Origin of the sequence: Haloferax marisrubri (assembly GCF_001469875.2) — an archaeon.
GTDB classification, from domain to species: Archaea; Halobacteriota; Halobacteria; order Halobacteriales; family Haloferacaceae; genus Haloferax; species Haloferax marisrubri.
Genome location: NZ_LOPW02000005.1, coordinates 108,408 through 161,066, shown reverse-complemented (window position 1 = coordinate 161,066; position 52,659 = coordinate 108,408). Strand labels below are relative to the sequence as shown.

At 66.7% G+C, this 52,659-nt stretch carries 60 protein-coding genes and 3 tRNA genes (2 of these 63 running past the window's edge); 18 read left to right on the top strand and 45 right to left on the bottom strand.

Features of this window, described 5'->3' with window-relative positions; translation table 11 throughout:
* From AUR65_RS05275 to AUR65_RS05235, 9 genes are all read right to left on the bottom strand, one after another.
* Positions 1–486, bottom strand: the 5' portion of a protein-coding gene (locus AUR65_RS05275) for an ester cyclase (protein WP_058569027.1). The gene continues 42 nt to the left of window position 1, outside the view; only the first 486 of its 528 coding nucleotides appear in the window; its start codon is at positions 484–486; its stop codon lies beyond the left edge, outside the window.
* A 143-nt stretch (positions 487–629) separates the two neighbouring features.
* Positions 630–1,703, bottom strand: a complete 1,074-nt coding sequence (locus AUR65_RS05270; protein ID WP_058569026.1) for a methionine synthase — start codon at positions 1,701–1,703, stop codon at positions 630–632.
* A complete protein-coding gene (locus AUR65_RS05265; RefSeq protein ID WP_058569025.1) occupies positions 1,700–2,707 on the bottom strand; it encodes a 5-methyltetrahydropteroyltriglutamate--homocysteine methyltransferase in 1,008 nt (335 codons plus the stop codon). The genes AUR65_RS05270 and AUR65_RS05265 overlap by 4 nt, the downstream gene beginning before the upstream one ends.
* A 59-nt stretch (positions 2,708–2,766) precedes the next feature.
* Positions 2,767–3,363, bottom strand: a complete 597-nt coding sequence (locus tag AUR65_RS05260) for a HemK2/MTQ2 family protein methyltransferase (RefSeq protein ID WP_004969386.1) — start codon at positions 3,361–3,363, stop codon at positions 2,767–2,769.
* Positions 3,360–4,553, bottom strand: a complete 1,194-nt coding sequence (locus AUR65_RS05255; protein WP_058569024.1) for a mechanosensitive ion channel family protein — start codon at positions 4,551–4,553, stop codon at positions 3,360–3,362. Before AUR65_RS05255 ends, AUR65_RS05260 begins: the two co-directional genes overlap by 4 nt.
* Before the next feature lie 3 nt (positions 4,554–4,556).
* Positions 4,557–5,420, bottom strand: a complete 864-nt coding sequence (locus AUR65_RS05250) for a 16S ribosomal RNA methyltransferase A (RefSeq protein WP_058569023.1) — start codon at positions 5,418–5,420, stop codon at positions 4,557–4,559.
* A gap of 42 nt (positions 5,421–5,462) precedes the next feature.
* A complete protein-coding gene (locus AUR65_RS05245) occupies positions 5,463–6,056 on the bottom strand; it encodes a DUF655 domain-containing protein (protein WP_058569022.1) in 594 nt (197 codons plus the stop codon).
* Positions 6,057–6,109: 53 nt separating this feature from the next.
* Positions 6,110–6,466, bottom strand: a complete 357-nt coding sequence (locus tag AUR65_RS05240; protein WP_004042989.1) for an RNA polymerase Rpb4 family protein — start codon at positions 6,464–6,466, stop codon at positions 6,110–6,112.
* Between the two features lie 3 nt (positions 6,467–6,469).
* Positions 6,470–6,760 (bottom strand): 50S ribosomal protein L21e, encoded by a 291-nt coding sequence (locus AUR65_RS05235; RefSeq protein WP_004061361.1) that lies wholly within the window; start codon positions 6,758–6,760, stop codon positions 6,470–6,472.
* A 123-nt stretch (positions 6,761–6,883) separates the two neighbouring features.
* Here AUR65_RS05235 and AUR65_RS05230 point away from each other — a divergent pair, with 123 nt between their 5' ends.
* Both AUR65_RS05230 and AUR65_RS05225 read left to right on the top strand, forming a co-directional pair.
* The gene (locus AUR65_RS05230) at positions 6,884–8,044 is read left to right on the top strand and encodes a cystathionine gamma-synthase (protein ID WP_058569021.1); all 1,161 of its coding nucleotides are present in this window, start codon (positions 6,884–6,886) and stop codon (positions 8,042–8,044) included.
* Positions 8,045–8,150: 106 nt separating this feature from the next.
* Positions 8,151–8,408, top strand: a complete 258-nt coding sequence (locus AUR65_RS05225) for a hypothetical protein (protein WP_058569020.1) — start codon at positions 8,151–8,153, stop codon at positions 8,406–8,408.
* Positions 8,409–8,465: 57 nt separating this feature from the next.
* On the opposite strand, the gene AUR65_RS05220 is transcribed toward AUR65_RS05225, so the two are convergent.
* The 8 genes from AUR65_RS05220 to AUR65_RS05185 all read right to left on the bottom strand — a co-directional run bounded on the left by AUR65_RS05220 (position 8,466) and on the right by AUR65_RS05185 (position 14,456).
* Positions 8,466–8,732 (bottom strand): elongation factor 1-beta, encoded by a 267-nt coding sequence (locus tag AUR65_RS05220; protein ID WP_004969379.1) that lies wholly within the window; start codon positions 8,730–8,732, stop codon positions 8,466–8,468.
* Between the two features lie 2 nt (positions 8,733–8,734).
* Positions 8,735–8,914, bottom strand: a complete 180-nt coding sequence (locus tag AUR65_RS05215; protein WP_004042997.1) for an HVO_2753 family zinc finger protein — start codon at positions 8,912–8,914, stop codon at positions 8,735–8,737.
* A gap of 83 nt (positions 8,915–8,997) precedes the next feature.
* The gene (locus AUR65_RS05210; protein ID WP_058569019.1) at positions 8,998–10,281 is read right to left on the bottom strand and encodes a tripartite tricarboxylate transporter permease; all 1,284 of its coding nucleotides are present in this window, start codon (positions 10,279–10,281) and stop codon (positions 8,998–9,000) included.
* A gap of 197 nt (positions 10,282–10,478) precedes the next feature.
* A complete protein-coding gene (rpl12p, locus tag AUR65_RS05205) occupies positions 10,479–10,817 on the bottom strand; it encodes a 50S ribosomal protein P1 (RefSeq protein ID WP_004974573.1) in 339 nt (112 codons plus the stop codon).
* Positions 10,818–10,838: 21 nt separating this feature from the next.
* Positions 10,839–11,885 (bottom strand): 50S ribosomal protein L10, encoded by a 1,047-nt coding sequence (locus tag AUR65_RS05200; protein ID WP_058569018.1) that lies wholly within the window; start codon positions 11,883–11,885, stop codon positions 10,839–10,841.
* Entirely contained in the window at positions 11,882–12,520 is a 639-nt protein-coding gene (locus AUR65_RS05195; RefSeq protein WP_004969375.1) for a 50S ribosomal protein L1, read from the bottom strand. The genes AUR65_RS05200 and AUR65_RS05195 overlap by 4 nt, the downstream gene beginning before the upstream one ends.
* A gap of 295 nt (positions 12,521–12,815) precedes the next feature.
* Positions 12,816–13,295, bottom strand: a complete 480-nt coding sequence (locus tag AUR65_RS05190) for a 50S ribosomal protein L11 (RefSeq protein ID WP_008094977.1) — start codon at positions 13,293–13,295, stop codon at positions 12,816–12,818.
* 96 nt (positions 13,296–13,391) lie between these two features.
* Positions 13,392–14,456 (bottom strand): zinc-binding metallopeptidase family protein, encoded by a 1,065-nt coding sequence (locus AUR65_RS05185; RefSeq protein ID WP_058569017.1) that lies wholly within the window; start codon positions 14,454–14,456, stop codon positions 13,392–13,394.
* A gap of 150 nt (positions 14,457–14,606) precedes the next feature.
* Between AUR65_RS05185 and AUR65_RS05180 the strand changes: the two genes are divergently transcribed.
* The 3 genes from AUR65_RS05180 (at position 14,607) to AUR65_RS05170 (ending at position 16,897) form a co-directional block, all read left to right on the top strand.
* A complete protein-coding gene (locus AUR65_RS05180; protein WP_058569016.1) occupies positions 14,607–14,951 on the top strand; it encodes a hypothetical protein in 345 nt (114 codons plus the stop codon).
* Positions 14,952–15,059: 108 nt separating this feature from the next.
* Positions 15,060–16,154: a mevalonate kinase gene (gene mvk, locus AUR65_RS05175; RefSeq protein WP_058569015.1), complete on the top strand. Its 1,095-nt coding sequence runs from the start codon at positions 15,060–15,062 to the stop codon at positions 16,152–16,154.
* On the top strand, positions 16,151–16,897 hold the full coding sequence (locus tag AUR65_RS05170; protein WP_058569014.1) for an isopentenyl phosphate kinase: 747 nt from the start codon (positions 16,151–16,153) through the stop codon (positions 16,895–16,897). The genes mvk and AUR65_RS05170 overlap by 4 nt, the downstream gene beginning before the upstream one ends.
* A 12-nt stretch (positions 16,898–16,909) precedes the next feature.
* Here AUR65_RS05170 and AUR65_RS05165 read toward each other — a convergent pair whose 3' ends face one another.
* Complete coding sequence (locus AUR65_RS05165) at positions 16,910–17,656, bottom strand: MBL fold metallo-hydrolase (protein WP_058569013.1); 747 nt, start codon at positions 17,654–17,656, stop codon at positions 16,910–16,912.
* A gap of 103 nt (positions 17,657–17,759) precedes the next feature.
* Here AUR65_RS05165 and AUR65_RS05160 point away from each other — a divergent pair, with 103 nt between their 5' ends.
* Positions 17,760–20,516 carry an ATP-dependent helicase gene (locus tag AUR65_RS05160; RefSeq protein WP_058569012.1) on the top strand — a complete coding sequence of 919 codons (2,757 nt, stop codon included), beginning with the start codon at positions 17,760–17,762 and terminating at the stop codon, positions 20,514–20,516.
* 52 nt (positions 20,517–20,568) lie between these two features.
* Here AUR65_RS05160 and AUR65_RS05155 read toward each other — a convergent pair whose 3' ends face one another.
* Positions 20,569–23,223 (bottom strand): AAA domain-containing protein, encoded by a 2,655-nt coding sequence (locus AUR65_RS05155; RefSeq protein WP_058569011.1) that lies wholly within the window; start codon positions 23,221–23,223, stop codon positions 20,569–20,571.
* A 121-nt stretch (positions 23,224–23,344) separates the two neighbouring features.
* On the opposite strand from AUR65_RS05155, the gene AUR65_RS05150 reads away from it, so the two are divergent.
* A complete protein-coding gene (locus AUR65_RS05150) occupies positions 23,345–23,926 on the top strand; it encodes a hypothetical protein (RefSeq protein ID WP_058569010.1) in 582 nt (193 codons plus the stop codon).
* A gap of 102 nt (positions 23,927–24,028) precedes the next feature.
* Positions 24,029–24,256, top strand: a complete 228-nt coding sequence (locus AUR65_RS05145) for a hypothetical protein (RefSeq protein WP_058569009.1) — start codon at positions 24,029–24,031, stop codon at positions 24,254–24,256.
* A gap of 264 nt (positions 24,257–24,520) precedes the next feature.
* On the opposite strand, the gene AUR65_RS05140 is transcribed toward AUR65_RS05145, so the two are convergent.
* The gene (locus AUR65_RS05140; protein ID WP_058569008.1) at positions 24,521–25,483 is read right to left on the bottom strand and encodes a zinc-dependent metalloprotease; all 963 of its coding nucleotides are present in this window, start codon (positions 25,481–25,483) and stop codon (positions 24,521–24,523) included.
* A 110-nt stretch (positions 25,484–25,593) separates the two neighbouring features.
* Here AUR65_RS05140 and AUR65_RS05135 point away from each other — a divergent pair, with 110 nt between their 5' ends.
* Positions 25,594–26,412, top strand: coding sequence for a VOC family protein (locus tag AUR65_RS05135; RefSeq protein ID WP_058569007.1), 819 nt, complete (start codon positions 25,594–25,596; stop codon positions 26,410–26,412).
* Positions 26,413–26,479: 67 nt separating this feature from the next.
* Here the strand turns inward: AUR65_RS05135 and AUR65_RS05130 are convergent, their stop codons facing one another.
* The 14 genes from AUR65_RS05130 to AUR65_RS05065 form a co-directional block, all read right to left on the bottom strand.
* Complete coding sequence (locus AUR65_RS05130; RefSeq protein ID WP_058569006.1) at positions 26,480–27,640, bottom strand: MBL fold metallo-hydrolase; 1,161 nt, start codon at positions 27,638–27,640, stop codon at positions 26,480–26,482.
* Between the two features lie 175 nt (positions 27,641–27,815).
* Positions 27,816–28,598 (bottom strand): 30S ribosomal protein S2, encoded by a 783-nt coding sequence (gene rpsB / locus AUR65_RS05125; RefSeq protein ID WP_004974538.1) that lies wholly within the window; start codon positions 28,596–28,598, stop codon positions 27,816–27,818.
* Positions 28,595–29,794 (bottom strand): phosphopyruvate hydratase, encoded by a 1,200-nt coding sequence (gene eno, locus AUR65_RS05120; protein ID WP_004974537.1) that lies wholly within the window; start codon positions 29,792–29,794, stop codon positions 28,595–28,597. Before eno ends, rpsB begins: the two co-directional genes overlap by 4 nt.
* Positions 29,795–29,798: 4 nt before the next feature.
* Positions 29,799–29,975, bottom strand: a complete 177-nt coding sequence (locus tag AUR65_RS05115; protein ID WP_008094957.1) for a DNA-directed RNA polymerase subunit K — start codon at positions 29,973–29,975, stop codon at positions 29,799–29,801.
* Entirely contained in the window at positions 29,972–30,166 is a 195-nt protein-coding gene (locus AUR65_RS05110; RefSeq protein ID WP_004043022.1) for a DNA-directed RNA polymerase subunit N, read from the bottom strand. The genes AUR65_RS05115 and AUR65_RS05110 overlap by 4 nt, the downstream gene beginning before the upstream one ends.
* Before the next feature lie 12 nt (positions 30,167–30,178).
* Positions 30,179–30,577, bottom strand: coding sequence for a 30S ribosomal protein S9 (locus AUR65_RS05105; protein ID WP_004969360.1), 399 nt, complete (start codon positions 30,575–30,577; stop codon positions 30,179–30,181).
* Positions 30,571–31,008 carry a 50S ribosomal protein L13 gene (locus AUR65_RS05100; protein WP_004061328.1) on the bottom strand — a complete coding sequence of 146 codons (438 nt, stop codon included), beginning with the start codon at positions 31,006–31,008 and terminating at the stop codon, positions 30,571–30,573. Before AUR65_RS05100 ends, AUR65_RS05105 begins: the two co-directional genes overlap by 7 nt.
* On the bottom strand, positions 31,005–31,355 hold the full coding sequence (locus AUR65_RS05095; RefSeq protein ID WP_004043025.1) for a 50S ribosomal protein L18e: 351 nt from the start codon (positions 31,353–31,355) through the stop codon (positions 31,005–31,007). The genes AUR65_RS05100 and AUR65_RS05095 overlap by 4 nt, the downstream gene beginning before the upstream one ends.
* Before the next feature lie 26 nt (positions 31,356–31,381).
* Positions 31,382–31,466: transfer RNA gene (locus tag AUR65_RS05090), tRNA-Leu, on the bottom strand.
* A 144-nt stretch (positions 31,467–31,610) separates the two neighbouring features.
* On the bottom strand, positions 31,611–32,390 hold the full coding sequence (locus AUR65_RS05085) for a DNA-directed RNA polymerase subunit D (protein ID WP_058569005.1): 780 nt from the start codon (positions 32,388–32,390) through the stop codon (positions 31,611–31,613).
* Positions 32,391–32,396: 6 nt separating this feature from the next.
* A complete protein-coding gene (locus AUR65_RS05080) occupies positions 32,397–32,789 on the bottom strand; it encodes a 30S ribosomal protein S11 (protein ID WP_004043027.1) in 393 nt (130 codons plus the stop codon).
* Complete coding sequence (locus AUR65_RS05075) at positions 32,786–33,313, bottom strand: 30S ribosomal protein S4 (protein ID WP_004043028.1); 528 nt, start codon at positions 33,311–33,313, stop codon at positions 32,786–32,788. The genes AUR65_RS05080 and AUR65_RS05075 overlap by 4 nt, the downstream gene beginning before the upstream one ends.
* Complete coding sequence (locus AUR65_RS05070; RefSeq protein ID WP_004969358.1) at positions 33,310–33,813, bottom strand: 30S ribosomal protein S13; 504 nt, start codon at positions 33,811–33,813, stop codon at positions 33,310–33,312. Before AUR65_RS05070 ends, AUR65_RS05075 begins: the two co-directional genes overlap by 4 nt.
* Before the next feature lie 23 nt (positions 33,814–33,836).
* A tRNA-Ser gene (locus AUR65_RS05065) sits at positions 33,837–33,921 on the bottom strand.
* Positions 33,922–34,125: 204 nt separating this feature from the next.
* On the opposite strand from AUR65_RS05065, the gene AUR65_RS05060 reads away from it, so the two are divergent.
* The gene (locus AUR65_RS05060; RefSeq protein WP_058569004.1) at positions 34,126–34,476 is read left to right on the top strand and encodes a thioredoxin family protein; all 351 of its coding nucleotides are present in this window, start codon (positions 34,126–34,128) and stop codon (positions 34,474–34,476) included.
* Between the two features lie 33 nt (positions 34,477–34,509).
* On the opposite strand, the gene AUR65_RS05055 is transcribed toward AUR65_RS05060, so the two are convergent.
* From AUR65_RS05055 to moaA, 6 genes are all read right to left on the bottom strand, one after another.
* Positions 34,510–35,235 carry a TetR/AcrR family transcriptional regulator gene (locus tag AUR65_RS05055; RefSeq protein WP_058569003.1) on the bottom strand — a complete coding sequence of 242 codons (726 nt, stop codon included), beginning with the start codon at positions 35,233–35,235 and terminating at the stop codon, positions 34,510–34,512.
* Between the two features lie 20 nt (positions 35,236–35,255).
* Positions 35,256–35,720: a zinc ribbon domain-containing protein gene (locus AUR65_RS05050; protein ID WP_058569002.1), complete on the bottom strand. Its 465-nt coding sequence runs from the start codon at positions 35,718–35,720 to the stop codon at positions 35,256–35,258.
* A gap of 291 nt (positions 35,721–36,011) precedes the next feature.
* Positions 36,012–38,489 (bottom strand): efflux RND transporter permease subunit, encoded by a 2,478-nt coding sequence (locus AUR65_RS05045; RefSeq protein ID WP_058569001.1) that lies wholly within the window; start codon positions 38,487–38,489, stop codon positions 36,012–36,014.
* Positions 38,490–38,510: 21 nt separating this feature from the next.
* The gene (locus AUR65_RS05040; RefSeq protein WP_058569000.1) at positions 38,511–40,136 is read right to left on the bottom strand and encodes a COG1361 S-layer family protein; all 1,626 of its coding nucleotides are present in this window, start codon (positions 40,134–40,136) and stop codon (positions 38,511–38,513) included.
* Between the two features lie 180 nt (positions 40,137–40,316).
* Complete coding sequence (locus AUR65_RS05035; RefSeq protein WP_058568999.1) at positions 40,317–41,288, bottom strand: universal stress protein; 972 nt, start codon at positions 41,286–41,288, stop codon at positions 40,317–40,319.
* Positions 41,289–41,342: 54 nt separating this feature from the next.
* Entirely contained in the window at positions 41,343–42,305 is a 963-nt protein-coding gene (gene moaA / locus AUR65_RS05030) for a GTP 3',8-cyclase MoaA (RefSeq protein ID WP_058568998.1), read from the bottom strand.
* Positions 42,306–42,562: 257 nt separating this feature from the next.
* Here moaA and AUR65_RS05025 point away from each other — a divergent pair, with 257 nt between their 5' ends.
* The 5 genes from AUR65_RS05025 (at position 42,563) to AUR65_RS05005 (ending at position 45,798) form a co-directional block, all read left to right on the top strand.
* Positions 42,563–43,603 carry an Mrp/NBP35 family ATP-binding protein gene (locus tag AUR65_RS05025; RefSeq protein WP_058568997.1) on the top strand — a complete coding sequence of 347 codons (1,041 nt, stop codon included), beginning with the start codon at positions 42,563–42,565 and terminating at the stop codon, positions 43,601–43,603.
* Positions 43,600–43,899, top strand: coding sequence for a hypothetical protein (locus AUR65_RS05020; protein WP_058568996.1), 300 nt, complete (start codon positions 43,600–43,602; stop codon positions 43,897–43,899). The genes AUR65_RS05025 and AUR65_RS05020 overlap by 4 nt, the downstream gene beginning before the upstream one ends.
* Before the next feature lie 295 nt (positions 43,900–44,194).
* Positions 44,195–44,830 (top strand): uracil-DNA glycosylase, encoded by a 636-nt coding sequence (locus AUR65_RS05015; RefSeq protein ID WP_058568995.1) that lies wholly within the window; start codon positions 44,195–44,197, stop codon positions 44,828–44,830.
* Between the two features lie 82 nt (positions 44,831–44,912).
* The gene (locus AUR65_RS05010) at positions 44,913–45,668 is read left to right on the top strand and encodes a hypothetical protein (RefSeq protein WP_058568994.1); all 756 of its coding nucleotides are present in this window, start codon (positions 44,913–44,915) and stop codon (positions 45,666–45,668) included.
* A gap of 46 nt (positions 45,669–45,714) precedes the next feature.
* A tRNA-Ser gene (locus tag AUR65_RS05005) sits at positions 45,715–45,798 on the top strand.
* Positions 45,799–45,998: 200 nt separating this feature from the next.
* Here the strand turns inward: AUR65_RS05005 and AUR65_RS05000 are convergent.
* Positions 45,999–46,730: a GNAT family N-acetyltransferase gene (locus tag AUR65_RS05000; RefSeq protein WP_058568993.1), complete on the bottom strand. Its 732-nt coding sequence runs from the start codon at positions 46,728–46,730 to the stop codon at positions 45,999–46,001.
* 151 nt (positions 46,731–46,881) lie between these two features.
* Here AUR65_RS05000 and AUR65_RS04995 point away from each other — a divergent pair, with 151 nt between their 5' ends.
* Entirely contained in the window at positions 46,882–47,202 is a 321-nt protein-coding gene (locus tag AUR65_RS04995; protein WP_058568992.1) for a DUF5785 family protein, read from the top strand.
* Between the two features lie 36 nt (positions 47,203–47,238).
* On the opposite strand, the gene udk is transcribed toward AUR65_RS04995, so the two are convergent.
* Positions 47,239–47,934 (bottom strand): uridine kinase, encoded by a 696-nt coding sequence (udk, locus tag AUR65_RS04990; protein ID WP_058568991.1) that lies wholly within the window; start codon positions 47,932–47,934, stop codon positions 47,239–47,241.
* 186 nt (positions 47,935–48,120) lie between these two features.
* Here udk and AUR65_RS04985 point away from each other — a divergent pair, with 186 nt between their 5' ends.
* Both AUR65_RS04985 and AUR65_RS04980 read left to right on the top strand, forming a co-directional pair.
* Positions 48,121–49,434 carry an ABC transporter substrate-binding protein gene (locus AUR65_RS04985; RefSeq protein WP_058568990.1) on the top strand — a complete coding sequence of 438 codons (1,314 nt, stop codon included), beginning with the start codon at positions 48,121–48,123 and terminating at the stop codon, positions 49,432–49,434.
* Positions 49,435–49,555: 121 nt separating this feature from the next.
* Entirely contained in the window at positions 49,556–49,747 is a 192-nt protein-coding gene (locus AUR65_RS04980) for a hypothetical protein (RefSeq protein WP_058568989.1), read from the top strand.
* A 34-nt stretch (positions 49,748–49,781) separates the two neighbouring features.
* Here AUR65_RS04980 and AUR65_RS04975 read toward each other — a convergent pair whose 3' ends face one another.
* The 3 genes in view from AUR65_RS04975 to AUR65_RS04965 are tightly spaced (each overlapping or abutting the next) and all read right to left on the bottom strand, a layout consistent with a single transcriptional unit that may run on beyond the window.
* On the bottom strand, positions 49,782–50,543 hold the full coding sequence (locus tag AUR65_RS04975) for an ABC transporter ATP-binding protein (RefSeq protein WP_058568988.1): 762 nt from the start codon (positions 50,541–50,543) through the stop codon (positions 49,782–49,784).
* Positions 50,540–51,403, bottom strand: coding sequence for an ABC transporter ATP-binding protein (locus AUR65_RS04970; protein ID WP_058568987.1), 864 nt, complete (start codon positions 51,401–51,403; stop codon positions 50,540–50,542). The genes AUR65_RS04975 and AUR65_RS04970 overlap by 4 nt, the downstream gene beginning before the upstream one ends.
* Positions 51,396–52,659 carry the 3' portion of a branched-chain amino acid ABC transporter permease gene (locus AUR65_RS04965; RefSeq protein WP_058568986.1) on the bottom strand. 104 nt of this gene lie beyond the right edge of the window, so the window shows 1,264 of its 1,368 coding nt (coding positions 105–1,368); its start codon lies beyond the right edge, outside the window — the gene reads right to left on this strand; it ends in the stop codon at positions 51,396–51,398. The genes AUR65_RS04970 and AUR65_RS04965 overlap by 8 nt, the downstream gene beginning before the upstream one ends.

Sequence of the window (52,659 nt, the reverse complement as noted above, 5' to 3'; positions counted from 1 at the left end):
GAGGCGCGACCGAATGCGCTGGGCCGCCACCTTGGCGATGACCCGCGGTCCCGGCGGGAGCAAGCCGAGCTGGCGCGCGATTCCCATCAGGTTCACGAGGTTCCACTGCTCGACGATGCGACCGTCTTCGAGGCGGAAGACGAAGAACGCCGGTTGCTCGAACGACTTCCCGGTCGGGACGAGGTTCCCCCACGGCTCCTGCGGCGTCCCCCGCGCCGTGAGTCGCATCATCACCCGGTCGCCCTCGCCGACCGCGTCTTCGACCGCGAGGTGCCAGTCGGGGACCGCCCCGCGGAAGCCGAGTATCTGGTCGACCAGCGCGTCCCTCCCTACTCTGTCGGCGTTGACGCCCAACTGGTGAGTGATGACGTCCTCGTGGACCAACTCCTCGGCCGCCGTCGCGTCGCCCTCGTTGACGAACTCCTCGACGTATCGGCGGCACAGTTCGACGTTCGTCCGCGTCGGTGCGACTGATTCGGTGCCCATACTGAGCGATACGCCATGTGGTGCGTTAACATTTATTTCACGTGGCGGGAACCGTGACACTCACGGCGGCGAGAGCGCGGTCGAGAGACTCGGGGCTCGATGCGGCTACAAAAAAACGAACGGGGAGCTACGGGTCGGGTCGCTCAGTCGGCCTGCGGAACGGGCGCGTCGAGGTCGATTTCGCCGGCGTCGAGTTCGGCTTCGACCTCACGGGCGGCCTGAACCATGTTCTCCATCTTCTGGTAGGCGACCTCGCGGGGGAGGAGCTTCACGCCGCAGTCGGGCGAGACGGTGAGCTTCTCCGGCGGGACGACCTTCAGGCCCTGCTTGATGTTCTCTTTAATCTCCTCGACGGTCTCGACTTCGGCGGTGTGAACGTCCACGACGCCGAGCGCGAGGTCCGGTTCGAACTCGGGGTCGGTGAACACGTCTATCTGCTCGTAGCCGCCGTTGCAGAGTTCCACGTCGAACTCGTCGATGGGGTAGTCGTTGAGTTCGGGGTAGATACGCGAGTAGTCGCCGTAACAGACGTGAAGGCCGATGCGGACCTCGTCGGAGATGCCCGCGACGATGCGTTCGAGACACTCGCCGACGATGGCGTGGTCGTCCGGCGTCGTCGCCAGCGCGGGCTCGTCGATCTGGATGTAGGTCGCGCCCGCCTCGACGAGCTTTTCGATTTCCTCGTTGACGAGGTCGGCCAGCGCGTACGCGAGGTCCGCCTCGGAGTCGTAGTGCTCGTTGAACGACCAGCTCGCGAGCGTGTAGGGGCCCGTGATGGGCACCTTGACGGGCTTGGAGGCCACGTCGCTCGTGAACTCGAACTCGTCGACCAGCCACGGTTCGTCGTACTCGACCTCGCCGACGACAGAGGGCTTGTCGAAGTAGTTGTGACCCCACACCTTCACCGGGCCGTTGAACTCGTAGCCGGGGATGCGGTGGGCGAAGTACTCGACCATCTCCTCGCGGCGCATCTCGCCGTCGACGACGGTGTCGAGGCCGGAGCGCTCGTGCTCGTGGGTGATGACGCGACAGGCGTCGTCGTGGGCCTCGTGGAGGTGCTCCTGCGTGAACTTGGAGTCGGGGTCCTCCGCGAGGTCGTTGGCGCGGTTGAGCCACTTGGGCTTCGGGTAGGAGCCGACGACGGTGGTGAGCAGGAAGTGCTCGTTGTCGTGGCCGTCGGGGCGGAACTGCTCGCGGTTCTCGGCGTCGCGGCTCATGCTTCCACCTCCAGTTCGTCCTCGGTGGCGGCCGCGAGGGCGGCGAGCTTCTCCGTCGCGCGGTTCTCCGGCAGGTAGAACAGTTCGGTGTTGGAGGTCACGTAGGCGGTGTCGAACGTCTGGCTCTGGATGTTGTCGAGGGTCCACTCGACGCGCTCGCGGACCGTCGCGGGGTCTTCGACCAGCGTGTTCTGGCCGTCGACGAGACCCAGGGCGATGTCGTCTTTCGTGCCGTACTCGTTGACGTTGTAGAGCGTCTGGTCGCGGTCGCCGGCGACGAAGTCGAAGCCGATGGCGTCCACGTCGGCGTCCATGAGGTGCGCGTAGACCTTCTCGTCGAGCGCGCCCCAGTAGGTGTGGACGACCACGTCGGCGTCGGTCGCGTCGGAGACGGCGGAGATTGCCTCGGGGACGCGCTCGTCGACGTCCTCGCCCGGCGGCGAGAACACGAGCGAGGGTTCGAGGAGGAACAGCGTCTCGTGTTCCGGGAAGGCGTCGACTTCGCCCGCGAGGAACTCGCTCACGGCGTCGAGGAAGTCGGCCTCGTCACCGTAGTGCTCGTCCGTGGCGAGGTCCGAAAGCGAGTACGGACCGGGGAGGACCGCCTGCAGCGACTCGTCGCCGAGGAGGTCGGCGGTGGCGTCGAGTTCGGCCGCGACGTCGCCGGAGAAGGTGAGTTCGCCGCGGACCTGCGGGTCGCGGTAGAAGTTGTTGTTGTCGTAGTAGCGGACGATGCCGCCGGTCTCGACGTTCTCGTGGACCGTCAACGGGTGCGCGAGCATGTCGTCCCAGCGGAGTTGCCCCTCGACGACGCGGTCGAGGCCGGCATCGGTCTGTTCGGAGACGACTTCCTCGCGGGCGCGGTCGTACGCGCCCACGATGTCCGCGCCCTCGTTACCGGAGATGAGGTCGTGTTTCTGGTGGCCCTTGAGGTCGGAAAGCTCCTGTTTCGCCCAATCCGGGAGGGGATACAGTCCCGGTGTCGTCGAGACGAGTTCAGTCATCACTCCTGGCTAAGAAATGACGGTGTATAATATTTCCTGTATCAACATATGCGCATTGGTTATTCCAACGCGAGCACCGTGAGCGTCTCGTAGGGGTACGACTCCTGGACGACGACCTCGTGGCCGAAGCCGTTCGCCTCGGCGCGGGCGAGCACCTCGTCGTAGCCGGTGAAGCTACTCACGAGGAGGAAGACGGTGCCGCCCGGTTTGAGGACGCGCCCGACCGTGTCGAGGAAGGGGTCGATGATTTCGCGGCCGTCCTCGCCGCCGGTGAGCGCGACTTCCATCCAGTCGTCGCGCGCGGCTTCGAGGTCTTCCGGGAGGTACGGCGGGTTGAACGCAACCGCGTCGAAGGCGTCGTCGCGGAACGGTTCGACGAGGCTCCCGCGGACGACCTCGAACCCGCGGTGGCCGTCGGCCCGGAGCGCGGCGGCGCGCTCGGCGGCCTGCCGGCAGGCGTGGGGGTTGAGGTCGCTCGCGACCACGTCGGCGTCGGTCTTCGTCGCGAGCCGCTCTGCGACCCAGCCCGAGCCGGTGCCGACTTCGAGGACACGCCCCGAGACGCGCCCGACCGCGGCCTGCGCGAGCAGTCCGGAGTCCTCCGCGGGCTGGTAGACCGAGGTGTTCATCCCGCGGCGCTCGGCGAGGTCGGTCATTCGTCGGCCCCCTCGACACCGCCGTCGGCTTCGGGGCTCGCCTCGGTTCGCTGGTCGGTGAGCGGAATCGGTCCCGAAGGGTCGCGCTCGGACAGCGCGCGCTGCGGGAACGGGATGGTGATGTCCTCGTCGGCGAACGCCTCGCGGACGGCCGAGATGGTCGCGGTCCGCGCGCGCCACCACCGGCGGGCGCTCGGGCGGTCTATCCACGGGCGCACCCCGAGGACGACCGCGGAGTCGTCGAACCGCTTGGCGACGACCTGCGGCTTCGGCACCGACAGCACCTCGTCGAGGTCTTCGACGGCCGACTGCGCCACGTCGGCGGCGCGGTCGATGTCGGTCTCGTAGTCGACGCCGACCTCGATGTCGAGGCGGAGCCGACCCTTTCGGCTCCGGTTGACGAGGCTCTCCGAACTCACCACGTCGTTCGGAATCATCACGAACTCGCCGTCGAACGTCTGGATGCGCGTGTTCACGACCGTGATTTCGGTGACGATGCCCTCGTAGTCGCCGACCTCGACCCAGTCGCCGATTTCGAACGGTCGGGAGAACATGATGACGAAGCCAGCGATGAGCGCGCCGAGGGTCTGTCTCGCGGCCATACCGACCACGATTCCGAGGAAACCAGCGCCGACGAGGAAGCCGCCGAGGTCGGCCCGCCAGATGCCGAGGATGACCGCGAGCGTGGCGAGGTAAGTCGTCACCTGCGCGATGCGGTAGATGATTTCGCGCTGGTGGTCCGAAATCTCCGGGCGCGTGCTCGCAATCTCGCCGATGAACCGGCCGAGGACGCTCGTGAGGACGTACGCGCCGACGACGAACGCCGCCGACAGCGCGATGCGGACGAACGTCTGTCTGTTGAGGTCGTACTGCGCCGAAATCGTGCCGATGTCGCCCGACAGCGACCAGACCGCGAAGACGAACGCCCCGCCGCCGGCGACGACGACGAGTCGGAGGACCGTCACCGAGAGGTGCCACACCGGCATCGAAACGAACTCTACTTCCTTGTCGTGGAGTCGCGCGCCGAGTCGCCAGACGGCGACGACGGCGACGGTCACGAGGACGCTCGCGGCGACCCGGAGTTCGAACGTCGGGAACAGCGACGCGATGTCGAGAACCGTGCCGCTCTGGAGGGGGGTTGCCGTCGCGGCGAGGCGGAGGAGCACCGCGGCGAGTACGGGGACAGTCATGGGTTATAAGCCGACCGACGCGGCGAGTTGCGCGAGTTCGGCGAACTCAGCGGGAGCCATGTTGCCGGCGCGCTTTCGGAGCACGTCCTCGTCCGCGGCCTCGACGACCGCCTCGGGGTCCGACAGTCCGGAGATGTGCGCCGTGTTGCGGATGCCGTTTCTGATTGTCTTTCGTCGCTGGGTGAAAAGCGCCTTCACGAAGTCGAGGAAGAACGCCTCGTCGTCGACCTCGTAATCCGGCGTTCGCGGCGTGATACGGACGATGACGCTCTGGACCGCGGGCTTGGGGTCGAACGCCTCGCGGGGGACGTGCTCGCAGAGTTCGACCTCGCCGTAGTGCTGGGTGCTCACCGAGAGACGACCGTACTCCGAGGTGCCCGCCTCGGCGGCCATCCGCTCGCCGAACTCCTTTTGGAACATCAACACGAGCGGCTTCCCGCGGGGGAGCAGGCGGAACGAAATCTCCGAGGAGATGCCGTACGGGAGGTTCGAGACGCACGCGGTGAACTCGGGGAGGTCGACGTCGAGCGCGTCGCCCTCGACGACGGTGAGCCGCCCGGCTTCGACCTCCTCGGCGAACTCGCGGCGCAGGTGTGCTGCGAACGTTCGGTCCTGTTCGACGACGGTCACGCGGTCGGCGACGCCGAGCAGTCGGTCCGTGAGGACGCCCGGCCCGCCGCCGATTTCGAGGACGTGCGAGCGGTCCGCCTCCTCGGGGAGGTACGTCGGGATTCGGTCGACGACGCGGTCGTCGACGAGGAAGTGCTGGTCGTGGTCCGGGTTCCCGCGAGCGCCCGCCCGCCGGATGAGGGCGTCCGGGTCGCGCGCGGCGGCCTCGCGGACCTGTTCGCTGCCGTCGCTCGTCATTGGGAGAGGTATCGTGCGGGAGCGGGTAAAAGTCCCGTTCCGCTACCGCCCGTCGTGTCCGACGAACGTCTTGTACTTCACGTCGTTGTCGCGGAGTTCGTCGAGGATGCGCTCGACGATGACCTCCTTCGGGCGGTGGAGCCCCGAGACGCGCTCTTCGAGGTCCTCGAACGACTCGAACGGCCCCTGTCGCTTGCGCGATTCGAGAATCTTATCGCGGAGCTTCTTCCCGATGCCGGGCAGCAAGTTGAGTTGGTGGAGCCGCAACGTGATGGGCTGTGCGTCGTTGTAGAAGTCCACGAACCGCCGTTCGTCGGCCTCGACGATGTCCTCGACGACGTAGTCGACTTCGGCCGTCGCCGTGTTCGAGAGGTCGCCGTACGAGAGTTCTTCGACGGACTGAATCAGCTCGCGGTCGGCGGCCGGCGAGACGACGAGCCGGTCGCCGATGCTCACGTCGGCGTCTTCGACGAGGGTCAACTCGAGGAGACGGAAATCGGACTCTCCGAGCGCGTACGCGATGGGTGCCGCGTCGAAGCGCCGTCGGTCGTCTCCTTGACGCCCGTGGCGGAGTACGTCGAGTACGACGACGTACTCGGTCGTGGCGTCGGCGTCACCGCTCTCCGTACGTGTCATGTCAGTAGTTACGGCGAGCCGATATTTAAATAGTTGGCCGCGCTGTCACGCGGTCAGACGTACTTCGCGACGACGTTGAGGATTTCGTCGAGTTCGTCGCCCGAGAGCGCGTAGCGCTGCTGGGCGAACACCGCGCGGAGTTCGTCGCGCGACTGCGGGAGGAGGTCCGCGATTTTGATGGCGGTCGGACCGTCGACCTTCTCGAGCTCGGCGAGCTCCTCGACGAGTTCGCGAGATTCCTCGGGGTCGAGGTGGGCGAACCGGTTGACGTGTTCTATCGCACGGGCCAGTTCGTAGCGCATCTCGCGCTCTTCGTCGGCGGCGCGTTCCGCCTCAACCTCGGCGAGCAGTTCCTTGACCTCGGAGGTCGTCAGATACTCCTCGTCGAGCTTTTCTTTGAAGATGGTCATCGCTTACTGCTGGGCGCGCAGATGAGCAGGACGGACGATAACCGTCTTCTCTTTGCCGCCGTCGTTGATCTGGACCTTGAACGCGCGGCCCTGCTTCCCGGTGACTTCACCGGTGAGACCGTTGAAGCGCGGGTGGAAGCGACCCTCGCGGACGCTCGGGTCGATGTTGAGGTGGACCTTCTGGCCCTCCTCGAATTCCGCGATAGCGCGCTGCGGCGGCGAAGTGCCGCGCTCGCGCGGCTTGTTCGAGAGCTTTCCTCGCGTCCCCTTCATCGGACCGTTGGAGCTCGGCATAGTCGTGAGAACGAATACTTGCGTCGCCATTATAAATTGCACGTTACGAACCGCGCGTGTGTGTCTCCCGCGTGGTCGCGCGGGAGGGACGGACTTAACCCGAGTCGGCGCGGCGCTTCTCGTATGTCCGAAGACGAGCGACGCATCGAGACGCGCGCCATCCACGCGGGACAGGAGCCCGACGAGGAGACGGGGGCGCTCATGACGCCCATCTACGCGAACTCGACGTACGCCCAAGACGGGCCGGGCGACCACCGCGGCTACGAGTACTCCCGCACGGGGAACCCGACGCGAACCGACCTCGAATCGAACCTCGCGGCGCTCGAAAACGGCTCGTACGGCCGCGCCTTCGCCTCGGGGATGGGCTCGATAAACACCGTGCTCAACCTCCTCGAAGCGGGCGACCACGTCGTCGCCGGCAACGACGTCTACGGCGGCACCCACCGCATCTTCACGCAGGTGTACGAGAAGTACGATCTCGAATTCGACTTCGTCGACACCACCGACCACGACGCCGTCCGCGACGCCGTCCGCGAGGAGACCGAACTCGTGTGGGTCGAGACGCCGACGAACCCGCTCATGCGCGTCAACGACATCGGCGCGCTCGCCGACATCGCCCACGAGGTCGACGCGCTCTGCGCCGTCGACAACACCTTCGCCACGCCGTACCTCCAGCGCCCGCTCGACCACGGCGCGGACATCGTCTCGCACTCGCTGACGAAGTACCTCGGCGGCCACTCCGACGTCGTCGGCGGCGCGCTCGTCACCGACGACGCGGACCTCGACGAGGAACTCGGCTTCTACCAGAACTCCGTCGGCGCGACGCCCTCGCCGTTCGACTGCTTCCTCGTCCTCCGCGGGACGAAGACGCTCCCGGTCCGGATGGACCGCCACTGTGACAACGCCCGCGAACTCGCCGCGTGGCTCGACGACCACGAGGCTGTCTCCGAGGTGTTCTACCCCGGCCTCGACTCCCACCCGCAACACGACCTCGCGGCCGAGCAGATGGACGACTTCGGCGGGATGCTCTCGTTCGAACTCGACGGCTCGCTCGAACAGGCCTCGACCGTCGTCGAGGAGACCGAGGTGTTCACGCTCGCCGAGAGCCTCGGCGGCGTCGAGAGCCTCATCGAACAGCCCGCGGCGATGACCCACGCGGCCATTCCCCGCGAGGAACGGCTCGAAGCGGGTCTCACCGACGGCCTCATCCGCGTCTCCGTCGGCGTCGAACACATCGACGACATGAAGGCCGACCTTCAGCAGGCGTTCGACGCGGCGTTCTGAGGCGTCGAACCCCTCGGCTCGTCCCCGCGCGCCCTCACGAACCGCTCGTTGTCGCGAGTTGGGAACACGAGTAAGGGTTATTGAATAGCACGATGAATAATGAGGTATGTCCCAGGAGTCAGTCACCCTGAGCGCGGAGTCCGTACAGCGACAGAGCTACACCGAACCCACAGCCCGCGTGATGGTCGATTCCGACGACCACGAGGGGTCGAGCCACAGCGCCGAGCAGTTCGGTATCGGGTTGTCCATCGGCTTTCTCCTCGGCGGCGTCGCGGGCGTCATCGGCGACTCGCTGCCTATCGGCGTGATGCTCGGACTCACGTTCGGCGTCGTCCTCGGAATCTACTTCATGGAGCGCCGCTGACGGCGGGCGAGCGCGGTCGCTCCGGGGACGAACCTGCGAAAAAGGTCGGTCGTCAGCTCAGATACGGCCGACGTTCTCGACGGAGACGCTTTCGACGCCTTCGACTTCGATGAACGCTTCCTCGACGGCCTCGGTGCCACCGGCGTCGTCGGGGACGATGACGGTCGGCAGGAGGGCGACGAGACCGAACGCGACGTCGTCGCGTTCGAAGCCCTTGATTTTCGCACCCTCGGGCAGGGAGTCTTCGAGCGCGTCCTCGAGGTTGTCGAGGTCGAGCTCGGGGCTGTTCGGCATGACCTTGATTTTAGCAGCTACTTTTCCCATGATTATGGACCCATGAATCCGCAGTCGGGGCACTCGTAGAGGTTGCTCTGCTTGCGGCACTTGGAACAACGCGAAATCTCCTGGCCACAGTCGGGGCACTTGAACGTCGCCGCGCTCATGCCGGCGATGTTGATGCCACAGGACACACACTGGTGCGCGTGTCGCTGTTCGGACTCGCTCATACGCTCATAAACCGGCGCGCGACTTTTAACCGTTGTCTTTCCGGGTTCTGCTGGGGGAAATCCGTGGCCCGCGTGGACACGGCTCACCCGAGCGCCAGCGGCCCTATGAGGACGCACATCAGGTGGACGCGCCGACAGCCGAATCGGACGGGGAGGTGGCCAACGACCCCGGCGACGACGAGGACGGCGACGCCACCGACTCCCGCGAACGCCCACGAGAGAACGACGAGCAGGGCGCAGACGGCGGTGACGAGCCGGCGCTGGTCGAGTTTTCCGACGACCGCGAGCGCCCGGTCGCCGACGACCGGCACCAACACCGCTCCGCAGAGCCCCGAGACGACCGTTACCGGCACCGCGAGTCCGAGCCCTGTCGGGAGTTCCGCCTCGGTGAGCGCGACGAGCGCCCCCGTTCTGGGCGTCCCCAACCCGGCGAGCGCGAACAGCGCGAACACCGTCGTCGCCGTCGTGGCGGCGCTGGTCGCGGTGACGTAGGCCCGCGTCGATTCGTCGGGGTCGCGGCCGGGAAGAGCGGCCAGCGCGAGCGTGCCGGCGACCCCTGCGGAGACGCCCGGTAAGTAGCCGACGAACGCTCCACCGCCGGTCCCCGCGGCGACGCTCCGCGCGACCGAACGCGGCGACGTCGCGAGCGCGGCATCACCCTGCGGCGGGATGCCGGCCCCCCGCCGCGCCGCCAAGAGAACCGGGATGCCGAACAGCCCGGCCAAGAGCGGAGCCAACACGCCGCCGACCGGGAGCGGCCCCTCGAACGCCCGGTCGAGGACGGCGAGGCCGAGTCCGGTCGAGGCGGCGATGCTCACACAGGCCGCCAGTTTCGATCGCCGGCTCGGTTCGGTCCAGACGAGCGCGGCGGCGACGCCGACGAGAACCAGCCACAGGTGGTCGCGGACGGTGGGGTAGCCCTCGACCAACACCTCCGTGAGAGGCACCGCGACCGGCACCGCCAGACAGAGCGCCGCGCCGCTTCCGAGCGCCGATAGCCTGAGCGCTTCGCGTCCCCGCCCGCCGAGAACGAGTTTGTGCGCCGGCAACGCTCCCGGCGCGAGCGCGGCGTCAGGCACGCCGAGCGTCAGCGCCGGCACCACGTCTAGGAACGTGTGGACGGTCGACGCCGCGAGGACGGCGGCCGCGACGGCGACCGGCGGGCCGGGGAACTCCGAGGCGACCCCGGCGAGAAGCAGGGCGAACGCGTTGGCGTGGAGGCCGGGGACGAGCCCCGAGCACGTCCCGAGGCAGACGCCGGCGACCACGCCGAGGAGGGCGGCGACCGTCGGGTCGGCCGCGGCGGGCGACGCGAGCGTCGCCACTCGGTCGAGGAGCGTGATAGCCGACCCGCCGATGAGGAACATCGCGCCGAAGTGGCCGCGGCTTCCGGTATGAAGCTACGCTCAGCACCGACACCACCGCCGACACCGACACCGACTGCGCCGTGGCCTGTATCGAGTCGTCGGGCGTGCGAACGACGCCGCCGCTGGTGAGTTGCGTCGAAAGAAATCGGAGTTTCGAAGCGAGCGTCGCCGCGGATGCGGCGGGGTCTCGCGGAAGTTTAACCGAAGAGCGCGCCGAGGCCCTCGCCGTCGGCTTCTTCGTCGTCGTCGTCGTCGTCGCCGCCTTCGTCAGCGGCCTCTTCTTCGGCGTCTTCCTCGTCGTCGTCGTCAGCGGCCTCGACCTCGCCACCGGCGGAACCGCCCGCAGCGGGCGCGGGGGCAGCGGCGGCCGTCTCGATGGCCTCTTCGATGTCGACGTCCTCGAGCGCGGCGACGAGCGCCTTGACACGGGACTCCTCGACATCGACACCGGCGGCCTCGAGGACCGCGGTGATGTTCTCTTCGTTGACCTCTTCGTCCGACTCGTTCAGGATGAGCGCAGCGTAGACGTATTCCATTGTTGTGTACCTTGTGTGTTGTTAGAACAGGGAGCCGAGGGCGTCGCCAGCGTCTTCGTCGTCGCCGTCGTCGTCGGCGGCGTCGTCGTCTTCGGCGGCGTCTGCCTCGTCGGCGTCCGCTGCTTCTTCGTCAGTCGATTCTTCTTCCTCGGCGGCACCCGTGTCAGCCGCGGACACGCCGCGGAGTTCCTCGGGAAGCGCCTCTTCGTCGTCGATGTTCGCCGCGAGCGCCCGAAGCTGGGCGTCCGCCTTCGAGATGAGCTCGGGCATGAAGTCCGGGCTCTCGATGTTGGCGAACAGACCGACGGCCTTGGCCTCGCTCGTCGCCTTGGCGATGAGCGTCGGCGCGGTCTGGGCGGTCGGGTAGACCGCGTTGACCGACAGGTTCGTCGCGGCGGAGACGGCCGACTGGATGTCGGCGCGGTACTCGTCCACGTCGATGGCGAGTTCGTCGGGCTCGAACAGGACGCCTTCGGAGAAGACGCCGCGGAGGTCGAGACCGACCTCCTTGGGCTCGATGCCGAGTTCCGCCAGGACGTTCGCGAGTTCCTCGGAGACTTCCTCGCCCGCCGAAAGGACGTTGGAGTCTTCCGTCACCTTGATCGAGCCGTCCATGATGCGGGCGGACGCCCCGACCTGCTGGAGTTCGCCGACGAACGGACCCGGGTCGACACCGGTGTCACCCTCGGGGATGACGATGTCGTTCGGGGCGACTTCACCGGCGTTGATGGGCGCGGGCGTCTTCGACGCCTCGAGCTCCTTGTACAGGGCGAACGGGTTGTCGTTCGTGCCGATGAGGGCGACCTGCCCGGCGATGTACTCCTTGAGTTCCTCGAAGCCGTCGTCGACTTCGTCGAGCGCGCGGTTCGCGAGCGTGTTACGGCTCATGCGCACTGCGGCCGAACCGTGAAGCTCGCGGCGCATGGCCTGGAGCTGGCGGCTCGGGATGCCCGCGACGCCGACGACGCCGACGGATTCGTAGGATTCGATGAAGTCGACGAGTTCGTCGACCTCTTCACGCTTCCACTGTGGGATGACCTCGGTCTGCCGAACCTCGGATTCGCTCATGCGGGCACCTCCACGGACGGCCCCATCGTCGTCTTCACGTAGACGGAATCGATGTTGAGCGGGCCCTTTTCGAGCGTCGCTTCGAGACGACGGACGATAACGTCGATGTTCTCCGCGATCTCGTCGGGCGTCATGTCGTCTGCGCCGACGCGCGTGTGGAACGTACGACGGTCACGCGAGCGGAGCTGCACCGTGTTCTTCATCCGGTTCACCGTCTCGACGACGTCGTCGTCGGGCTGAAGCGGGGTCGGCATCTTACCACGGGGACCGAGCACGGTACCGAGGTAGCGACCGATGTCCTGCATCAGTCCAGCCTCGGCAACGAAGAAGTCGGTCTCGTCGGCAAGGTCTTTCGCCGCATCGGTGTCGTCGCCGAAGTCTTCGAGCTCATCGGGCCCGAGAACTTCGTCGGCGACATCCTCTGCGCGGAGCGCGGTTTCACCGGTCGCGAACACCACAATCTGGGTGTCCTGGCCGGTGCCAGACGGGAGCACGATGCTCTCGTCGACACGCTTCGACGGGTCGTTAAGATCTAAGTCTCGCAAGTTCACGGCGAGGTCAACCGTTTCGCGGAAGTTCCGCCCGGGTGCCTCGTCGAGTGCGCGAGAGACTGCGTCAACTATTGTGTCTGCCATTATTCACCTCCGTAGTACGCAGGATTGCTCCTACGGGTCAGTGAAACAGGCTACTGCCTGCCTCGTCCGGCAGGACGAGTAGGCTCAACTTAAGTCCGTCGAACTACGGGAGCCGAAACCCCCGAATTCGGGGGTTTCGCGTGCCACAGCCACACATGCGGGCTGGCGAGCACGCGAGCGATATGGGGGTCGCTCCGGAGTGGTTCGGTCGGTTCGGTGGAGAGAAGAAAGCGGGCCGAATCGGCTCGGCCCGACGGAAAGGGCGGTTCGAACCGCCGAAACGGTTCCGAGACGATTACTCGTCGTCGAAGTGGTCGTCGAAGTCGCCGCCGTCGATGCGCTGTTTGAACGTGCGGGCGTCTTCGCCCTCGATGGTGACGCCGAGGGACGCGCACGTCCCGGCGACTTCCTTCGAGGCGTTCTTGAGGTCGTACGAGAGCAGGTCAGAGGACTTCTGCTCTGCGACCTTCTTCAGCTGTTCGATGGACATGTCGGCGACGAAGTTCTCCTGGGGTTCGCCGCTGCCGGTGTCGAATCCGACTTCGTCCTTGATGAGCGCCGCCGTCGGCGGGACGCCGACTTCGATGCTGAACGAGCCGTCGTCGTCGTACTCGACGGTGACGGGGACTTCCATGCCGTCGAAGGCAGCCGTCTGGTCGTTGATGTCGTTGACGACGTCCTGCACGTCGACGGGGGTCGGGCCGAGTTCCGGGCCGAGCGGCGGACCGGGGTTCGCCTTCCCGCCGGGAACGAGTACTTCGATAGTTCCAGCCATACGTGGAAACACCGTGTGGCGACTTTTAACGGTTTTCTTTCGCCCGGAGTCGTGTGCGACAACTACGCACAGCGCGCCGGGCCGCCGTCCGCCCGATTACAGTTCGACGCCGAACGACTCCACGTCGCCCGCGAGCGCGGCCATCGACCCGAGAAGTTCGGCCACGTCGTCGAGGTCGCTCGTGGAGACGACCTCTACGGGCGTGTGCATGTAACGGTTCGGGATGCCGATGTTGAGCGAGGGGATGCCGGAGCGACTCGTGTAGAAGGCGTCCGCGTCGGTGCCCGTGCGGATGCCGGCGGCCTGTAACTGCACGCCGATGTCGGCGTCTTCGGCCGCGTCGCGGGCGAGTGAGACGACGTTCGGGTGGTTCGCGCTCCCGCGGGAGACGACCGGTCCCTCGCCGAGTTCGACCGGTCCCTTGCGCTTGCCGGGCACGTCGGGGTTGTCCGTCGCGTGGGTCACGTCGACGGCGACCATCGCGTCGGGGTCGAGGTCGTAGCCGACCATCTTCGCGCCCTGCACGCCGACCTCCTCCTGGACGGTACTGACGGCGTACACCGTCGCGTCCACGTCGGCCTCGACGGCGGCACGGAGGCCTTCAGCGGCCGACCACGTGCCGACGCGGTTGTCCATCCCGTTGGCCGCGACGCGGTCGCCCGCGAGGTCGCGGACCCGCGCTTCGACCGTCACGGGGTCGCCGACTTCGACGTGGTCCTTCGCGTCGCCCTTGCTCGTCGCGCCGATGTCGACGAACTGCTCTTCGAGGTCGTCGTACTCCTCGCTCCCCACGTCGCGGAGGTGGATGGCGGTCTGACCGATGACGCCCGCCACGTCGCCGTCGTCGCCGTGGACCGTCACGTGCTGGCCCTTCGAGACGGTGCGGTCCGCGCCGCCGATGGGGCCGATGCGGACGAAGCCGTCGTCGTCGATGTCGCGGACGATGTAGCCGATTTGGTCGGCGTGGCCGGTGAAGGCGATTTCGGGGCCCTCGCCGGTGCCCTCGTGGACCGCGACGGCGTTGCCGTAGTCGTCGACCGTCACGTCGTCGGCGAACTGCGAGACGTAGTCCACCCACACGCGCTGGCCGGCGACCTCGTAGCCGGACGGGCTGGGTGTGGTGAGCAGGTCTTCGAGGAAGGCGCGTCGGTCGTCGTCCATACGGGACGTTCGCGGGCGGCGGGACAAGAACACAGCGAATCCAGCGCACTCCACCGGGAGTCGCCACGGTGCGAGGTCGTCGCGTCCAGCGGTGACCGGCATCGACCCGTCGCCACAAGGCATATCCATCTTGTGAGCGTACTGATGGGTATGGCCGACTTCACCCTCTTCGAGGTCCACCTGCACGACGGCTTCGAGTTCAGCCCGACCAACAGCGCGCCGCTTCTCTCCAAGGGCGGCAGCGAGATGGAACTCGAGGCTGACGGCGAATCGTACGACGACTACGACGACTACGATGTCGAGTTCGACGACGACGACGAGGCCGACGAGGCCGAGTCGAGCGGCCGCTCCGGACTGGGGCTACTCGTCGGGCTGGTCCTTCTCGTCGGCATCGCGGCGGCGGTCCGCTACATCCGCGGCGGCGGCGACGACCTCGACGAACTGGCCGACCTCGACGACGCAGACGAGCGCGACGAAGTCGAAATCGACGCCTGAGCCGGCGTCCCCGAACACCGTTTTTCTGCGACCGTTCCCGCCGCCGACCACCGCCGGGTTCGACCGCGGTCGGATACCCTTAAGCGAATCCCGTAGCAACTCCGGGGTATGACCGTTTCGAGCGCTCCCGGCAAGGTGTATCTGTTCGGGGAGCACGCAGTCGTCTACGGCGAGCCGGCGGTCCCCTGCGCGGTCGAGCGCCGGGCGACCGTCACCGTCTCCGCCCGCGACGACGACCACGTCCGCGTCCGCGCCGAGGACCTGAGTCTCAACGGCTTCACCGTCGAGTACCGCGGCTCGACCGGCGACCGGCCCGACGTGGACGTTCCGGCACCGCTCGTGGAGGCCGCGATGGGCTACATCGACGCCGCGGTCGACCAGGCCCGCGACGCCGCCGACGCGCCCGACGCCGGCTTCGACATCACCGTCGAGAGCGACATCCCGCTCGGGGCCGGCCTCGGCTCCTCCGCGGCCGTCGTCGTCGCCGGCATCGACGCCGCGACCCGCGAACTCGGCGTCGAACTCGCGCCCCGCGAAATCGCGGAACGCGCCTACCAAGCCGAACACGAGGTCCAAGACGGGCAGGCGTCCCGCGCCGACACCTTCTGCTCCGCGATGGGCGGAGCCGTCCGCGTCGAGGGCGACGACTGCCGGACCATCGACGCGCCGCCCCTCCCGTTCGTCATCGGCTTCGACGGCGGCGCGGGCGACACCGGCGCGCTCGTCTCCGGCGTCCGCGCGCTCCGCGAGGAGTACGACTTCGCCGCCGACACCGTCTCGACCGTCGGCGACATCGTCCGCCGAGGGGAGGAACTGCTGGCCGAGGCGGACCCCGACGCCGACGAACCGCCCGAGGAACTCCTCTCCGAACTCGGCCGGTTCATGAACTTCAACCACGGCCTGCTGGAGGCCCTCGGCGTCTCCTCGCGCTCGCTCGACTCGATGGTGTGGGCCGCCCGCGAGGCCGGCGCGTACGGCGCGAAACTGACCGGCGCGGGCGGCGGCGGCTGTATCGTCTCCTTGGACCCGACGCCCGAGACCCAGACCGCGCTCCGATTCACTCCGGGGTGCGAGGACGCCTTCCGCGCCGAACTCGCCACCGACGGCGTCAGAGTCGAGGTCCCGCCGGAAGCGGACGCGGAAGCAGGAACGGAAGCAGAAACGGACCCCGAGCGCGAAGGAAACGGAGGGAACTCGGCGTGAGCCTCGTCGTCCTCAAACTCGGCGGGAGCGTCGTCACCGACAAGGACGAACCGGAGACCGTGGACGAGGCGGGGCTGGCGGCCGCCGCGGACGCGGTCGCGGCCCTCGCCGAGTCGGGCCGTGTCGTCGTCGTCCACGGCGGCGGGAGCTTCGGCCACCACCACGCCGCCGAACACGGCGTCTCCTCGGAGTCCGGAAGCGACGACGCCCGCGGCGTCCGCGCCATCCACGACGCGATGAAGCGCCTCAACGACGCCGTCCTCGACGCCCTCGCGGACCGCGGCGTCGCGGCCCTGCCGGTCCACCCGCTTTCGGCCGGCGCGCGCGAGGCCGACGGCTCGCTGTCGCTTCCCCTCGCGGCGACCGAGACGATGCTCGACGAGGGCTTCGTCCCGGTCCTCCACGGAGATGTCATCGCGCACGCGGGGAAGGGCGCGACCATCGTCAGCGGCGACGACCTCGTGGTGTCGCTCGCGTCCGGACTCGGCGCGGACCGCGTCGGCCTCTGTTCGACCGTTCCCGGCGTGCTCGACGCCGACGGCGACGTGATTCCCGAGATTACGGCGTTCGCGGACGCGGCCGACGCGCTCGGCGGGTCGGACTCCACCGACGTGACCGGCGGCATGGCCGCGAAGGTCAGAAAACTGCTCGCGCTCGGCGCGCCGGCGCACGTCTTCGGCCCCGAGGGGCTGTCGGCGTTCGTCGCCGGCGAGTCGCCGGGAACCGTCATCCGCGGAGAATAGTCGAAGCCGGACTCAGAGTTCGACGACCAAGCCGTCTTTTGCGACCCGGACCTCACCGTCGAAGTGTTCGCTCACGCTCGCCCGCAGGTCGTCGGTGACGCGGTCGGCGTGCGGGTAGAGGTGTGTCAGGAAGACCGAATCGATGTCCCACCCGGCGAGTGCCTCGCCCACCTGCGACGGCGTCGGGTGGTTCGACACGTCCACGTCGTCCGGGAACGAGCAGTCGTGCGCGAGGACGCTCGCGCCGTCGGCGAAGTCGCCGAGGGCGGAGAACGCCTCGGTGTCCCCCGAGAAGACGAAGTCGGCCTCGCCCCGTTCGTTGCTGAAGCGGTAGGCGAGCGTCGGCATCGAGTGGCGGACCTCGAACCCCATCACGTCGAAGCCGGCGACGCCGAACTCGGTCGGGCCGACCTCCCGAATCTGGATGTCGAGGCGGCCCCGGAGGTAGTCGTGGACGTCGAGCAGTCCCTCGACGAGTTCCTCGGTCCCCTCCGGACCGACGATTTCGAGGCGGTCCTGTCCGGCGAGCCACCGGGCTTTCACGAGCGCCATGAGGTCCGACACGTGGTCGAGGTGGTGGTGCGTGAGGAGGACCGACGAGACGCCCTCGTAGCCGACCTCCGTCTCGGCGAGGCGGGCGAGGACGCCCGACCCGCAGTCCACGAGGAGGGCGTTGCCGTCCGATTCGAGGAGGAGTCCGGTCTGGGCGCGGCCGGTGACGGGCATCGCACTACCGGTGCCGAGGAACGTGACGCGCATGCGCAGAGCTACCACGGCGGCGGCGTTAGTCCTTGTGCTCGCCGGGTCGGCCGCCGCGGCCACAGGCACAACCCTCATACCCGCGCAGGCTAACCCCGAGGTAATGACCCGGCGCGGCCGCTCGCTTCTCGCGTCGAGAGGCGGCGACTACGAGTTCGACCCCGAGTCGGTGTCGGTCGCCGACGAGGACGTGCTCGACCTGTTGGAGCCCGCCGTGCAGGAGTGGTGGGTCGACCGGTTCGGGGAGTTCGTCCCCGGCAACGGCGGCTTTTTCACCCCGCCACAGCGCGGGGCCATCCCGCGTATCCACGACGGCGACAACGCCCTCATCTGCGCGCCGACGGGGTCGGGCAAGACGCTCGCCTCCTTTACCGCCATCATCAACGAGCTGTTCCGCCGGGAGCGCGAGTCGCCCGACGGGCTCGACAACTCGGTGTACTGCCTCTACGTCTCGCCGCTGAAGTCACTCGCAAACGACATCCACCGGAACCTGACCGAGCCGCTTTCTGGCATCGCCGACATCGCCGAGGGCCGCGGCGAGACGGTGGACATCAGACACGCCATCCGCCACGGCGACACCTCCTCCGCGGACCGCCAGAAGATGCTCTCGGAGACGCCGCACATCCTCAACACGACGCCCGAGACGCTGGCGATTCTGCTCAACTCGCCGAAGTTCAAAGAGAAGCTTCGGACCGTCGAGTACGTCGTCGTCGACGAGATTCACAGCCTCGCGGAGAACAAACGCGGCACCCACCTGTCGGTGTCGCTGGAGCGGTTAGAAAACCTCGCCGAGTCGTCGCCGACGCGCATCGGCTGTTCGGCCACCGTCGAGCCGCTCGACACGGTCGCGGAGTTCCTCGTCGGCTGCGAGGACGGCGACCCCCGCGACTACGAACTCGTGGACACGCGGTTCGTCCGCGACTTCGACGTGCAACTGGAGTGTCCGACCGACGACCTGATTCGGACGCCCCGAAGCGAGGTCCAGAGTCGGTTTTACGACCGCCTGCACGAACTCGTCGCCTCGCACACGAACACGCTCGTGTTCACCAACACGCGGTCGGGCGCGGAGCGCGTCCTCCACAACCTCCGCGAGGAGTTCGACGACATCGACGAGTCGAACTCCGGCTGTCACCACGGGAGCCTCTCGAAGGAGCGCAGACAGGAGATAGAGTCGAAACTGAAGGCGGGCGAGTTGCGCGTCGTCACAACCTCCACGAGCCTCGAACTCGGCATCGACATGCCCCACATCGACCTCGTCGTGCAGGTCGGTTCGCCCAAGTCGGTCGCCGCGCTCCTCCAGCGGGTCGGCCGGGCCGGCCACCAACTCGGCCAGACGGTCGAAGGCCGCGTCATCGCCCTCGACAGGGACGAACTCGTCGAGTGCGCGGTGATGCTCTCGAAGGCCGAATCCGGGTTCGTCGACCGGGTGTTCATCCCCGAGAACGCCTTCGATGTGGCCGCCCAGCAGGTGTACGGGATGGCCATCAACGCCATCCGCCCCGAGTCGGACCTCCGCGAGACGCTCCGGCGGGCCTACCCGTATCGGAACTTCTCGGACGACGACTTCGAGCGCCTGTTCCGCTACCTCACCGCCGACTACGACGGCCTCGAAGACAAGAACGTCTACGCGAAAATCTGGCGCGACACCAACGACCCGCCGGACGGCGAACACCACTACGAGGAGTACCCCGTCGGCGAGCCCCTCATCGGCAAACGCGGTCGGATGGCCCGCGTCATCTACATGACCAACATCGGCACGATTCCCGATTCCTTCACCTGCGACGTGCTGGTCCGCGGGGCCGACCAGTGGGTCGGCACGCTCGACGAGGGCTACCTCGACACGCTGGAGAAAGGCGACGTGTTCGTCCTCGGCGGCGACCACTTCGCCTACCGCTACCGCCGCGGGTCGAAGGTGTACGTGGACCGCACCTCACAGCGGCCGACGGTCCCCTCGTGGTTCTCCGAGCGCCTGCCGCTTTCGTACGACCTCGGCCGCGAACTCGCGGCGTTCCAGGCCGACCTCGTGGACCGACTCGACGCCGGCGGCGCGCCCGCCGTCAGGTCGTGGCTCCGGGAGTTCCCGCTCGACGAAAACAGCGTTCGCGCCGTCACGCGGATGTTCGACGAGCAGGTCAGGTACGCCGGCCCCGAGAGCGTGGCGACGCCCGACAGACTCGTCGTGGAGACCGAACTCGACCGCGACACCTACCGCCGACATTTCTACGTCCATTGCACCTACGGCCGGCGGTTCAACGACGGCCTCTCGCGGCTCCTCGCGTACCACGCGGCCCGCCGGACGAACGCGAACGTGCAGGTCGCCGTCGCCGACAACGGCTTTTCGCTGTCGATGCCGCTCAACCGCAAGGTCGACCTCGCGGGCGTCCTCCGCGACCTCACGCCCGAGGCGGTCGAAGCCGACCTGCGGGCCGCCCTCGACGGGACCGACCTCCTGAAGCGGTACTTCCGCATCAACGCGACACGGTCGCTCATGATTCTCAAGCGCTACAAGGGCTACGAGAAGTCCGCCGCCCAACAGCAGGTCTCCTCGGAGATGCTGCTGTCGTTCGCGCAGGACCTCGATGAGTTCGCCGTGATGGAAGAGACCTACCGCGAGATTCTCGAAGACAAACTCAACCTCGACGCCATCGAGGACGCGGTTGCGGCGATTCGAGCGGGCGACGTGGACGTGGTCGGCCACCAGGTCTCGTCGCCGACGCCGCGGGCGTTCGGCCTCGCCACGCTGACCGCGAGCGACGTGGTCCTCGCCGAGGACGAGAGCGCGGCGCTCCGGGAGTTCCACGAGCGCGTCAAGGCCGAAATCGGCGACGACGAGGCGGACCTCGGTATCGACGTGAACTGACAACCGACGGGCTAGCGGTTCGACGGTCGGTGCGCCGCGGAGCGGAGACGCCTTATCGCCGCGCCCACGCGAGCATCCGGTCGTAGAACGGGTCGGATTCGAGCGCGTCGGCGTCGCCGACGAGACACAGCGCCTTCTTCGCCCGCGTGAGGGCGACGTTGATGCGACGGTGGTCCTCGAACAGCGGGCCGTCCAACTCGCCGGTGGCGACGAACGAGACGACGATGACCTCCTTCGAGGAGCCCTGGAACCGGTCGACCGTGTCGACGGTGGCGTCGGTTCGGCGGGAGATTTCGGCGACCTGCGCCCGGAACGGCGCGATGACGCCGATGTCGTCGATGTCGACGCCGGCGGCCTCGTAGGCGGCGACGACCTCGGCCACGCGGTCGGCCTCCGTCGGGTTGGTGTTGCCGACGCGCCGGCCGTCTGGGTCGACGAAGGCGACTTGGTCCGCGAGTTCGGCGGGGAGGTCCGCGGTATCGACGCCGAGGTCGCGGAGGTGCTGAGCGGCGACCGCACCCGTGGCCGGGCGGAGCGCGCCGTCGTAGAACTCCTTCGAGGCGAACGCCTGAATCCGCTGGGACATGCGGTACTGGCGGTCGAGCATGACCGAGGCGTCGGGATACGTCTCGATGAGTCGCTGGAACAGCGATTTCTGGAGGTCGTTTTCGGCGCGGACGACCGGCGGAAGCTGTTTGTGGTCGCCGACGAGGACGAACCGGTCGGCGAGGTTGACGGCGGCGAGCGTCCCGGGTTCGGTTATCTGCGACGCCTCGTCGACGAGCGCCACGTCGAACGACTGCTCGCGCATCACGCGCGACCCACAGGAGGCGGTGGTCGCGGCGACGACCGGCGCGTCGTGGAGGGCGGCCGCGAGCGCGTTCGGGTCGCCGCTCCGCGAGAGGCGCACGTCCTGCATGTCCTCGCGGACGCCCGATTCGGTGCCGACGCGGACGATATTCTCGAATCTCTGGTCCCGCAGGGCTTCGAGCGCGTTGTCGACCGCGCGGTTCGTGAAGGCCGAGAGCAGGACGCGGTTGCCGTCCTCGACGAGCGCGCGGATGGTCCGGGCGATGGTGTAGGTCTTGCCCGTCCCCGGCGGGCCGTGGATGAGCGCGAGGTCATCGGCGTCGACCGCGAGGCGTACCGCGTCGTCCTGGGCGTCGTTGTTGTCGATGAACGTGCGGCCCGCAGAGCGGTCCGAAAAGTCGGGGTCGCGGCGGCCGAACAGCACGTCCTTGCGGTCGGGCGAGCCCTTGAGCACCGCGTCGTGGAGGGCGGTCAGCAGGCGGTCGACGGTGAGCTCGGAGGGGTACACGTCGAGGCGGCGGAGCGGCACGGGTTCGTCGGTCGTGACGACGACTTCGTCGCCGAGTTCGACGATGCGCGCGAGTTCGGCGTGCCCCTCGACGGGGTGGCCGTCGCTGGCGAGCGCCACGTCGCCGGCGCGGAGCTTCGACACCGCGTCGTCGGTCTGTTTGGCCCGGAGTTCCCACGTGCCGTCGGGGCGCTCGGTCTGGCCGAGGGGTTCGAGGCCGATGAGCGCCCGGTCGTCGTCGGCGCGCTCCTCGGCGCTCTGGTCCCAGAGTTTGCGGTACTCGTTGTGGACCGCCCGGCGCTCTTCTTCGACGGCGCGGTAGAAGCGGTCGAAGTAGTCGCGTTCGTCCTCGGGGACCGGCTTCCCGATTGCGCCGGCTTTCGACTCCTGGTCGAGTCTGCCGGAGACGACCATGCAGGTGTCCTTCTCGAAGCAGTACTCGCACTTCGAGTTCACCTCGTAGCCGGTCGGGACCGACGCGTCGTGTTCCATCGCCGCGATTTCGTTTCGGGTGCGGACGACGAACTCCAGCAGGCCGCGACCGATGGAGAAGTCCTTCGCCGGCGAGAGGTCGCCGGACTCCTCGGTGCGGTCGAGCGTCGTGTTCTTCGTGTAGAGGAGCGTCCCCGTGTCGACCGGCACGCCCCGCTCTTCGAGGATGAGCGCGTAGGAGGCGGCCTGAATCTTGTCTTGGAACCGCGGGTCGCGGTTGAGGTTCTTGCCGGTCTTGAGTTCGACGGGCGACCCCCGGCGGAGGGCGTCGGCGCGGCCTTTGATGCCGAACGTCGGCGAGATGAGGGTGTACTCCGAGCGCCACTCGTCCTCGTCGGTGAGGACGCCCTGCGAGAGCCACCCCTCGATGGCGGCGGCGTTGCGGCGCACCTCGTCCGCGACCTCGTCGACCTCGCGGCCGAGCAGGCCGAGTTCGAGGCCGCGCTCGTCGATGCGCTCGTCGATTGACGAGTCGAGGTCGCGGCCGCGGAGGAGGTCGCCGAACACGTCGTGGACGATGGTCCCTTTCACCACCGGGTAGTTCAGCGGGATGCCCGAGAGCTTGTTCAGGTAGTACATCCGCGAGCACTGCACCCACGAGCGGATGTCGGTCACGTCCACGAGGAAGTCGGGCTCGACGACGACGAACGACTCGGAGCCGGTCGAGTACGTCGTCTCGCCGCGGTACTCGGACTCCTCGGCGTCGGTGACGAGCAGGTCCATCCCCGGTTCGGCGTGTTCGGCGGCGTGGGTCCACTTCCCCCAGAGGGTGACGGTCACGGGGTCTCCCGTCCCTCGCTCGGGGCGGAGCGTCACCTCCGCCAGCGAGCGCTCGCCGTACTTCGTTTCGACGTCGCGCGGCTCGCCGACCTCGACGAGCGGACCGCGAAGGTTCACGTCGAAAGCGTGGGTGAGGCGCAGCCAAATAGCCGTCGGTGGGGCGTGGCTGGTCTGTCCGTCCGCGCGGGCGACTCCCCCGACCGTCACGCTCTTTCTCTCCCGCGCGTTACGCTCACCCATGCGCGTCAAAGATTGGCAGGACATCCTCTCGGAGGTCGTCGAAGACGGCCGCGACCGCGACCCCGACGCGTGGCGGGCCGTCGCGGGCACCCGCCGCCGGAGTCTCGGCGAAGACCTCTTTCTCGCCCACCCCGCCGCCGGTGTCTACCAACTGAAGACGTACGCGAAGAACCCCTACGAGGTCCGCGGCGTCGGCGCTCGCGTCGCCCGCCGCATCGACGACGACCTCGACCCGCTGTTCCCGCGTCGTCGCGGCGACGGCGAGCACGGCGAGAACGACGCCGGGCGATTCGCCGTCCAGCAACCGCCCGAAGACGAGTCGCAGGCCGAGTCGATGGCGCGGCGACTCGAAGAGACCGTGAAAGTCCACGCCGACGCGCCGACCACCGCCGACGACTTCTTCACCGACGTGATGGAGGCCCTCGAGAGCCCGGCGTTCGGCCCGATGGACTACGAGTTCGACGCCCGGCCCGACCGCCTCGACGACCTCGCAGACGAGTTCGCCGACGCTGACGAGCTACTGTCCACGGACCTCGACGACCTCATCGAGTCCGACGGCGTCGACCGCGGCTTCCAGTAGGAGTCACCGGTTTCAAACCCACGCGACTCCATAGACAGGTATGGACGATGGACGCTTCGGACGGCCGCGACGGCCGTCGAACGGCGCGACTTCGGAGGGACGATGGTCGGTTCGAGCATGAGCGACGAGGAGACGCGGCTCGCCAACAACCGAATCAAAATCGGGTTCGCCCTGTTGGTCGGCGTGTCGGCCGGACTCGTCGCCGTCCAAGCCGGAGCGACGCTCGTTCAGGGCGCGGTCGCGCTCCTCGCCGGCCTGGTCGTCGGCGGCCTCCTCACGTGGTACATGAGCCGGTGGGCCCGCGAGTTCACCGCGGTGAACCGGCGCTAGACGTATCGTCTGTTGTGAAATTCGAACACAAATACATATCTCAGATTAAACGTGTGGCACGGAATCGCAGAGTATATATCTATCCTCTGAGGACAGTTTCTCGCCGGTAACCAGGGCAGGGGCAATGACCTGGTTATTCACCGGATAGCGTCGTGGGGCTCCGGAATTGGGCCTTCGGTGCAACACGGCGTCCTACCCAAGGTGCGTGCGCGACCCGAAACGGTTCGGGCATCGGGTACGCAAGCTGATGGAGTTGCAGTCTCCTCAGGGCGATACCCGCGCGATCCATCGCTCGGGCGCGTCCAATTCCGCGTCGGTCGGCAAGTTCTCCGGATGGTCCCACACCCGCGAAGCGGCGGCCACGCCGCGCTCGTCGGCGACGTGTTCGAAGAAGCGAGCGCCGCGTTCGTACTGCCGGCGCTTGAGGCCGAGTCCGAGGAGCCGCCGCGCGAGCTTCGCGACGGGGCCGCCACCCTGCCGGCGCTCGTCGAGTTTCCGGCGGAGGTCCTCGTAGTCGTCGTCGAACGCACGGTCCATCAGCAGTTCCGCGTAGCCCTCGACGGCGGTCATCGCCGTGTCGAGTTCGTGAAACGCGTCGCGGTCGATGTCGCCGTCGACGAGGGCGTCGACCCCGCGTTGCATCCGGGATTCGAGGTGCGTCGAGAGCCACGGGGCCGCGCCGAACTCCGCGGCGTGCGACACCTCGTGGAAGGCGATCCAGCGTCGGAACCGCGGGTAGTCCACGTCGAGGCTGTCGGCGACCCGGCGGATGTTCGGGTGGACGAAGTACAGGCCGTGGTCGTCGTCGCCCTCGGCGAGGAGCAACGGGTCGTACTGACCGAGGACGTTGTTTCCGAGGAACGAGAGGACGAAGGCGAACGACCCGGTGTTGACGGCGCGGGTGAATCCGGGGAGGACCGCGGGCCCGTGTTCCTCGAAGGGGACCATCACCCGGCGGAACGTCGCCACGTTCGCGTCTATCCAGTGGTGTCGGTTCTGGACTTCGACGACTTCGGGCACGTCGAACTCGACCTCGGCGACGGTCGAGAGGCGGTCGCGCGCGTCGCGAACGTCGGCCGCGTAGCCCGCGCGCTCGGCGTCCGTGAGGTCGAGCGAGCCGGGGTCGGTCGCGGCTTTTGCGGCCTCGGCGACGGCGTCCCAGTCGATGGTGCCGGAGCCGGTCGCCGAAGCGTCCGCGACCGCTCTGACGCTCCGAAAGAGGTTCATACCATATCGTGGCGGGCCGGACGCAAAACGCTTCGGTCGGGTGGAACGAACCCTCTGATTCGCAGACACGACGCCCCTAAACACTATACTGAGTCGGACGTGGGAGTCGTATGGACCGAACCATCGACCACGTCGCGTTCGGTGGTACCGAGCTGTACGAACTCCGGACGGCCGCGAACGAGGTCGGACTCACGCCGACCTACGGCGGCGAACACGGGACCGGAACGACCCACATGGCCGTCGTCCCGTTCCCCGACGGGTCGTACCTCGAACTCATCGCGCCGACGCTCGGGACCGACGCCGAAGACGCCGGCTTCTGGCCCGACCACCTCGCGGCCGACGCCGGCCCCGCGGCGTGGTGTCTGGAGACCGACGACGCCGCCGCCAGCGCCAAGGCCGCCATCGACGCCGGTCTCCCCGTCGACGGTCCCCACGAGGCCTCCCGCGCCCGACCCGACGGTCGCCTCGTCGAGTGGGACATGTGCTTCGAGGGCGCAGACCAGCGACTCCCCTTCTTCATCCGCGACCGCACCCCGCGGAGCTACCGCGTCCCGAGAGCCGCTCGAAACGCCGCCGTCCGCGGACTCCAAACCGTCGTCGTCGCCACCCGGGACCGCGAGGCGACCGCGGCGCTGTTCGCCCGGCGACACCGCTACCCCTCGCCGGTCGATATCAACGGGCCGTTCTCCGAGTTCGCCGTCCTTCCCGGCACGCCGCTCGCCCTGTGCGAACCCGGTGACGGCGCGCTCGGGGAGCGCATCGACGAGGTCGGCGAGGGACCGTGCGCGTTCCTCGTCGGCGTCACCGACCTCGACCGGGCGCGGAACTCGCTGTCGCTCGGGCCGGAGATTCGCTACAGCGACCGCCACATGGCGTGGTTCGACCACGACCTGTTCGAAGGTCGGTTGGGCGTGGTCGAACTCCCCTGAATCACTCTCTATCGCTCTGAATCGCCCTCTGTCGCCTGAAAATCACCGACCGAAGCAGAGGAGTCGCTCAGGCGGCGCAGTTGTTCGGTCCGAGTTCGAGTTCGGTCGCCTCCTCCTCGTCGCCGACGGCGGCGCGGCCGGTGTTGATGTCGATGACGCGCTCGTAGTTCACCGGCTTCTCGGGCGTGTCTCCGGCCACGCGGTCGACAAACGCCGACTCGTTCATCGACAGGAGGTCGAGGTCCGCGCGCAGGTCGCCGAGCGTCGCGCTCACGAGTTCTCCCGGCGCGGCGACGCCGTAGCGCCCGTCCGTCCCGACTGAGACGTGGCCGGGGAGGACGCGCGTCTCGTCGGGAAGCGACAACAGCGTGTCGTGGAGCGTCTCGTAGAGGAGTTCCGCGCCCGTCGCCGCGTCGGCGTCGCCGAACTGGAGTTCCGTCCGGCCGACCGACTCGACGAACAGCGTGTCGCCGGTGAGGAGGAACCGCCCGTCGACGAGGTAGTTCGTCATGTCCGAGGTGTGCCCCGGCGCGTGAATCGCCTCGATATCGTAGTCGCCGACGGCCAGCGTCTCGCCGTCGTCCAGCGCGGTGAACTCGTATTCGACGTCGCGGTCCGTCGCGTTCGACCCGAGGTAGTACGGCACGCCGAGTCGGTCGGCGAGGCCCCGCCCGCCCGAGACGTGGTCGGCGTGGACGTGCGTGTCGAGCACACCGGCGACCGTCATGCCGGCGTCGGCGGCGACGAGTTCAAACTCGTGGTCCTGCCGGGTCGCGTCCACGACGACCGCCTCGCGGGTCGACCGCGAGCCGACGACGTAGCCGAGACAGCCCTTCGCGCGGCGCTGGACCTGCGCCACGAACAGGTCGTCCTCACCGGTGTCGAGTTCGACCACCTCGTACAGTTTGCTCCAGTCCTCCATGCCGCCTTTGACGACCTCAACGTCGTCGTAGCCGCGAGCCGCGAGTTCGAAGCCGAACGACGTCGAAGACAGACCTTTCCCGCAGATGGCGACGACCGGTCCCTCCGCGGCGAGGTCGTCGACGCGGTCCCAATCCCAGTCGCCGCCGAGTCCGTCGACGGGGTGGAAGGGGACGTTGACCGCGCCCTCGATGTGCCACGACTCGAAGCTCTCCGGTGGTCGCGTGTCGACCACGGTGAACGAATCGCCCGCATCGAGTCGGTCCGCGAGTTCGGTCACGGTGAGTTGGTGGAGGAGTTTACTCATGTGGTTAGCTATGGGAACGACGCACAAAACCGTTTGTGGCGGACGCGGGTCTGTGGTCTCGCGTGGCGTCGACCCGACGCGCGGTCGGCGGCGTCGTGACTGCACCGAACCGAACGAAAGCGCCGCCGCTCACCGGGCGGGTGTCAGAAAAGTCGAATCGAAAGGTCGTCCCGGACTACAGTTCGGCCTCGAAGTCTTCGAGGGCGTAGACGGTGTCGGAGCCGCGGCGGTCGAGCGTCTCGTTGGCGAGGAGCCAGTAGACGACCGACAGCGCGCGTCGACCCTTGTTGTTCGTCGGGACGACGAGGTCGACGTTCGACGTCTGGTTGTTGGAGTCGCACATCGCGATGACCGGGATGCCGACCGTGATGGCCTCCTTGACGGCCTGCGCGTCACCAATCGGGTCGGTGACGACGACCACGTCGGGTTCGATGTAGCCGGCGTAGTCCGGGTTCGTCAGGGTTCCCGGGATGAAGCGGCCCGTGCGGGCGCGAGCGCCGACGGCGTCGGCGAACTTCTCGGCCGGGAAGCGACCGTACTGGCGCGAGGACGTGACCAGAATCTGCTCCGGACTGTAGTTCGCGAGGAAGTCCGCGGCGGTGCGGATTCGCGAGTCAGTCTGGCTGACGTCGAGCACGTAGAGCCCGTCGTCGCGGACACGGTGGATGAACCGGACCATGTCCTTGGTCTTCTGCTGGGTACCGATGTGGACACCGGCGGCCAGGTAGTCCTCGACCGGGATGAGCAGGTCGGCGTCTTCGTCGGGCATAACGTCCTCGTCGAAGGCCGGTTCCGGCTCTGCTTCTTCGGCTTCGGCGGCTTCGTCGGCCGCCTCAGCGGTCTCTGCTGTCTCGTCTTCGGTGGCGGCCTCGGCGGGTTCCGTCTCGGCGACCGCTTCGGTCTCCGTCTCGGGTTCCTCGTCGGCGACCTCCACCGCGTCGTTTTCGTTGTCGCTCATACTGCGTCGTCCGCGATGCGGATGAGTTCGTTCAGTTTGGCGGTTCGCTCGCCCTGCACCGTGCCAGTCTTGATGAACGGCGCGTCGGTTGCGACGGCGAGGTGTGCGATGGTCGCGTCTTCCGTCTCACCGGAGCGGTGAGAGATGACGGCGTCCATCCCGTTTCGGGAGGCCAGTTCGACGGCGTCGAACGCGTCGGTCAGCGTCCCGATCTGGTTCGGCTTGATGAGGATGGAGTTCGCGGCGCCCACGTCGATGCCGTCCTGCAGACGGTCGACGTTGGTGACGAACAGGTCGTCACCGCAGATGAGCGTGCGGTCGCCCACGCGCTCTGTGAGTTCCGCGAAGCCCTCGTAGTCGTTCTCGTCGAGGGGGTCTTCGACGTAGACGAGGTCGTACTCGTCGACCATCTCGGCGACGTAGTCGATCTGCTCGTCGGTCGTCTTCGTCTCGTCACCGTAGTGGTAGACGCCGTCTTCGAACATCTCCGAGGCCGCGATGTCGAGGCCGAAGCGAATCTCGAAGCCGAGTTCGTCCTCGACGTCGGAGACCGCTTCGGACATGATCTCGAACGCGTCGGCGTCGGATACCGGCGGTGCCCACGCACCCTCGTCGCCCTTCGCGGCGGGCACGCCGCGCTCGTCGAGAATCTCGGACGCGCGGGCGTGGACCTTCGCGTTGGCGAAGACGGCTTCGGAGACGCTCGGCGCGCCGACGGGCGCGGCGAGGAACTCCTGGATGTTCGTCGCTTCCTTCGCGTGTTCACCGCCACCGATGACGTTCCCGAGCGGCGTCGGGAAGTTGTCGCCGCGGAACGCGCCGCCGAGATGCTGGTACAGGGGTGCACCGAGCACGTCGGCACCGGCCTTGGCGGCCGCCATCGAGATGGCGACCGCGCTGTTCGCGCCGATTTCCGAGAAGTTCTCGGAGCCGTCGGCGGCGCGAAGCGTCGCGTCGACCTCACGCTGGTTGCCCGCGTGGACCTCGTCCACGAGTCGGGGAACGGCGTGTCGCCGCGCGGCGGCGATGGCTTCGGTCGGCGGCAGTTCGATCGCCTCGTACTCGCCGGTGGATGCCCCGCTCGGGGCCGCAGCGCGACCGAACCCACCGGATTCGGTGAGCACGTCGGCTTCGACCGTCGGGTTTCCACGGGAGTCGAGTACGCGGCGCAGCGCTACGGATGTGATTCGAGTCATGTTGTCACTTACCCTCTCGTTTGACGGTGAACGGAAGTACACCTGCGTCGTACTCCTCAGCGGCGATTAATATCGGTTCTGTCTGTTCCGAATCGACGAGAACGGGTGCACCGTAGGAGACCTGCAGCGCTCGCGCGCCGAGGATTCGTGCCTTCTCGTATCGGTTGTACCGTTGAATCATTGGTAGGGAGATACGACGTCCACGAGGTCCTTGTGCGACACCATCATCCGCCGGCAGCAGGCACGCGTGACTCCGAGGTCGTCGAGGACTTCAGCGGGGTCCTCGTCGCCCTCGCGAGCACGGGCTTTGAACTCGTCCCAGTGTTCGCCGATCACTGTGCCGCAGGTGAAACACCGGACGGGAATCATCATGGTTAGATCACCTCAGCGGTAGGACTTCTGGTAACGAGCGCGTGCGCCCGGTCCGCCCCACTTCTTGGGTTCGGACTGGCGAACGTCGTTGACCAGAAGCGAGCGGTCGAACTCCATGTACGCGTCGCGAAGCTCCGCGTCGTTCAGGTGCTGCACCAGCCCACGAGCGAGCGCGGTGCGGACTGCGTCGGCCTGACCGGCCACGCCGCCGCCGTTGACGCGCACGTCGATGTCGACCTGCGAGCGGAGGTCCTCGCCTGCGATGCGGAACGGTTCCAGCATCTTGAGGCGGGCCATCTCCGGCTCGACCAGCTCGACCGGCTGGGAGTTGATTCGGACTCGACCCTCGCCCTCGCGCACGGTGGCGCGGGCGATTGCGGTCTTCTTCTTACCGGACGTGTTCGTTACCATGTGACGTTAGCACCCAGCTTCTCGGAGACCTCTCCGAGCGAGATGAACTTGATGTTCGAAAGGCGGTCCAGCGAGGTGTCTTCGAGCATCTCGCCGTCTTCGTCGTACGGATTGCCGACGTAGACGCGGACGTTCGAGAGCGCCTCGCGGCCGCGGGGCTTCTTGTACGGAAGCATGCCGCGGATGGCACGCTTGAAGATGCGGTCGGGACGCTTCGGGTAGTACGGACCCTGGTCCGAACCGACTTCGACGCGCTTTCTGTACTTGGCCATCACGTCCTCTTCCGAGCCCGTGATGACGGCGTCTTCCGCGTTGACGACGGCGACCGTCTCCCCTGCGAGGGCGCGCTGTGCGACCTCCGAGGCGACGCGGCCGACGATGCAGTTTCGAGCGTCGACGACGACGTCTGCGTCGAATTCTGCGAGGCTCATCGGATCACCCGTACGTTGGACCCGTCGGGGTTCTGTTCAGCGAGTTGTTCTAGCGTCACGGTGTCGCCGACCTGCTCGATCTTCTTTCGAGCGGTGGACGAGAAGTCCACGGCCGCGACTGTGACGTTCTTCTGCAGCACACCGCTACCCAGCACCTTGCCGGGCACGACGACGGTCTCGTCTTCCTGAGCGTATCGTTCGATACGACCAAGGTTGACTTCCGCGTGGGTGCGCCGTGGCTTTTCGAGACGGTCCGCGACATCCTGCCAGACGTTGGCACCGGACTCACGCGAGACCGCCTTCAGCTCGGCGATGAGACTGTTGAGTCTCGGGTTCGTCTTACTCATTGTCTACCTCCAGAGAGAAAGCGGAGTGCAGGGAGCAGGATTTGAACCTGCGGACTCCTATGAGACAGCGCCCTGAACGCTGCGCCGTTGGCCAGACTTGGCTATCCCTGCAAGCATTCCGCTGTACTTCATGCCCCGTAAAAACACCTTCGGTCCGGCCCGCCGCCGTGAGGGAGTCACACGCCACGCTATCGGTGGCTGTGACCCCTCGTGGGGCGGGCGAACGTCGGTGTTGAGACGGGGCAGTATTCATTCTTACAGTGCGACCTTCTCTTCGAGCTCGGCCGCGCGGTCACCCAAGGAGGCGACAGCGCGGGTCACGAGTTCGTCGACGTCGAACGAACCGTCCGTCTCCACACTGAAGACGAACGCTTCGGGCACGTCGTGTACTTCGACCTCTTTACCGGGGTACCGCTCCGTCAGGTCGTTGCCGAACGTTTCTGTCGCGACGAGGTCGCCGTCTTCGGCGTCCCCCTCGGCGTGCTCCGCCGCGGCCTCTTCGATGACGCCGCGGAGGATGTTCGGCTCCTGTTCATCGAACTCGCCGGCGTCGCCGACGACCTCCACGCGCTGGAGGTGTCGGTAGCCGACGGCGACCCCGCCTTGGTTCTTGGCGTGGTCCTTTCCGTAACCGAGGACGGCGTCGGCCTCGAACTCGAGGCGCTGGCCCTCCTTCAGCTCGATGATGGGGATGTTCTCGTCCGCCGGGACGACCATGTCGTCCGCGGATTCGATGTCCCCGGAGTACGCGGTTGCCGGCCCGTCGACTTCGAGCGCGACGGTGACGGTGTCACCGGGTTCGAAGTCGTCGAGAGGCGTGGTCAACGGAACCAGACCGAGACGAAGCCCGATCATCTCGTCGAACATGACCGAGGTGTTCTCCACGAACCGAACGGTGTCGATGGAGAACGTCGGCACGTCGGCGACCATCGCCCGGCGAATGCCGTTGGCTAGCGCCGGGGTCAGACCGCGCGCGACGAAACGGGCGCGTCGGTCTTCGCGTTCGATGAACTCGACCTGGAAGTCGTTTACCATGGTGTGTTAGAGTCGGCTGTTTTTCGGCGCGCGAGTTCCGTCGTGCGGAATCGGCGTCACGTCCTCGATGCGACCGATCTCGAGACCGGCGCGAGCGAGGGCGCGAATCGTTGCCTGTGCGCCGGGTCCGGGGCTCTTGTTACCGTTGCCACCGGGACCGCGAACGCGGACGTGCAGACCGGCGATACCGGCCGCCTTGATCTGGTCGGCGACGCTCTCTGCCATCTGCATGGCCGCGTACGGAGATGCCTCGTCACGGTTCTGCTTGACGACGGAACCACCGGACGACTTGACGATCGTCTCGGCGCCCGTGATGTCAGTCACCGTGATGAGCGTGTTGTTGAACGATGCGTGAACGTGGGCGATGCCCCACTTGTCACCGGTTTCGGATTCGCTCATTCTTGGGCCTCCGCGCGCTCAGGGTGCAGTTCATCCGCGAGCTTCGACGTCTCGTCGAACGCCACGGTGTCCTCTTCGTCGACCTCGACCTTGCGGGAGGGGACGGTCGTCCGAGCACCGTCGACGGTCACGTGACCGTGGACGATGAACTGACGGGCCTGCTGGGGCGTCTGTGCGAGCCCCTTGCGGTAGGCGACCGTCTGGAACCGACGCTCGAGGATGTCGGTCACGTCGAGACGCAGCGTCTGGGAGATGTCGTCCTCCGCAGAGAGGATGCCGTAGCGGCGCATGCGCGCCATGAACTCGGCACCGAGCGACTCGGCTTCTTCGACGTCACCCTGGGCCTCGCCGAGGAGGCGTCGCGCCTCGCGGCGGAGGTTGCGCAGTTCGGACTGCGCGCGCCAGAGTTCTTCCTTGTTCTTGAGACCGTACCGAGAGAGGAGGTCCGATTCCTGCGCGATACGCTCGCCCTGGAACGGGTGGTTCGGGGTCTCGTAGAACTTGGTGTTGTTACCCGTCGTCATTCTTCAGCCTGCGCCTCCTTGATCTCCTCGACGTTGACACCGATGGTGCCTTCGGTACGTCCAGTGGACTTCGTCCGCTGGCCGCGAACCTTCTGGCCGCGCTGGTGTCGAACGCCCTTGTAGGAGCTGATCATCTTCATGCGGTTGATATCATGCCGCCGCTTTTCTTCGAGGTCCGAACCCGTGATGTGGTCGGTCTCACCGGAGAAGAAGTCCTTCCGTCGGTTTGCCATCCACTCGGGGGCGTGGTCCTCGAAGTTCTCGACGACATCGACAACGGAGTCGATCTCGTCTTCGGGGAGCTTACCGAACAGCGCCGTTCGGTTCACTTCCGCGGCGTCGGCGATGATGCGCGCTGTGCGCTTGCCGATACCCTTCATGTCCGTCAGACTGCGCTCTACCGTCTTCGTTCCGTCAAGGTCGGTCTGACCAATTCGGATGAAGTAACGGAGGTCCTCTTCCTCCTCCGGAGAGCCGTCCTGTGGTTCTTCTGCACTCATGACTTTGGAAGTCGTGTTGTGAGCGTTGCGGCGGGGATTCGAACCCCGGGGGCTTGACGCCACTGAGTTAGCAACCCAGCGCCTTGGGCCAGGCTTGGCTACCGCAACACTTCGGTCGTGTTAGTTTCGCCCTTCCGGACTCGGGGACGACATTCCCCTACATCGATTGCATCCGTTACGAGACGGGGGCATTACTTAAACATCACGAAAGGGACCTCGCGTGACAGCCCGAGACACCGCCGCTCGCCGGCGATGTGGTGTGGTACACCACCTCACCGAAATCATAAGAACACCGGTTACGTATTCCCGTCAATGAGTTCGACAGAGTCCGCGACCGCACCGACGAAGCCCGTGCGAATCGACACCGCCGAGGAACTCGACGCCCTCGTGGCCGAACACGACCGGGTCCTCCTCGACATCTACACCAAGGGCTGTACGCTGTGTCAGAGCATCGAGCCGGTGCTGGGCAACGTCGCGAAAGCCACCGACGTGGTCGTCGCGATGATAAACCCCCAGACGGACATGTCGGTCGCAGAGCGGTACACGATTCGGAGCGTCCCGACGCTCCTCCTGTTCGAGGACGGCGAACTCGTCGACCGCCTCGCCGACGGCTTCCAAGGGGCACAGGCGGTCGTGGACTTCGTCGAGAACGAAGAGCGATAAAACCAGTTCGGGCCGGTACGCGGACGGCGAGCGTTATGCGTCGTTGTCGGAGTCGTCCGCGTGGTCGAGGTCGGTGTCGGCCGCGGCGGCCTCCGTCGGGTTACCCTCCTTCGGCATCACGTTGTCGAGGAGGAAGTACACGGAGTCGCGCATCGCGTAGGCCGACTCCAGTCGCGTCCCGGTGACGCGGACGTCGAGGCTGCGAAAGAGGAAGGCCATCAGGTTCTCGGCCATCATCTCCGCGTTCATCTCCCGGTAGTGACCCGCCTCCATCTCCCGCTTGATGAGCGTCGTGACGGTGTCGACCATGTGCGACTCCACGCGTGTGAACTTCTTGCGGAACTCCTCGTCGTGGATGGTCTGCGTGCGGAGTTCGAAGATCGCTCGCTGGAACGGGTCCACGCCGCTGTCGTCGGGAATCGGCGACGGAACTCCGGCGGGAACCGTCTCGCAAGACGTGAGGTCGCCCTCCGGCGGGAGGACGTACTCGACGAACTCCCGAAGCTCCGCGTCGGGGTCGTCGGCGTCCGGGTCGATGGTCTCGACGAACAGGTCGATGATGTAGTCGAGGAACGCGAGCAGGAGTTCGTCTTTGTTCTCGTAGTGGTAGTACAGAAGCGAGGTGCTCTTTTCGAACTCCGTGCCGATGTTCTTTATCGAGAGGTCGGCGTAGCCGTGTTTCGCGAGGGCTCGGAGCGTGGCGTCCATAATCGCCTGCTCGGTCTCGCTTCGGCCGGTGTCGATTCGGTCGTCGTCCATGATGTGTCTCGTTGGGATTCTCAGCGGTCAGTCGGTTCGTCGAGGCGGGTGGTACACCAATGGCAGAAGTCGAGGTCGGCGTCGACCTCGCGGCCGCATTCGGGGCACGTGACTTCGTCCGACTCGGCGTCGGAATCGGTCAGCACCGCGTCGTCGGCTTCGGCGGCGTCGCGAGCGGCCTTCGCCTGCGCCTCGGCGGCCTGCCGCAGACCGAGGAAGAAGGCGTCGAGGACGCTCACGAAACTCACCGCGAGGACGGGCAACAGCTCTGTGAGGACCGACGCGAACTCCGAGGGAGGCATCGTTTCGGCGGCGTTCAGGGCCTCGAACGCCCCCGAGGGTACGAACAGCGTGGCCACCGCGAGGGTGACAAGCACCCACATCGCGGCCCGTCGCCAGCGCCGCAGGTACAGGTGGCCGAGTCCGGTGATCGCCAGCCCGAGTATCGCGGCGAGCCAGGGGCGGACCTTCGTGAGTGCGGACATACGTGGACTCGATTGATTCTCGCTCATGAGAGTTCCGTTCGTGGTGTGTCGTGGGTGTGGCGTCGGGTCGTGTGCGATGCGTCAACCGTCCGGGCCAGTTGGGAGTCGGTTCGTGTGGGCTCGTTCGTCGTTCGGTTCGACCGTGTGGGCTGGTTTGCGAGCGATGCGGGCGTAGGGGCCGGGGCAGGGGCAAACTGCATTCGGGAGGTCGGCGCGTCAGGGAGACCGGGACTGCGATTCGTCGGTGGAATCGTGGAATCGATTCGGTGTGGGGGCTTTGGAGTCGATACGTCAGGGGGACGTGGGTGCCGCGGCGGCGGTATCCTGCTGGGTCAGTCGCTCCCAGAGGACGATAGCCGAGGGCGTGACGAGGAGCGCGGTGAGGTACGAGTAGAAGATACTCAGCGCGGTCACGACCCCGAACTGTCCGAGGACGGGCGTGATGGCGATAGCGAGGACGCCGAGGCCCGTGGTCGTGGTGAGCATGCTCCCGGTGAGCGCGCCCCCGGTCCCGCCGACGGTCAGCCGAAGCGCCTCGTCGAGGTCGTGGCCTTCGGTGTTGTACTCGTCGGCGAACCGGTGGACAACGTGGGCGGAGTAGTCGATACCCAGCCCGATAGCGATGGAGAGAATCGTCGCCGTCAACGCGTTCAGCGGGATGCCGAGGTAGCGCATCGTCCCGGCGAGGAGCGCGATGGAGACGACGATGGGCACGAGGTTCACCACGCCGAGCGTCCACTGCCCTTCGAGCAGTTGGTAGATCAACACCAGGAACAGCGCAGTCGCGGCGAGCGCGACGGCGAGGCTCTCGATGGCCGACAGTAGAATCGTGTCGGAGACTCCCTTGAAGACGACGGTGCTCCCGGTCGCCGTGGAGTCCATGCGGAGGCGCTCGGCGACGACGTTCCCGTCGGCGACGATTTCGTCCTGCGTGGCGTCGCCCTCGACGGTGTAGACGATGCGCGTCTGCCGGTAGTCCTCCGTGATGTACGACGACGCCTGGTCCGATACCGGCGAACTGAGGAGTTCGTCGTATACCGTCTCGAGGTTGTCGTCGGGGACGCCGTTACCGTTGGCGTCGTTCCGGGCGACGAGCGCGGCGAACTCGGGGTCCTGTTCCGCGTAGTTCCGGATGACCGTGACGATGCTGGTCGCCTCCGCGCGGCGGTCGTCCGTCACGAACGACTCCGGCGGGTCCTCGCCGTTGCGGTAAATCATCTCGAGGGACGAGTCCTGTCGTAACTGTCCCTCGACGTATATGGTCACGCTGTCACCCTGCGTGCTCTCGAAGTTGTCTTCGAGGTAGTTCAGGTCCTTCGTGACGGTGTAGACGCCGGGTTTGAACGGCTCGGGAAGTTGTTGGAGGTAGGCGGGTTGGTCCTCCGGCGGGAGGAAGTCCTCCTGGGAGAACGTCGTGTCGACGCCGGTCCCGTACGCGCCCGCGACGACCGTCGTGAGCAGGATGACCACGAGGAACGCGCGGGGGGCTTTCCGGCCGATGATGACGCCGCCGGACAGGACCCGCGCGAGCATGCCGCCCTCGCTTCCGAGGGGCTCGGAGGCGAACTCGGGCACGTTGTACTGCTCGCGGAGTTCGTCGGCGTAGAGCTTCGCCGCGGGGAGGAACACCCCGAAGACGAGGAACGTGAAGATGATGCCGACCGCCGCGACGAGACCGAAGTCGCGGATGGGCGCGAGGTCGCTCGTGGCGTTCGCGAGGAACCCGAGGACGGTCGTGCCGGTGACGATGAAGAACGCGACCGAGAGCTGTTTGATGGTGGTCCGCATCGAGGGGACCGGCGCGAGGTCTTTGACGCGCTCCTCGCGGTAGCGGTTCACCGCGTGGAGCCCGAAGTCGATACCGACCGCGAGCAACAGCGGCGGCACCGCGATGAGCATCTGGCTGAACGCGATGCCCGCGAGGCCCATGAACCCGAACGTCCAGATGACGGCGATGACGAGCGAGACGACGCCGAGGAGCAGGTCGATGGGGTCGCGGTAGGCGACGACGAGGAACCCGAAGATGAGGAGCACCGCCGCCGGCACCACGAGCAGCAGCGAGTCGGCGATGACGTTACCCAACTCGCCGGAGATGATGCCGCTCCCGAACACGCGGATGTCGCTGTCCGAGACGGAGGTCATCGTCTGAATCTCCTCTTGGATGTCCGTCATCGGGCTGGTTCCGGAGGTGCCGGCGCTCGACGAGAGGCCGGGGACCTCGTGGCTGACGACGCCGATGGTCGCGGAGGCCTTGACGGACTGGCGGTTGAAGTCGTCGCTCAGGAGCGACGAGACCTGCGGGTTCGCAGTCGCCTGCTTGGCCGCCGCGCGGACCTCGCTCGGCGAGGCCGATTCGAGCGCGTCTATCTGTTCGTCGAGGGTCGTCGCCGACGGGTCCAGCGTTTGGGCGACCGTGGACGCGACGCTCGACGCGGATGTCGCCCGGAGGTCGGGCCGGCTCAAGGCGCGCTCTTGGAGCCGCAACATGTCGAGCATCGCCGGTTTCGAGAGGACGTTGTCGTCCCGCTGGATGAGTTGGGTGCTCCCCGTACTCGTCTCGAACGCGGGTGAGAACTCCCGGTTGACGTCGTCGAGCGCTTCCTGTGCGGGCGAGTCTTCGGTGAACTGCGAGGTGCCGGAGTCGGTCGAGATGTTTCCGAGTCCGGCCCCGAAGACGAGCGTCAGCACGAAGAACAGCGCCACGACTCTGCCGGGGTTCTCGACGATGAACCCGCCGAGGCGGTCGACGTACACTTCGTAGTCAATCATTGTGGGGGGAAAGTGGGGCGGTTAGCGGCGGTACCAGAGGAAGCCGACGACGCCCAGTCCGACGACGATGAGGCCGCCGACGAGGGGCATCGAGAGGCCGCCGCCACCCGTCGATTCGGTGACTTCGACGGCGACGGGGTACGAGTCGGAGAGTTTGCGCTCGCCGTCCTCGTTTTCGTACTGGAAGTCGATGTCGAACGAGTAGGCCTTCGGGTTAGCCGAGGACCCGACGCTCAGTTCGAGGGGAATCTCGGTCGACTCGCCGGGTTCGAGTTCCTGGATGAACGCGGTGTCGTCGTCCAGCGTCAGCGGGCTGTCGGCGAAGGCCTTCGCGTCGATGTTGCGGTAGGTCTCATCGCCGTTGTTGGTCACGACGAGGGTGACGGTGTGAGAGCCGCCCGCCTCGATGCTCCCGTTCTTCGCGGTCACGCCGAAGAGGTTCTGCTTGGGTTGCACCTCGGCGTTCATCACGAGTTCCTTCGACTGCTGAGTGTCGCCCTCGGCGTTGCGGTACTCGACGGTGTAGCTCAGTTGCCGCTGGCCGGCGTCCGCGGAGTCGGTCACCTCGACCGAGAACGAGAAGTCGGAGGACTCCCCGACGCCGAGGGTGCCGAGCGCGTACTCGGTCTCTTTGATGTTCGTGTTCGGCGACTGCGAGGAGATGGTGAGCACCGCGTCGCGGGCCGTCTGCGGGCCGTCGTTCGTGAGCGTCCCGCTGACGGTCGTCTCGCGGCCGACGCGGAGCGTCGACTGCTCGGCGTCGATGGAGAACTCCTGTTCGGCCACCGGCGTCACGCCGGTCGCGAGGTTCTTCGACTGCTTGGCGACGCCGTCTTCGTCCTCGTAGCTCACCCCGAGCGAGAGGGCGTACTGCTGGACGGCGGCGGAGGAGGCGACGCTCGTCTCGTATTCGAGCTGGCGCGTCTCGTTGATGCCCCACGAGCCGGCGTACCGGGTCGCGGAGGCGGACTGACCGAACGTCACCGAGGGGTTCTGCGAGGTCGCGGTGACGGACGAATCGAACGCGGGGAGCGTCCCGATGTTACGCATCGTGACGGTGGTGGTCCCGCTCCCGCCGACCTGCGCGGTCGTGTTCACCGAGACGACCTCGAAGCGCGGGGCCTGCTCGACGACGACGGTCACCGGAATCTCTTCGGTCTTTTCCTCTTCGTTCTGCACGTCACCGTCGTCGCGGACGGACGAGTCGTGTTCGTACTTCGCGACGAGCGTCATCTCGTAGGTGCCCGGCGTGGCGTTCTCCTTGACGGAGACGGAGAACGTCGCGTCCCGCTGGGTCGCGTGCGGGATGTCGCCGACCGGGAGCGTCGCGGTGTTAACCTCGACCGGCGCGTCGCCGGATTCGAGTGTGAGCCTGACGTTTCGCGTCGATTTGACCTGCGCTTCGAGCGCCGAGCGCTGTTGGTCGCTCAGCGTGCCGGAGCTCTCGGAGGAGGCGAACTTCCGGTACTCGCTGTCGCCGCCGTAGTTAGTCACGACGACGTTCAGAGAAGACTCCTGTCCGGGAACGAGTTTGTTGCTCGGCGCATACGCCTGAAGGTTCGGTTCACCGACGATGCCGGCCATCGCTGGGCTCGGTACGGCGACCAAGACGACCAGCAAGACCGCAAGTGCACGTGAGAGTTTCATGGAGTGTAGAGGGGTGGTGGGGTTCGGGTGTTGGGTCGCGTCCGTCGGTGGGGATGGGGGGAGAGACGAACGCGATCGTACGTCCACGCCGGGGGGCTGACTGAACGTACAATCAACACGATACCCTGAGTAGTGGGGACGTATAAATTGAATGGAACTTCTAAAAACTGTTTCAGCGTTTCAACGGTGCTCGTACGGCCCGCCGTTGTCGGCGTCGTTCCCGGCATCGTCCGGAGTCGGGACGACGAGCGTTGGAACTGCCGCGTGACGGACGGTTCGGTTGGCGACGACCTCGGTGGCGCGATGTTCCGAGGGGCGGGGTGCGTCGCCGCTCTCTCCGTTTTCATCGCTCCCGTCACTCCCACCGTCCCCACCGCTCCTGCCACTCCTGCCGTTCCCGCCGACGCCGAGGACGACCGCGTCAGCTCCCGTCCGTTCGACGTGCGCCAGTAGTTCGGCCGTGGGGACGCCGGTGCGGACGGTTCCGCCGGACTCGACGGCGTCTCTGGCGGCCGCGGCGACGACGTCCTTCACGCGGGTTCTCGCCTCCCGTTCGAGTGCCCGGCGCGTCTCCGGCGACGCGATTGCGGCGTCGCGCTCGTCGACGACCGCGAGCGGTTCGAGCGTCCCGCGAGTCGCCGCGGCGATGCGGCGGGCGAGCGTTGCGGTCGGCTCCGACGACGGCGCGTCGCTGGCGAGGAGCGCGATACGCCGGTACGTCGGTTGCGAGAGGCCGGCCGGAACAACGAGCGTCGGGGCCGGTGGGTCGTCGAGAATCCGCTCCGCGACCGACCCGACGAGGAACCGACCCGAGTCGGTCCGTCCGCGCCGGCCGAGAACGAGCAGGTCGCCGTCGCCGACGGCGCGCTCCACGACGGTCGCGGCCGGGCCGCCGGCGACTTCCGAGGTCAAACGGACGCCCGCGAGGAGCGCCCGCCGGGTGACCGCGCCGACCGCTTCCTCGGCTTCGAAGGCGGCGCTCGCGGACGGCGCGGCGGTCTCGGTTGCGGGAGCCGGCGGCGTGCCGGTCGCGGAGACGACGTGGAGCGGCACGTCGAGGACGCGGGCGAGAAACACCGCGTGGGCCGCGGCGGTCGCCGCGGATGCGCTCCCGTCCGTCGCGAGGACCACTCGCTCGACGGTGACAGTCATGCGCCCCGAGAGGTCCCCGGAGGAGAAAAGCTCGCGCGTCGGGGCGACCGGCGCTCAGGCGCCGATGTACTCTTCGTTGATGGTCCAGCCGTCGTCGCCGTCGCGGACGAGGTACTCGCCGTAGTACGGCACGCGGTTGGCGACGACCGCCTCGAACGTCTCACGGATATCCGCGCGGCTCATCTCGCCCATCGGGCGCAGGTCGTCGTTGCGGTTGAGACAGCCCTTGAGGTAGCCTTGGTGTGTTACGCGCACGCGATGGCAGTTGGCGCAGAACTCCGGGTTCTCCACGGGGTCGACGATTTCGACCATTCCCTTGCCGACGTAGTAGCGGCGGCGGTGGTGCATGTCACGGACCTCCACCTCGTCGGCGAGGTCGGCCAGCCACCGGTGGACGCGCTCGATGTCGATGTTCCACTCCGGGCGACCTGTCAGTTCGGGCATGTACTGGATGAGTTGGAGCTGTAGCCCCTCGTTTTCGGCGACGTACTCGACCATCTCCTCGACGTGGCCCGCGGTCTTCGTGAACACGACCATGTTGAGCTTCACGGGCGTGAGACCGGCGTCGACCGCGGCCTTGACGCCTTCCATCACCTTGTCGTACGCGCCGGACTTCGTGATTTGGGCGAACGCCTCGGGGTCGAGGGCGTCCTGCGAGACGTTCACGCGGTCGAGCCCGGCCGCGACGAGGTCCTCGGCGCGGTCGCCGAGGAACGTCCCGTTCGTGGTGAGCGACGTCTCCATCGAGTCGGGCGTCCGGCGGATAATCTCTTCGAGGTCCGAGCGGAGCATCGGCTCTCCGCCGGTGAACTTCACCTTCTCGACGCCGTACTCCTCGACGACTTCGAGAAACCGGACCACGTCGTCGGCGCTCATCTCCTCGTCCGAGGGGTCCATCGGCCCGCGCGTGTCGCCCAACCCTTCGTTGTGGCAGTAGACGCAGTCGAAGTTACACCGGTCAGTCAGAGAGATTCGAACGCCGGTTACCTCGCGGCCAAAGTCGTCCACCAGCACCATATACCGAATCCTGGGAGTGTACGTTGATAAATTCGCTGTCGATGACCGGGACGGGGTAACTATATTCCGTTACGGTCGCCGCACCCAGAACTCGGTAGTGGTCAGGTCAGCGACGCCCCGGCCACACGAGTTGACGACGCCCCGTAGTCGGTCAGAGCCCGGTGCGACTCTCGATGGCGCGGGTCGTCAATCACGCCCATCACTACGCGACGTGACCTTACAAAACTCTTATCGGCCGCACCGCCGGAGTGACGGACATGGACGAAGCCGACGTACGCGACCGCTTGCGTGCGGTCGAGGACCCTGACCTCGGAGACGATATCGTCTCGCTCGGACTGGTGAACGCCGTCGAGGTGGACGGCGACACCGCCCGCATCTCGCTCGCGCTCGGTGCCCCGTACTCCCCGGCGGAGACGGACATCGGCCGTCGAATCCGCGAGGTCCTCGCCGAGGACGGACTGGAGGCCGACCTCACCGCCAAGATTCCGAACGACCGCGACCCCGACGAGGAGGTCCTCCCCGGCGTGAAGAACATCATCGCCGTCGCCTCCGGGAAGGGCGGCGTCGGGAAGTCGACGGTCGCCGTGAACCTCGCGGCGGGCCTCTCGAAGCTCGGCGCACGCGTCGGCCTGTTCGACGCCGACATCTACGGCCCGAACGTCCCGCGGATGGTCGCCGCCGAGGAAGCGCCGCAGGCGACCCAAGACCAGACCATCGTCCCGCCGGAGAAGTACGGGATGAAGCTCATGTCGATGGCCTTCCTCGTCGGCGACGACGACCCCGTCATCTGGCGCGGTCCGATGGTCCACCAGCTTCTCACCCAGCTCGTCGAGGACGTGGAGTGGGGCAGTCTCGACTACCTCGTCCTCGACCTGCCGCCGGGCACGGGCGACACCCAGCTGTCCATCCTCCAGACGCTTCCCCTCACGGGCGCGGTCATCGTCACGACCCCGCAGAACGTCGCCCTCGACGACGCCAACAAGGGGCTTCGGATGTTCGGCAAGCACGACACGAACGTCCTCGGCATCGTCGAGAACATGAGCACGTTCCGGTGTCCCGACTGCGGGAACCGCCACGACATCTTCGGCGCGGGCGGCGGCCGCGAGTTCGCCGCGTCGAACGACCTGCCGTTCCTCGGGGCGCTCCCGCTCGACCCGGCCGTCCGCGAGGGCGGCGACGGCGGCAAGCCCATCGTCCTCGAAGACGACGACGAGACGGCCGACGCGTTCCGCGTGATGACCGAGAACATCGCCGACATGGTCGGCATCGTCCAGCGGCGGACCGTCAGCGAGCGATGAGCGACGACGGACGACTCGAGGAAGAGCCCGACGCCGACGCGGACTCCGAGGAGGTCGACTGGGAGATGGCCCCGGACTCGGACGCCGACTTCCCCGCGGACCCCGAGCGCGTCGCGTTCCTCCGCGAAATCGCCGACGACATCTACGGCGAGTCCTCCGAGAGCCGACAGGTGTCGGCCATCCTCTACCGCGTCAGCGACCTCTACGACCCCGACGGCGACACCTCGCCCGAGGAGATTTACCTGAACGTCCGCCACATCATGGACATCAAGGCACAGGGCGGCATCGACCGCTGAACTGACTTCCCGACCGCCCGCTTCGCGCCTCTCCCCCGCCTCGCAACCGACCCGCAACCAATCCGCGACCGACGCCAGTCGGTTCACTTCCGCTTTTCACGATTCCGTGATTCACGCGACAGCGCCGTCTTCACTCACGTCTCCGCCTGTTCGCCGCGTGTTCACTTTCACCACGCACCGCCGGCGTCTCGGCCGAGCCCCGTCAGCGAGGGATAAATGGAAGGTACAGAGGCGGGGCGGATGGACTATCTGCCCGGACCGGGCGGGTTTTGGTCCCGGAGCCGAATTCGAGGGTGTGGACGCACACCAACGCCAGTTCCGGAACCCCTTCTCGATGGACACCGACTGCACGAACTGCTCGGCGCTCTGCGAGACGCGCGAGCAGGTCGTCCACGGCTACGGCGACGTGGGCGCGGAGTTCCTGTTCGTCGGCGAGGCACCGACCGCGGCCGCGGAGCGGACGGGCGTCCCCTTCACCGGCGACGAGGCCGGCCAGCGCGTCCAGCGCATCCTCGGCGACCTCGGGTTCGTCCGGTCCGAGCCTGACGCCGACGAACCGGACGTGCAGAACGTCTTTTTCACGTACCTCACGCGCTGTCGGCACCCCGACCGCGGGCCGACCGATAACGAAGTCGCGACCTGCGAGCCCTACCTGAACGCGGAGATTCGGATGATAAATCCGCACATCATCGTCCCCGTCGGACAGGCCGCGCTGGAGGCGCTCGCGTTCGATTACACCACGCGCGCGGCCGACAGTTTCGACATCGACGCGGAGCACGCGACGACCATCCGCGGCCGCGGCTTCGAACTCGTCCCGATAAAGGAGCCGGAGCGCCTGACCGACGCCGACGCCGAGGCGTTCGTCGAACACGTCCGCGAGTCGGTGTTCGGCCGGGACTACCGGCAGACGAAAGGGCGGCAGAGTCGCTGAGACGGACGGACGGCCCCCGCCGCGTCCGGGGGCGCGTCCCGCAAGCGGCGGGTTCAAGGGCGCCCCGGCGCGAGGGGAGGGTATGACGGTCATCGCCGTACTCGCCGAACCGCCGCGGCCGGGACTGGTGCTTTCGGAACTCGCGGAGACGAGTCTGCTCTCCGAGTCCGAAGCCGCGGAGCTCTACGCCGCGATGCTCAAAGACGTCTGTATCGCCGTCGAGCGGTCGGGCGGCGACCTCCTCGTCAACTACCGCACCGAGGACGACATCCCCGACGAGTTCGCCGGGGACCACGACTCGGAAGCCGAGGTTCGGAGCGTCGTCGCCGACGCCCTCGGCGGCACCGACGACGCGCGGTTCGAACCGCAGGTCGGGTCGTCGTTCTCCGCCCGCGCGGGCAACACCGTCTCGCATCTCCTCAACGAGGAGGAGGTCCACTCGGTCGCCGTCGTCCGCCCGGTCGCGCCGCTTCTCGGGCGTACCCACATCGACAGCGCGGCGATGAAACTCCGGAGCACGCCGGTCGTCCTCGGTCCTTCGACGGAAGGGCGCGTCTACTTCTCGGGCTTCCTCGACCCCATCGACTTCACCGACGCCTACGCGGAGCCGGAAGTCGAGACGCTCGCCGAGCGCGCCGACGACGCGGGCCACGGCCTCGACTACATCCCGATGCTCCCCGTCCTCGAAACCGGCGCGGACCTCGCCACGGTCGTGCCGATGCTCCGCTCGCGGGTCGAATCCGAGCGCCTCGTCCCCGAGCACACGACGACGTTCGTCTTCGAGAAGGGGCTTCGGGTCGAATCGACCGACGGCGTGTTGGAACTCGTCCGCGACTGAGCGAAGCGACAACACTTAGGTATCCGACTCAAAACTGTCGTGCGAAGGTGGGATGGCGGAGTGGCCTAACGCGCCTGCCTTGAAAGCAGGTTTCCTCACGGAATCCTGGGTTCAAATCCCAGTCCCACCGCATTCTCAGAGAACCGAGACGCGCAGGTTTAGCTGCGCGTCTCCGGTGAACGTGTGACGTGGAGACGGACTGGGATTTGAAGCGGGGAGCGGAGCGAACGACGTGAGCGGAGCGAGTGGGGTTCAAATCCCAGTCCCACCGCGTCCGCTCCAAGCGACACCGACGACCCCACAAAAAGCGACCCGCAGCCCTCGACCCGGTCAGAACCGGTACGCCATCATCACTTCGTCGACGTGTTCGTCGCCGATGGTGTAGTGGTCCCTGCGAATCGCTTCTGTCTCCCAGTCGTGGTCGCCAAGGAACTCCAGCGCGCGGTCGTTCGTCATCGGAACGCTGTTGTACACTTTCCGGAAGCCGTTGGCTTCGGCCCAGTCGAGGCCGCGGCGAAGCAGGAGACTCCCGATGCCCGACCCGCGGTAGTCCTCCTTGACGCCGACGGTCTGCTGGGCGGTCTCGCGGATGCGCGACACCTGCGGGAGGTCGAGGTGCGTCCAGCCGACGACCTCCTCGCCGATAGTGGCGACGAAGAACACCCGAGACTCCACCCGGTTGTGCCGCGTGACCGCCTCGTCGTAGAGGAGTTGCTCGGCGATGGTCTCGGCGACGACGTACGTCTCCTCGGACGTCACGTCTCGAATCGCGTCGATGAGCCCCTCGAAGTCGCGCTGGCGGGCGGGTCGGATAGTGACGATTCCCGCGTCGGTCTCGTGTTCCTCGATGGCTCCCACGTCGAGCGCCAACTGGAGCGTGCCGCCGTCCTCTTCCAGATAGCCGCGGGATTTCAGTCGGTCCAGTTCGGTTCGGAACTCGTCGGACGACACGGGCGCGACGTCGAGGAGGACGTTTCGCTTGGCGGTGCCGTGCCGCTCGACGTACTCGTAAATCAGCTTGCTGGCCTCGGATTCGAACGTCGGGCGCTCGGTCGCTCGCATGACTCCAAGAACGATGGCGTGCCACGCGTATATTTCTTGTTCATCGGTACCAAACTACACGGAGTTGCGACGGCGACCCGACCGCGACGTTCCGCGTGACAAATCCCCACAAATGCGTAACGGCTTTGAATCGGCCTGCCAACGTTCGGGTATGGATTGGCCACACGACCCGGACGGCGAAGAGGGGAGCGAAGGCGGACGCAAGTACGGCCAGGCGGTCATCGCGAAGAAGGTCGACGAAGACGAGGACTTCCCGCTGAACAAAGCGGAGTTCGTCGATGAGTTCGGCGACCACCCCATCCGACTCGACTACGATCGCGTCGTCTCGCTTTCGGACATCTTCGAACACGTCGAAGGCGAGGAGTTCGGCGACTTCGTCGAACTGCACAAGGCAGTCGGCAAGGCGATGCGCGAGAACGGCTTCTGGTTCTACGAGGGCGCAGAGCAGTTCGTCACCGGCAAGAAGGCGTAAGCTTCGAGGCTCCGATTTTCGGCCCGCGACGCCGACTCAGTTGCCGGACCCCTGAAACGAGGTCCGCTCTTGGACTTCCCGCTCGATAGCGTCGCGCTCCCAAGTGCGCGTCTCGTCGCCTTCGACTTCGGCTTGGACTTTCTCTTCGAGGAGCGTGACGGCGACGCTGTTGGCTCCCTCTGGGATGATGAGGTCCGCGTGTTTCTTCGTCGGCTCGATGAACTGCTCGTGCATCGGCTTGACCGTCGAGAGGTACTGGTCGATGACGCCCTGAAGGTCGCGTCCGCGGTCGATGGCGTCGCGCTGGATGCGCCGGAGGATGCGAACGTCGGCGTCGGTCTCCACGTAGAGTCGGAGGTCGAGCATCTCGTTTACGTCCTCGTCGTAGAGCGCGAGAATTCCTTCGAGGATGATGACGTCGGTCGGTTCGACGGTCTCCCGCTCGGGCTTTCGGTTGTGAATCTCGAAGTCGTACTGCGGCATTTCGACCGCTCTCCCCTCCAGTAACTCCGAGAGCTGTTCGTACAGGAGGTCCCACTCGAACGCCGAGGGATGGTCGTAGTTCAACTGCTCGCGTTCGGCCATCTCCAAGTGACTCTGGTCTTTGTAGTAGTTGTCAATCGGAATCCGTGTCACGGACTCGCCGACGTTCTCCGTGATGAGTCGGGCCACGGTGGTTTTCCCGGCACCGCTCCCCCCCGCGATACCGATGACGAACGACGGGATAGTCATTGTCCCAAAGACGCCCGCGAACGGGTTTGAACGCAGCGATTCACCGGCTCCGACGCGAGCGTATATAAAGAACGTTGTCTGACGTTCTCACACAGCCGATTCTCGCACCGCCGTCGGTCGCAATTATCATGGCTTTTCAAACGCGGGGAGTAAATTTTATAAGTGGGAGTTGCCATTGCCTTTCACATGGTACGTGATATCGTACGCCGCGACTTCCTCAAGGGAGTGGGAGCCGCGGGCGCGGCAGGCTTGACTGGCTTATCCGGATGCATCGGTGGCGGCGGCGGTGGCGGTGGCCCCGAGGGGCTCGTCGTTATCGGCTACCCCGAAAGCGGTATTCAACTGTTCCGTGACTACTACAGCGCGTCCGACGGGAGCGAGGAGATACTCGTGCCCGACGGGATGCGCTCCGGCTCGATGCCCGGGCAGGTCGGCAACGACATGGCGAACGTGACCGGGACGGCACCCGCGGCGGGCGGTCCGAACCAAGACACGTTCAATCAGCTGTTCCAAGACGAGTACGGCGCAGCACCCGGCGTCTTCACGTCGCAGACGTACGACTCGGTCGCGATTCAGCTGCTCGCGAACGCCGCCGCCGGCGAGAACTCCGGCCCGGCCATCAAAGACCAGATGCGCCGGATGGCGAACCCCGAGGGGATGACCGTCGGCCCCGACAACCTCGTCGAGGGCGTCGAGGCGGCCGCGAACGGCGAAGACATCAACTATCAGGGCGCGTCCTCGTCCGTCAACTTCGACGAGAACGGCGACCCGGCGGAAGCCGCGTACGCCATCTGGGAGTTCGATGCCGAGAACAACGCCACGTCGAGCGTCGAGACGCAGTCGTTCGCCGGTGAGAACCCCGACGGGAACGGCCCGTCCGCGGACAGCGGCCCGGGCGGTTCCGACCGCGAGATGTCGGTCGGTATCCTCCTGCCCGAGACCGGTGACCTCGCGGCCGTCGGTGCGCCGATGATTCAGGCCGGTCAGATTCCGGTCATGCAGGTCAACGACGCCAACCCGGCCGGACTCTCCGTCAACGCGCAAATCGAAGACACCCAAACGTCCCCGGACGCCGGTGTCTCCGCCGCGCAGTCGCTCGTCTCCGCGGGCGTTCCCTCGGTCTGTGGGTCCGCGTCGTCCGGCGTGAACGTCCCCGTCTCGCAGCAGGCGTTCATCCCGAACGAAATCGTCGGCTGTTCGCCGTCCTCGACGGCGCTGTCCGTCTCGAACCTCGAAGACAACGACTTCATCTTCCGGACTGCACCGTCCGACTTCCTGCAGGGCCGCGTCATGGCGCAGGTCATGGCCGAGCGCCTCGAAGTCAGTTCGGTCTCGACGCTGTACGTCAACAACGACTACGGCCAGCAGCTCTCGGAGCGCTTCTCGAACGTGTTCAGCGACTCGTTCGAGGGCGAGGTGTACAACCAGGTCGCGTTCAACATCGGCGAGTCGTCGTACTCCTCCGTCATCGAGACGGCGCTCTCCGGCCCGGACAGCTAAGACCGACCCGACAGACCCGATTTTTTCTTCGTCGCCGACGACGCGAGCGGCCGCGCTCCGCGAGTCGCACACAACTTGACCGACACAAGTCACTCATACGACCGCTGACAGCTATGCGTCGATGAAGCGCCGCGGCCTCCTCTCGAAGGCCTCCTACGCGGCGTGCGACTGCTGGAACGCGAACGCGACGGCGACGCTCGGCGGCGGTTCAGACGGTGACGATGATGACGACGACGATGGCAGCGACGACGGCGTCGGCGACAGTAGAGACGGCAGTCTCTCGGTCGAGTCGTTCGAGTCCGTCTGCGAGTGAGCGCCGAAAAAATAGCGTGGACCGTCGGGACGGACTATCCGCCGAGGAAGTCCTGCCGGACCTGTTCGTCTTCGAGGAGCGCGGTGCCGGTGTCCATGTAGCGGTTCTGTCCGTTGGCGAGGACGTAGCCGCGGTCACAGCGCCGGAGCGCCTCCTTCGCGTTCTGTTCGACCATCAGGATGGCCGTGCCGGCCTCGTTGATTTCGTCGATTTTGTCGAACATCTCCTCGACGAGGTCGGGCGCGAGCCCCGCCGACGGCTCGTCTAAGAGCAGGAGGTCGGGGTCGAGCATGAGCGCGCGACCCATCGCGAGCATCTGCTGTTGCCCGCCGGACATGGTGCCCGCCTTCTGGTCTTTCCGCTCTCTGAGGATGGGGAACCGCTCATAGACCGCCTCCATGGCGTCCTGCGGCACCTCGTCGAGAATGTACGCGCCCATCTCGAGGTTCTCTTCGACCGTCAGCGTCGGGAAGATGTTGTCGTTCTGCGGGACGTAGCCGATGCCGACGTGGATGATGTCCTCGGGTCGGCGGCCGGTGATGTCCTCGTCTTTGAACCGGACGTTGCCGCCCATGTGGGCGGTCAGCCCGAAGACCGACTTCATCGTCGTGGACTTGCCGGCCCCGTTCGGCCCGACGATGGTGACGTACTCGCCGTCGAACACGTCCATGTCGACGTCGGTGAGAATCTGGAGGTCGCCGTAGCCGGCGTCGAGGTTGCGGACGCGCAGAAGCACGTCGTCGCGCCCCTCGACGCCCGCGCCGCTCGTCGCGTCGGTGTTGGCGTCGACGCTCATACGTTGCCTCCGAGGTAGGCCTCGATGACCTCTTCGTTGCTCCGAATCTCGTCGGGCGTCCCCTCCGTGAGCACCGAGCCCTGGTGGAGGACGATGACGTGTTCACAGTTGTCCATGATGAGGTCCATGTCGTGTTCGACGAGCAGGAACGTGTAGCCCTGCTCGCGGAGTTCGTGTACGTGTTCGAGTAGCTTCTTCTCCAGCGTCGGGTTGACCCCGGCGAACGGCTCGTCCAACAGCAGCATGTCGGGGTCGGTCAGAAGCGCCCGCGCCATCTCGAGCAGTTTGCGCTGGCCGCCGGAGAGATTGCCCGCGTACTCCTCTGCGATGTGGGCGATGTCGAAGAAGTCGAGCACCTCCCAGACGCGTTCGAGCAGTTCCTCTTCCTGTTCGCGGACGTCGTCGCGGACGCCCGGCATGACGGAGCGCCACAGCGCCTCACCGCGCTGGTTTTTCGGCGCGAGCATCATGTTTTCGAGGACCGTCATCTCGCTCAGTTCGCGGGCGATTTGGAACGTCCGAACCATCCCGCGGTTGGCGATTTGGTGGGGTTCCTCGCCGGTGATGTCCTCGCCGTTGAACGTGACCGTCCCGGCGTCGGGCTTGAGCATGCCCGTGATGAGGTTGAACGTCGTGGACTTGCCGGCCCCGTTCGGCCCGATGAGTCCCGTGAGCGTTCCGGACTCGACCTCGAAGGTCGCGCCGTCGACGGCGGTGATGCCGCCGAAGGACTTCTCGAGTCCCTCGACTTGCAGCGGGTAGTCGACCGACGTATCGACGCCGGAGGCGAACGCGCCGAGCGCGCCCTCGTCGACCTTGTTCGCCACGTCTTCGACGGGCTGGTCGGCGGCGTCACTCATCGGTCTCACCTCCCTGAGCCGCGGCGTCGACACCGCCGTCGGTGCGGACCGAGTCGTCGTCGCCGCCGTCCGCGGCCATCGACTTCGGCCGCGACAGCGGGATGACGGACGCGGTCTCCTTGCGGTAGCCGAGCATCCCCTCCGGCCGGTTGTGCATCAGCCAGATGAGTACGAGTCCCATCACGACCAACTGGAGTTGCCGGATGCTGTCGACCGTGTACAGGAGGAACGGCACGGGGTCGAACTGCGAGATGAGCGGCGAGATTGCCTGCCCGAAGCCGGACGGCGAGTCGAGGTTGGGGAACACGGCCGACACGAGATTCTGGAAGTACCGCGGTCCCTGGTAGAGCACCGCCGCGAAGATGGCTCCACCGAGGACGCTCCCCGTGTTCGAGCCGGCCCCGCCGATGATGAGCGCGATCCAGACGAAGAACGTCACGCGCGGGCGGAAGAAGTTCGGCGTCACCGCGCCCTGCGGGACGAGCCAGAGGATGCCGGCGAGTCCCATGAGCGCACAGCCGAGCATGAACGACTTGATTTTGAACCGGTCCGTGTTCTTGCCGAGGGCGTTCGCCACGTCTTCGTCCTCGCGGATGGCCTTCAGCACGCGACCGAACGGCGACTCGCCGGTGCGCTTGAGCAACCAGTAGAACCCCGCGACGAAGCCGAGGAGCAACAGCCCGTAGATGAGGCCGTCGACGACCGGCTTGGGGTTCCTCGGCACCACGACCTGGAAGGCGTCGACGAACCCGAGATAGCCGTTCCAGAGACCGACACCGCGAAGCAACGCCTCCAGCGGCGGAGCGAAGTCGAGGATGAGGCCCGACCCGCCGCCGAAGCCGACGCGGTTACCGAGCAACTGGAACTGCTGGAGTTCGCCCGAGAGGAAACTGAACCGGACGATTTCCGACATGGCGATGGTGACGATAGCCAAGTAGTCGGCCCGCAACCGGAGCGCCGGCAGCGCGACCACGAGTCCCAAGAGCGCGGCCGCGAGCATCCCGGCGAGGATGCCGACCCAAAGCGGGAGGCCGAGACCGCCGACCTGCGCCGCCCCGCCGGCGACGTACGTCGGTTTCGTCACGATTGCCGTGACGTAGACGCCGACGGCCATGAAGCCGACGATGCCGATGTTGAACAGCCCGGTGTACCCCCAATGGAGGTTGAGCGCGAGCGACAGCATGGCGAAGACGCCGATGTAGAACGTCAGCGTCGCGATGGAGTTGAGCTGTCCGCGGAGCGTGTACCCGAGGACG

Excerpts from the sequence above, each read along its gene's own strand:
- AUR65_RS05270 (WP_058569026.1), bottom strand. The coding sequence starts at position 1,703 with ATGAGCCGCGACGCCGAGAACCGCGAGCAGTTCCGCCCCGACGGCCAC.
- AUR65_RS05265 (WP_058569025.1), bottom strand. The coding sequence starts at position 2,707 with ATGACTGAACTCGTCTCGACGACACCGGGACTGTATCCCCTCCCGGAT.
- AUR65_RS05260 (WP_004969386.1), bottom strand. The coding sequence starts at position 3,363 with ATGACCGACCTCGCCGAGCGCCGCGGGATGAACACCTCGGTCTACCAG.
- AUR65_RS05255 (WP_058569024.1), bottom strand. The coding sequence starts at position 4,553 with ATGACTGTCCCCGTACTCGCCGCGGTGCTCCTCCGCCTCGCCGCGACG.
- AUR65_RS05250 (WP_058569023.1), bottom strand. The coding sequence starts at position 5,420 with ATGACGAGCGACGGCAGCGAACAGGTCCGCGAGGCCGCCGCGCGCGAC.
- AUR65_RS05245 (WP_058569022.1), bottom strand. The coding sequence starts at position 6,056 with ATGACACGTACGGAGAGCGGTGACGCCGACGCCACGACCGAGTACGTC.
- AUR65_RS05240 (WP_004042989.1), bottom strand. The coding sequence starts at position 6,466 with ATGACCATCTTCAAAGAAAAGCTCGACGAGGAGTATCTGACGACCTCC.
- AUR65_RS05235 (WP_004061361.1), bottom strand. The coding sequence starts at position 6,760 with ATGCCGAGCTCCAACGGTCCGATGAAGGGGACGCGAGGAAAGCTCTCG.
- AUR65_RS05230 (WP_058569021.1), top strand. The coding sequence starts at position 6,884 with ATGTCCGAAGACGAGCGACGCATCGAGACGCGCGCCATCCACGCGGGA.
- AUR65_RS05225 (WP_058569020.1), top strand. The coding sequence starts at position 8,151 with ATGTCCCAGGAGTCAGTCACCCTGAGCGCGGAGTCCGTACAGCGACAG.
- AUR65_RS05220 (WP_004969379.1), bottom strand. The coding sequence starts at position 8,732 with ATGGGAAAAGTAGCTGCTAAAATCAAGGTCATGCCGAACAGCCCCGAG.
- AUR65_RS05215 (WP_004042997.1), bottom strand. The coding sequence starts at position 8,914 with ATGAGCGAGTCCGAACAGCGACACGCGCACCAGTGTGTGTCCTGTGGC.
- AUR65_RS05210 (WP_058569019.1), bottom strand. The coding sequence starts at position 10,281 with ATGTTCCTCATCGGCGGGTCGGCTATCACGCTCCTCGACCGAGTGGCG.
- rpl12p (WP_004974573.1), bottom strand. The coding sequence starts at position 10,817 with ATGGAATACGTCTACGCTGCGCTCATCCTGAACGAGTCGGACGAAGAG.
- AUR65_RS05200 (WP_058569018.1), bottom strand. The coding sequence starts at position 11,885 with ATGAGCGAATCCGAGGTTCGGCAGACCGAGGTCATCCCACAGTGGAAG.
- AUR65_RS05195 (WP_004969375.1), bottom strand. The coding sequence starts at position 12,520 with ATGGCAGACACAATAGTTGACGCAGTCTCTCGCGCACTCGACGAGGCA.
- AUR65_RS05190 (WP_008094977.1), bottom strand. The coding sequence starts at position 13,295 with ATGGCTGGAACTATCGAAGTACTCGTTCCCGGCGGGAAGGCGAACCCC.
- AUR65_RS05185 (WP_058569017.1), bottom strand. The coding sequence starts at position 14,456 with ATGGACGACGACCGACGCGCCTTCCTCGAAGACCTGCTCACCACACCC.
- AUR65_RS05180 (WP_058569016.1), top strand. The coding sequence starts at position 14,607 with ATGGCCGACTTCACCCTCTTCGAGGTCCACCTGCACGACGGCTTCGAG.
- mvk (WP_058569015.1), top strand. The coding sequence starts at position 15,060 with ATGACCGTTTCGAGCGCTCCCGGCAAGGTGTATCTGTTCGGGGAGCAC.
- AUR65_RS05165 (WP_058569013.1), bottom strand. The coding sequence starts at position 17,656 with ATGCGCGTCACGTTCCTCGGCACCGGTAGTGCGATGCCCGTCACCGGC.
- AUR65_RS05160 (WP_058569012.1), top strand. The coding sequence starts at position 17,760 with ATGACCCGGCGCGGCCGCTCGCTTCTCGCGTCGAGAGGCGGCGACTAC.
- AUR65_RS05150 (WP_058569010.1), top strand. The coding sequence starts at position 23,345 with ATGCGCGTCAAAGATTGGCAGGACATCCTCTCGGAGGTCGTCGAAGAC.
- AUR65_RS05145 (WP_058569009.1), top strand. The coding sequence starts at position 24,029 with ATGGTCGGTTCGAGCATGAGCGACGAGGAGACGCGGCTCGCCAACAAC.
- AUR65_RS05140 (WP_058569008.1), bottom strand. The coding sequence starts at position 25,483 with ATGAACCTCTTTCGGAGCGTCAGAGCGGTCGCGGACGCTTCGGCGACC.
- AUR65_RS05135 (WP_058569007.1), top strand. The coding sequence starts at position 25,594 with ATGGACCGAACCATCGACCACGTCGCGTTCGGTGGTACCGAGCTGTAC.
- AUR65_RS05130 (WP_058569006.1), bottom strand. The coding sequence starts at position 27,640 with ATGAGTAAACTCCTCCACCAACTCACCGTGACCGAACTCGCGGACCGA.
- rpsB (WP_004974538.1), bottom strand. The coding sequence starts at position 28,598 with ATGAGCGACAACGAAAACGACGCGGTGGAGGTCGCCGACGAGGAACCC.
- eno (WP_004974537.1), bottom strand. The coding sequence starts at position 29,794 with ATGACTCGAATCACATCCGTAGCGCTGCGCCGCGTACTCGACTCCCGT.
- AUR65_RS05115 (WP_008094957.1), bottom strand. The coding sequence starts at position 29,975 with ATGATTCAACGGTACAACCGATACGAGAAGGCACGAATCCTCGGCGCG.
- AUR65_RS05110 (WP_004043022.1), bottom strand. The coding sequence starts at position 30,166 with ATGATGATTCCCGTCCGGTGTTTCACCTGCGGCACAGTGATCGGCGAA.
- AUR65_RS05105 (WP_004969360.1), bottom strand. The coding sequence starts at position 30,577 with ATGGTAACGAACACGTCCGGTAAGAAGAAGACCGCAATCGCCCGCGCC.
- AUR65_RS05100 (WP_004061328.1), bottom strand. The coding sequence starts at position 31,008 with ATGAGCCTCGCAGAATTCGACGCAGACGTCGTCGTCGACGCTCGAAAC.
- AUR65_RS05095 (WP_004043025.1), bottom strand. The coding sequence starts at position 31,355 with ATGAGTAAGACGAACCCGAGACTCAACAGTCTCATCGCCGAGCTGAAG.
- AUR65_RS05085 (WP_058569005.1), bottom strand. The coding sequence starts at position 32,390 with ATGGTAAACGACTTCCAGGTCGAGTTCATCGAACGCGAAGACCGACGC.
- AUR65_RS05080 (WP_004043027.1), bottom strand. The coding sequence starts at position 32,789 with ATGAGCGAATCCGAAACCGGTGACAAGTGGGGCATCGCCCACGTTCAC.
- AUR65_RS05075 (WP_004043028.1), bottom strand. The coding sequence starts at position 33,313 with ATGACGACGGGTAACAACACCAAGTTCTACGAGACCCCGAACCACCCG.
- AUR65_RS05070 (WP_004969358.1), bottom strand. The coding sequence starts at position 33,813 with ATGAGTGCAGAAGAACCACAGGACGGCTCTCCGGAGGAGGAAGAGGAC.
- AUR65_RS05060 (WP_058569004.1), top strand. The coding sequence starts at position 34,126 with ATGAGTTCGACAGAGTCCGCGACCGCACCGACGAAGCCCGTGCGAATC.
- AUR65_RS05055 (WP_058569003.1), bottom strand. The coding sequence starts at position 35,235 with ATGGACGACGACCGAATCGACACCGGCCGAAGCGAGACCGAGCAGGCG.
- AUR65_RS05050 (WP_058569002.1), bottom strand. The coding sequence starts at position 35,720 with ATGTCCGCACTCACGAAGGTCCGCCCCTGGCTCGCCGCGATACTCGGG.
- AUR65_RS05045 (WP_058569001.1), bottom strand. The coding sequence starts at position 38,489 with ATGATTGACTACGAAGTGTACGTCGACCGCCTCGGCGGGTTCATCGTC.
- AUR65_RS05040 (WP_058569000.1), bottom strand. The coding sequence starts at position 40,136 with ATGAAACTCTCACGTGCACTTGCGGTCTTGCTGGTCGTCTTGGTCGCC.
- AUR65_RS05035 (WP_058568999.1), bottom strand. The coding sequence starts at position 41,288 with ATGACTGTCACCGTCGAGCGAGTGGTCCTCGCGACGGACGGGAGCGCA.
- moaA (WP_058568998.1), bottom strand. The coding sequence starts at position 42,305 with ATGGTGCTGGTGGACGACTTTGGCCGCGAGGTAACCGGCGTTCGAATC.
- AUR65_RS05025 (WP_058568997.1), top strand. The coding sequence starts at position 42,563 with ATGGACGAAGCCGACGTACGCGACCGCTTGCGTGCGGTCGAGGACCCT.
- AUR65_RS05020 (WP_058568996.1), top strand. The coding sequence starts at position 43,600 with ATGAGCGACGACGGACGACTCGAGGAAGAGCCCGACGCCGACGCGGAC.
- AUR65_RS05010 (WP_058568994.1), top strand. The coding sequence starts at position 44,913 with ATGACGGTCATCGCCGTACTCGCCGAACCGCCGCGGCCGGGACTGGTG.
- AUR65_RS05000 (WP_058568993.1), bottom strand. The coding sequence starts at position 46,730 with ATGCGAGCGACCGAGCGCCCGACGTTCGAATCCGAGGCCAGCAAGCTG.
- AUR65_RS04995 (WP_058568992.1), top strand. The coding sequence starts at position 46,882 with ATGGATTGGCCACACGACCCGGACGGCGAAGAGGGGAGCGAAGGCGGA.
- udk (WP_058568991.1), bottom strand. The coding sequence starts at position 47,934 with ATGACTATCCCGTCGTTCGTCATCGGTATCGCGGGGGGGAGCGGTGCC.
- AUR65_RS04985 (WP_058568990.1), top strand. The coding sequence starts at position 48,121 with ATGGTACGTGATATCGTACGCCGCGACTTCCTCAAGGGAGTGGGAGCC.
- AUR65_RS04980 (WP_058568989.1), top strand. The coding sequence starts at position 49,556 with ATGAAGCGCCGCGGCCTCCTCTCGAAGGCCTCCTACGCGGCGTGCGAC.
- AUR65_RS04975 (WP_058568988.1), bottom strand. The coding sequence starts at position 50,543 with ATGAGCGTCGACGCCAACACCGACGCGACGAGCGGCGCGGGCGTCGAG.
- AUR65_RS04970 (WP_058568987.1), bottom strand. The coding sequence starts at position 51,403 with ATGAGTGACGCCGCCGACCAGCCCGTCGAAGACGTGGCGAACAAGGTC.